The organism is Olivibacter sp. SDN3 (assembly GCF_014334135.1).
GTDB lineage: Bacteria > Bacteroidota > Bacteroidia > Sphingobacteriales > Sphingobacteriaceae > Olivibacter.
In genome coordinates this window covers 5,305,775-5,363,445 of the sequence record NZ_CP060497.1, presented here as the reverse complement: position 1 = coordinate 5,363,445, position 57,671 = coordinate 5,305,775, and the positions used below count along the sequence as shown (strand labels likewise).

Here is a 57,671-nt window from a genome sequence, read left to right as displayed (position 1 = left end):
TGCTGTTGATTGAGATTGAGGCTGTTGGCATGCTAAAAGGGTTCCGCTACATAAGGCTATCACCCCGATTCGTAATAGTTTCTTCATTGTTTACAATTGTATATTACTTTAAAAAGCTAAAAGTAACAATTTATGCCATATAACGAATGTTTAAATAAATGTTTTATTGGTAAATCTCTTTAATATTGTTTATAATAGTTAGCTCAATTGTATTCTTAAATAAATATTATGAAGCAAAATTATACTCGAAAACTAAACATCAAACAATGGGCGGAGCAGGATAGACCCCGGGAAAAGTTGCTATTGAATGGGAGAAGGTCGCTTAGTGAAGCAGAGCTTATAGCTATTTTAATTGGAAGTGGTTCTAATGCTGAAACAGCTGTTGAGCTAAGCAGACGTGTTCTGGGCGACGTGGGTAACGATTTAGCAAATTTGGCCAAACTTTCTTTGGCAGATCTCTGTGCTTACAAAGGTATCGGTGAAGCAAAGGCCATTGCTATTATCGCAGCTTTGGAACTGGGACGAAGGCGGAAAGATAAAATATCAGTAGAAAAGCCGCAGATTAAAAGTAGCGAAGATGCCTATCATATTTTGCAGACGATATATGCCGATCTTGACCACGAGGAGTTTTGGATACTTTTACTCAATACAAGCAATAAAGTAATCGGAAAAGAGCTAATCAGTAAGGGGGGAAGTGGTGTGGTAGCAGTAGATGCTAAAACGGTGTTTCAATCGGTTTTGCAGGCAAAAGCAACCGGCATTATACTGAGTCATAACCATCCATCAGGAGCACTCAGGCCCAGTATGGCAGATAAAAATTTAACAAATAAGATTGTTGAGGGAGCAAAGTGTTTAGATATAAGGGTTTTAGATCATATCATTATTTCAGATGAGGGGTATTATAGCTTTTTAGACCACGAGGATATATAAATTCATGATGATGCCTGGTAGTTTTTGTTTTTTGGCGATCTGTTCTATAAACTGCTCGACTGCCAAAATTTTGGTCTTGCTCGATGCCGGCAAAAATACCGAAAACCCGGGCGTAAGCGAGCTTATTAATATCATTGAGGGCAAATACTTTTGAATAATACTTTGAAATGTGTACAAAACATTAATAATTTATTCGAATGAAAATTTTATGCTAAGTTTGCATCAATTTATTAAGGGATTAATATTTTCAAGAGAACCCTGGATATTTTAACAATATTTCAGGCAGCAAGCATATAACAGCGTCGTTTGTTGTGCAAATACCGGAACAGCGATAATGGAATATTTGCTGGTTAAGTTAAGCTTCCGGTTAAGCCTTGAAAGCCCTGGAAACAAAAAATAATTATTTTAATGAAAATATCATATAACTGGCTTAAACAATTTATTTCTACCGAAAAGACACCACAGGAACTTTCACTTATTTTGACAGATATTGGCCTGGAAGTAGAAAGTTTAGAGGTTGTGCAGGGCATTCCGGGCGGCTTGGAAGGATTGGTTATAGGAGAGGTGAAGAGTTGCCTACAGCATCCGAATGCAGACAGGCTCCGTGTAACAAAAGTTGATGTAGGCCAGCAGGATTTGTTGCAAATCGTATGTGGAGCTCCTAATGTTGCAACCGGGCAAAAGGTCGTTGTTGCTCCGGTTGGCACAACACTTTATCCATTAAGTGGTGATGCTTTTAAAATCAATAAATCTAAAATAAGAGGCGAGGTTTCCGAAGGCATGATCTGTGCAGAAGATGAAATAGGCTTAGGACCTTCACATGACGGTATTATGGTGCTAAATGCCGATGCGGCGGCAGGTTTATTGGCTAAAGACTATTTTCAGATAAAAGACGACTATTGCTTTGAAATAGGCCTAACGCCCAATAGAGCCGATGCGGCTTCACATTTAGGGGTTGCTCGTGACTTGGCCGCTTATTTTCGGACTAATTATACGCTTCCAACAGTAGGTTCCTTAAAAATTGATCATGTAAAATCCCCGGTAGCCGTCACCATCAAGAATCCTCAAGCTTGCAAAAGATATACCTCATTAACCATCAGTGGGATAGAAGTAAAACCTTCCCCGGAATGGTTAGCTGAAAAGCTAAAAGTGATCGGCATTCGACCTATCAATAATATTGTTGATGTAACCAATTATGTGTTACATGAGCTTGGCCAACCTTTACATGCGTTTGATGCAGATGAAATTCAGGGCGGCCAAATCATTGTAAGAAACGCTAATGAGGGCGAGGTATTCATTACTTTAGATGAAGTTGAGCGTAAGCTTTCTTCGGAGGATTTGGTGATAGGTGACCGGGAGAAGCCACTTTGTTTGGCAGGTGTGTTTGGTGGAATATCTTCCGGAGTTACCGCAAAAACTAAACGTGTTTTTCTTGAAAGTGCCTATTTTAATGCTGTTTCAGTAAGAAAAACTTCCAAAAGACATGGACTAAAAACAGACGCTTCGTTCCGTTTTGAGCGAGGCACCGATCCAAATATTACGGTATATGCTTTGGAGAGAGCAGCACTTCTGATACAGGAGATTGCCGGAGGAGCTATTTCTTCTGAGATAAGCGATATTTACCCAACAGTGGTAGAGCCTTTCATTTTTGATGTCAGTCTCGATCGGGTAAGGAAGCTGATAGGAAAGGATATTGCCAATGAAGAGATAAAAGAGATTATAAAGTCATTGGAAATAGCTATTCTGGATGAAAAATCGGCTGTTATTTCAGTTTCTGTTCCACCATACAAGGTAGATGTAACCAGAGAGGTTGATATCATTGAGGAGGTGTTGCGCATATATGGTTATAACCGTATTGAAATGAAGCAGCAAATTAAAGCTTCTCTGACTACAGTGTCTAAGCCTGATAAGGAATTAGTTCAGCATACCGTTTCTGATCTGTTGGTAGCTAACGCTTACTATGAGATTATGTCAAATTCTTTGACGAAGATGGCTTATACCGATGATGAAAGCACGGTTGTACGTATATTGAACCCCTTAAGTGGCGATTTGGATGTTATGCGTCAAAATATGTTGTTCTCCTCTTTGGAAGCGATCGCGTATAATCAGAAGAGGCGAAATGCCAATCTTAAATTTTTTGAATTTGGGAAAACTTATCACCTCATTGATGGGCAATATGTTGAAAAAGAAAGTTTAAGCTTAACTATAACAGGAGCTTTAGAAGAGCAGCAATGGAATCAACAAACGGAGAATATTACGTTCTATGATATCAAATCTGCAGTTGATGCACTCCTGAAGCGGTTTAATATAACGAACTATCAAACCGACGAAACAAAAGGCAATTATCTGGAATATGGGTTGCAGTATTTAAAAGGGCAGAAGCCGCTTGTGAATTTTGGGAAGGTAAGTTCCGATGTGTTGAAAAAAGTGGATGTTAGCGGCGAAGTATATTTTGCTGATGTCGATTGGGATTTATGGATTAAAACCATCCGAAAAAATAAGATTACCTATAGAGAAGTTTCCAGATTTCCATCTGTGAGAAGGGATCTGTCGTTATTGATTGGTTCGGATGTGGACTTTGGACATTTGAAGCGTATTGCTGAAAAAACGGAGCGCAAATTGCTCAGATCAATACAGGTGTTTGATGTATATACCGGCAATAAGCTGCCTTCCGGTAAAAAATCGTACGCTTTAAGTTTTGAATTACAGGATGAGCAGAAAACGCTCACCGATAAACAAATTGATTCGGTGATGCAAAAATTAATACTTAACTTTGAAAAAGAAGTTGGGGCAGAAGTTAGAAAAGCATAAACTAATTAACTGGTTAAAACAAAACGTAATAATAGATGTCAACAGTTTCAGCTCAATTAGACAACGTTGTAGAGAAGACAGCAAAACTGATTGAATTATGCTTATCTTTACAAGAAGAGAATGATATGCTCAAACTTGAAAATCAATCAATAAAGGTTGCCTTTGAAGCGAGTAAAGATAAGAATAAAGATTTAGAGGAGAAGCTGAAAGCCTTAACATTCGCTCGCTCTCTAGAGGGGGCTGAGTTAAAAAATGAAGCTTTAAGTGAAAAAACTCTTGACATCAAGCAAAAAATTAACGATTTTGTGCGAGAAATAGATAAATGTATTGAGTTGCTGAAATAGGGTGACCCAAATTATATAGTGAATCAAGCTCATCATATGGGAGATATTTCCATAAAAATAAATATTGCAGACCGGATATATCCTTTAAGGATCGATATGGAGGAGGAAGAAGTTATTCGGCATGCAGCTAAATTGATTAATGACCGCATAAAGGATTTGCAGGAAAATTATGCGGTAAGAGATAAGCAGGACTTGCTTTCGATGGCTGTATTGCATTACGCTACATCGGCTTTGAAGGCAGAAAAACAGGTACGAGAAGAAGATACAGGTGTGTCAGAAAAAGTATATCAGTTGGATCAATTGCTATCTGAATTTTTTAAGCAAGATTAATCGTTCTTTTAAATATAGAGCTAACAAAGATTTAACCGCAGTTAATTCGGGTTTCACTATTTTTAAACTTAACACTTCAATATAATGAAGCGTAAATAGACATACTCCATTTTGCTTACGCCATCTGGAGACAGTTAGTACGCTAATCCTGTATATAGAAGTTTAAAATAACTGGAACCTATTATTGGCTGCGGTTTTTTGTTTTACGGAAGTATCGGCAATCAACAGGTGGGGCAAACAGAAGAAGAAAATAACAAGGTTAGAAACGGATGATTAAGCAGTCCGTTTCTAAACAACTCATATAAATAAAACAACATGGAAATAATAGGTTATGTGTTATTAGGTATAGTTATAGGCGTAGTAATAGGTAGGTTTTTACTTCGCAGCTTACTTAAAAAGCAGGAGCTTGCAGCACAGAATAAAGCAAAACGCATATTGAAGGAGGCCGAGCAAGAGGCCGAAATGTTAAAAAAGAACCGCTTATTGGAAGCCAAAGAGAAGTTTTTGCATTTAAAATCAGAACATGAACGGGAGGTCAACCAGCGTAATAATACGATTAGTCAAAAAGAAAATTCCATTCGGCAGAAAGAACAATCACTTAACTCCAAGCTGGAACAGGTGAATAGAGATAAGCAAGAGCTAGATAATGTTCGTAAAAACCTGGAACGCCAGATCGAGCTTAATCACAAGAAACAAGATGAAGTAGACCATCTTAAATTGCAGCATATCAAACAATTAGAAACCATAGCTGGACTTTCAGCTGACGAGGCGCGGGAACAATTGGTGACCAATTTGCGTGAAGAAGCGCGATCAAAAGCTATGATCCAAATCAAAGATATCGTAGATGAAGCCAAACTAACTGCAAGTAAGGAAGCGAAAAAAGTAGTTATTCAAACTATTCAACGTACAGCTACAGAAAGTGCTATAGAGAATACGGTATCGATTTTCAATATAGAAAATGATGAAATTAAAGGGCGTGTTATAGGCCGTGAAGGACGTAATATCCGGGCATTGGAAGCTGCCACAGGTGTGGAAATTATTGTTGACGATACTCCCGAAGCAATAATTTTATCTGGTTTTGATCCCGTTCGTCGGGAAATAGCCCGTTTGGCACTCCATCGTCTAGTAACGGATGGTCGGATACACCCTGCGCGTATCGAAGAAGTTGTATCCAAAACAAAAAAGCAGATCGATGATGAAATTGTCGAAATTGGAGAACGTACAGTGATTGATTTGGGGATACATGGTTTGCACCCGGAGCTGATACGCATGGTTGGTCGTATGCGTTATAGGTCTTCCTATGGACAGAATTTATTACAACACTCCAGGGAAGTGGCTAATTTCTGTGCGACCATGGCTGCCGAATTGGGCTTGAATGTCAAATTAGCAAAACGGGCGGGTTTATTACATGATATCGGAAAAGTACCTGACGACAATCCAGAGTTGCCACATGCAATTTTAGGAATGCAGTTAGCCGAAAAGTATAAAGAACATCCTGAAGTTTGCAATGCCATTGGTGCACACCACGACGAGATAGAAATGACTTCGCTTATATCACCTGTGGTACAAGCCTGTGACGCGATTTCTGGTGCAAGACCTGGGGCCAGAAGAGAAGTTGTTGAGAGTTACATCAAACGTTTAAAAGAACTTGAGGAGTTAGCATTATCTTATCCCGGCGTGGAGAAAACATTCGCTATACAGGCAGGTAGAGAGCTTAGGGTGGTGGTTGAAAGCGAGAAAGTTACAGATGCACAGGCGGAGATTTTGGCGGCAGATATATCAAATCGCATTCAAACGGAAATGACTTATCCCGGACAGATAAAGGTTACGGTAATCCGGGAAACCCGCTCCGTTTCTTTTGCGAAATAGTTAGCTAAACCAATAGTAGCATCTATCACTATTTTATTTTATATTACCTTAACGGGTGCAGGGATAAGCGTTTTTCTAGACCCCTGCACCTTTTAGGCTTTAAGACGGGAATATGTCAAAGAAATCCTCCTCTAAAAAAAAAGAAAGTAAACGTCCGGTAGATGTTTACTTTGAACAATACGCCGAAAGTCATCAACACCCTACGAATAAACTTATCCACTGGGTTTGTGTCCCCTTGATTACTTTTAGTATTTCTTCCCTGATTTGGTTCATTCCGTTTCCACACCTGAGCTTTTTAGGTCAATATAACGGTTTTGTGAACTGGTTTACGTTGGTAATGGCTATCGTTGTTTATTACTACCTTCGGTTAGCACCAACATTATCATATGCCATGCTGTTTTCTTTTGGAGTGTTTAGCTTTCTGATCGTTCAACTGGAATATTGGGAGCAGGCAGGTGGCCCAGCTCCCTGGATTGTTGCACTTATTATATTTGTTGTTGCATGGATAGGGCAATTTGTAGGGCATAAAATTGAAGGTAAGAAACCTTCATTCCTTACAGATGTTAAATTTTTACTTATCGGCCCGATTTGGCTTTGGCATTTTATTTTCAAGAAACTCAACATACCATATTAAGGGTGTAGATATACGGAATGAAGTCTTAATATTCTTGTTATAGGCTGATTTTTAAGCTTCAGACTAATCAAGGTTTTACTTTTATTCATAAATAATTAACTTTATGCTAACTTAAAAATAAAATTTGGTCCTTATCATTATTGAATGAAGATACTATACGCGGTGCAGGGGACAGGAAATGGCCATCTCAGTAGGGCAATGGATGTGATTCCATGCTTACAGAAGAGGGCTGAGGTTGATATACTTGTAAGCGGTATTCAAGCAGATCTCGAACTACCTTTTGAAGTAAAATACAGAAGGCATGGTCTAAGTTTTATATTTGGTAAAGCTGGTGGGGTTGATCTGTGGAAAACATTTATGAGCAATAAAGTAAGAGATATCGTTAAAGAAGTAAATGAGATACCTATTGACCAATATGATTTGGTAATAAACGATTTTGAACCGGTAACGGCCTGGGCCTGCTATTTGAAAGAACACCCTTGTATTGGTCTAAGCCATCAGGCAGCTGTGTTAGATATACACTCTCCTAAACCAGAAGAAGTGGACATGATGGGTAAATTTATTTTAAAGCATTATGCACCAACAGATGTTAGCTATGGTTTCCATTTTCAACCTTATACTAAATCCATTTTTACCCCGGTCATCAGACAGCAGATCAGGCACCAGACCATTACCGACAATGGGCATTATACCGTTTATTTGCCAGCTTACGACGATGCTCGCTTGCTTAAGAGTTTACTAAGATTCGGTAATGTGCAGTGGGATGTTTTTTCTAAACACAACAAAGTACCTTTTACATTGAAAAATGTAAATGTACAGCCTATTAATAATGAAAAATTCATCTCGAGTATGGCTTCCGCACATGCCATATTATGTGGTGCTGGTTTTGAGACGCCTGCTGAAGCCCTTTATTTAAAGAAGAAGCTGATGGTTATTCCTATGAAGAATCAATACGAGCAACATTTAAATGCCGCGGCCTTAAGGCAAATGGGCGTGCCAGTGATTAAAAATCTCAAAGCGAAGAATAACACGCTTATCGATGACTGGATAGGCTCAGATCATATAGTATCAGTGGATTACCCAGATTGTACACAAGAAATTATAGACCACGTGCTGGATGCGCACACATAAGTGAGATCATATGCATAGGACAGCGTTTGGAGACGAATTTGTATGGGGGGTATCGACAGCAGCTTATCAGATTGAAGGTGCACATGAAGCCGATGGAAAAGGAAAATCTATATGGGATGAATTTAGCAGAAAAAGTGGTAAAATAAGGGACCAAGAGCATGCAGACATAACTTGCGATTTTTATAATAAGTATGTGGATGATATTCAGCTAATGAAAACCATGAATATATCCCATTATCGTTTTTCAATATCATGGACACGTATTTTGCCAGATGGCGTTGGCCAAGTGAATCCCTTGGGTGTACAATTTTATAATAATGTAATTAACGAATGCCTGAAGCAGGGCATAACGCCATGGGTAACTCTTTATCATTGGGACTTACCTCAAGTATTGGAAGACCGGGGTGGTTGGACCAATAGAGAGGTATTGGGATGGTTTGAAGAGTTTGCTACCGTATGCCTAAACAATTTTGGCGATAGAATAAAACATTGGATGGTATTAAATGAGCCCGTTGTTTTTACCGGTGCAGGTTATTTTTTTGGTAAACATGCCCCAGGTAAGTGGGGTTTACGACATTTTTTGCCGGCCGTTCATCATGTTACACTGAGCATGGGCAGAATAGGCCGACTAATACGAAAAATGTGCCCGGAAGCCGTTATTGGCACGACCTTTTCCCATTCACCTTTAGAACCTATCTCCCTAAAGAAAAGACACATTAAAGCTTTACGCCGTGCAGATGCGATAGTAAACAGATTATTTATAGAGCCCATTTTAGGATTAGGTTACCCCTTGGATGCGGTTAGGTCTTTAAAAGCAATAAAAAAATATATTTTACCGGGAGATGAAGAAGCGATGCCCTTTGATTTTGATTTTATAGGCTTACAGACTTACACAAGGGAGTTTATACAATTTTCATTGCTGATGCCTTATATTTGGGCAAATATTGTAGAACCCAAAAAAAGGGGGGTAACCAAAACCACCTTGATGAATTGGGAGATTTATCCACCTGCGTTATTCGACGCGCTGCGAAGGTTAAGCAGTTATCCTAAAATACCACCTATTTATGTTACAGAAAATGGCGCTGCGTTTGAAGATATATTGGAAGATGGAAAAGTTAATGATGTTGAGCGAAGAACTTATTTACAGGACCACATAGCACAGGTGCTAAAAGCAAAGCAGTTGGGAGTTAATGTAAAAGGATATTTTGTATGGACTTTTACTGACAATTTCGAATGGGCAGAAGGCTATCACCCCCGCTTTGGATTGGTGTATATTGACTTCAAAACACAGCAACGTATCGTGAAAGAAAGTGGTAAGTGGTACGCGGAATGGCTGGCGGATAGTTAAGCAGTGATAATAATTAAATAGCTTCAAATCCACAACGTAACAATTCAACTAATTTTTTTATGTTTGCTTGTTATGATAAAACAATTAATACTTATAAGCTTCTTATCTGTCGGTACATTTGAGGCAAATGCTCGGCAACAGAAAGTCGATAATAAAAAAAATACACATCCAATAGAAAGAACACCAATGTTTGAAAGTAAAATTGATTCAGCATCTTATGCGTTTGGCCTAAGTATGGCCAGAGATCTAAAAAAGAGAGGATTGAAAAACCTTAATGGTGAGCTGGTGTCGCAGGCAATTGAAGATTTCTTTTCAGATAAACCTCTGCAGATAACCGAAGACCAAGAATACAAAGCTATCAGTGAGGTGCTTACTGCAGCTGCAGAAGAGTTGAAAAATGAACAAAGTGCTGCAGGAGATAAATTTTTGGCCGAAAATAAAAACAAAGCAGGTATCCATATTACATCGAGCGGATTGCAATATGAGATTATAAGGGATACCGAAGGGCCAAAACCTCAGTCCACAGATTCCGTAACCGTTAATTATAAAGGCGCATTATTAGACGGTAAAGTATTTGATAGTTCATATGATCGTGGAGAACCGATATCTTTCCAGCTGAACCGTGTCATTCAAGGGTGGCAAGAAGGACTGCAGTTAATGCCTGTTGGATCTCATTACCGTTTTTATATTCCATACGAGTTAGGTTATGGTGAACGTGGCGCAGGGAATGATATCCCTCCGTTCAGTGTACTGATCTTTGATGTAGAATTGCTTAAAATAGGTGGTTAATTTTTAAATAAATACCATATAATGAATACATTGGGTAAATCTGATTTGGTAGTAAGCGAAGTAAGTTTTGGCTGTATGTCTTTAGGCGATAATCAGGGGCAAGCGAGTAACTTATTGCAGAAAGCATATGACCAAGGAATAAACTTTTTCGATACGGCAGATCTTTATGACAAAGGAATTAATGAACTGCATGTTGGAACAGCCCTCAAGCCTATGCGTAAAGACGTCATTATAGCAACAAAAGTAGGCAATCAATGGAAAAGTGATGGAAGTGGTTGGGATTGGAATCCCAGTAAAGCATACATTCTCAAGGCTGTAGAGCAAAGTTTGAAACGGCTACAAACCGATTATATAGACCTTTATCAGTTACATGGAGGCACTATAGATGACCCGATAGATGAAACTATTGAAGCATTTGAATTATTGAAAGAACAAGGTAAAATCAGATGGTACGGTATCTCTTCTATTCGGCCAAATGTTATCAGGGAATATGTAGAACGTTCAAATATGGTTTCAGTCATGATGCAATATAGCCTACTGGATCATCGTCCGGAGGAAGAAGTACTACAACTATTGGTGGATCATCAAATAAGCGTCATCACCAGAGGTACATTGGCACAGGGCAGATTGTTGGGCAAAAAGGAGGAGAGTTATCTACAATTTACGCCCAGCGAAGTAACAAAAGCAGCAAAAGCAATTACGCAGCTTGCAGAAAATTTGGATAAACGAAAAATAGATATAACTTTAGCTTATGTATTAAGTCATCCGGCCGTTGCTTCATCCGTAATTGGTGTACGCACAGCAGAGCAGCTGGATGAGGCAATTCATGCATGGAAAGCATTGCCTAGATTAACAGCGGATCAACAGAGATATTTACGGCAGCAGGTAAGAACATTTGTTTATGATAATCATCGGTAAAGTAACTGGGCGACTGAGCATAATAAATTTATAAGAATCTAACAATTTAAACAATAAAACAATGAATTTTAGCAAATATGTATTAGGCAGCATGATCTTGCTGTTTAGTGTTATCCTTGGTCCGGTTTCTACGAAAGCACAAGACTATCCGGAGGATAAACTAGGATGGAAATTGGGCACACAGGCCTACAGCTTTAACCGTTTCACATTTGCCGAAGCGGTAGCAAAAACCGATAGCTGTGACCTGAAATATATTGAGGCTTATCCGGGGCAAACAGTTGGGGGTGGTATTGAGGGGAAAATGGACTTTACTATGGAACCTGAAAAAAGGGAGCAGATATTACAGTTATTGAAGGATAAAGGGGTAAAGCTGGTTGCTTTCGGTGTGGTAAGTGCAGATTCGCCAGAGGGATGGAAGCAGCTTTTTGAGTTTGCCAAAGCGATGGGAATCAAAAATATCAATACAGAGCCTAAGCAAGAAGACCTGCCTTTAATAGGGAAATTAGCGAATGAATATAAAATAAAAGTGTCTATCCATAACCATCCAAAACCTACGCAATATTGGAGCCCAGAGATTGTGTTGAACGCCGTGCAATTAGCTAATAGTAAATACGTAGGTGCCTGTGCCGATATTGGTCATTGGGTACGGTCTGGTTTGGACCCAGTAGAATGCTTACAGAAATACGCTGGTCATATTAACCATCTGCATATTAAAGACCTTAACGAGCAATCGCGAGAAGCCCATGATGTACATTGGGGTACCGGTGTAGGTAATATAAAGGGCGTGATGCAGGAACTAAAGAAGCAAAAGTTCAAAGGCATGCTCTCTGCAGAATATGAGCACAACTGGCTGGCCAATTCTGCGGATATCGCTGCTAGTGCAGTGAATTTTAGAAATCTCGTAAAAGAATTGGAGTAAGCATATCTCTTAGTGTTCATGACCAAAGAAAAACCTCCATTGTACGCGTGCAATGGAGGTTTTTTAGTTTTTTAGCTGAGCTAACCCTTGGTTTTAGCTTAATTACGTTCCGTAGCTCTTTTTACCATTTACGTAGATGAGGCACAAAAACTGCGGTTTTACTGTATAACTTAAAGACAAATCCAGATAGATTAGCGATGAAGTCAACTATCATTGAAACGAAACTGACTTATTTAGTCTTAACACCAATTATCTTCACCGTAAACACAATTAGCTTAAAGGTAAAGACAGTCAGCTTAAAGGTGAAGACAATTTAGTTGAACCTTATGCAATATAGATCTATACCAAAGCAAATATACATAGCTTCTAAGTCAACCTACTTCGCCGCTATGTCGGTTAATTTTGAGGTGTTGTCAATTGACATTAAGCTCACTCAAATTAGCTTTGCAACAAAGTCAATTTAAATGACCTTATTTCCGGTCAAAGTTGAGTCTATGTTAATTTGCTTAGACTTCAAGCAACATTGCATTGCCATGAAGTCAACTTACTTCATCACTAAACTATTCTTCTTTATGATGAATTCAACTGACCTGAACCTTTTGCCGACTAACTTCGCTTTATTTCCGGTTAACTTGATCATGAACTTAGTTGAGTTTAACATCAAGCCAATTGGAGTCAACGCTATTGAAGACTTATACTGCCGCTTCGATTAGCCTAAACCAAGCAATTAAACGTGTCATCCTACTGCTTAATTCGGTTTAGTAAAAACAGCGTTGTACTAACCCTGTTAGGGGAAGGGCTCATCTTTAGATCCGTATCGTCGTATCGATGATTAATTATGGTTGATTTCATGTACTTCAATAGACAATAGATATACAGATTATGAGTTATTGTCTATCAGCTATATAACAATTTATTAACATAAAATTAAACAATTCATAAGATTAACTTATCTGTAGCTTAACATTGTGTTTCTATTCTTGCAGAGAATTTAGCAGGAATGAAGAAGACAATCAAAACCACAACCTTTTTACTTTTATTTTTACTATCAGGTAGCTTTTTAGCCTTTGGCCAACAACGGGGAACGATTAAGGGAACGGTAACTGATGCATCGATGGGCAATGAAACGATGCCCTCGGTTTCTGTAGTCGTTGAAGGCACGAAGCAGGGCGTCAACACGGATGTACAAGGCGGATATTCATTGAGCCTAACCCCGGGAACGCATATTCTGGTTTTCAGCTATATCGGTTATCAAACACATAAAGATACGGTTAGCATAAGAGCAAATGAAACATTAACGCATGATCTAGCCATGCAGGCCACAGCCAATATGTTGGATGATGTCGTGATTACCGAAGAGGTGAGAAGGGATACTGAATCAGCGTTGTTGCGCCAGCAGATGACATCAGCGGTAATTACTCAAAGTATTGGTGCACAGGAAATGGGCCGTAAAGGTATAAGCAATGCAGAAGTAGCACTAACTAAAGTTACCGGTATTGCAAAACAGGAGGGAACATCGGGGATTTTTGTTCGCGGATTAGGTGATCGTTACAATAGCACTTTTTTAAATGGTTTGCCTTTGCCTTCTAACGAGCCAACCAGTAAAAATGTAGCGCTCAATCTTTTTGGCACCGATGTGATACAGTCAGTAGCTATTAGTAAAATATATACAGCCGATACGTATGGAGATGTTGGTGGAGCTTCCGTCAATATTATCTCTAAAGAGCATACAGGTCGTCCCAATTTGGAAGTAAATGTCGGTACGGGTATCAACACACAGGCTTTTGGAGCGGATTTCAAACAAGCCGCCAACCTACAAAAGAGCGGTTTTTATAATATATATAAGCCCACAACAATCCGGGAGTATCAATTTGATAGCCCTTGGTCACCCGTTGTCAATCAAAGGCCATATAACTTGAACTTTGGCGTTACAGGTGGAAATTCATGGAACGTGGGGCGTGCAGGTTCACTTAGTTTATTTGCAACGGTGGCTTATGAAAATGATTTTACTTATCGGAAGGGATCTGAGCGTATTATAGGCAATCGACAAGATATTGTAATTGCGGATTATTTTAATGTAGATAAGTATGTTTATACCAGTCATACAACAGGCATGTTAAATGTAAAGTATAGATTGAATGAACGCCATTCTTTGAAATATAACACTGTTTTTATCAATGGATCTTCAAGTTCTGTTAATGAGTACAATGTAATTCTTCCACCGGAACGTAACCAAGAACGATTTATGCGGCAAACATTGACTTTGCAAAATCAACTATGGTTAAATCAGCTATTGGGTGAACATCAATTAAGAGAGCGGTTGAGTTTGGATTGGGGCGCTTCGTATAGCCTAGTAAATGCTGATATGCCTGATCGTATAACAAATAATTTAATTTTAGGCAACAATGACAATTACATCTATAATACGGCAGCGGCGTATAGTCAGAATCGCTATTTCCAGTATATCGATGAAAAGGAGTGGGCTGGTCGAGCTGCGTTGAAATATCAACTGTTTCCAGATGGAGCTAATGGATACAAGGGCAATCTTACAATTGGTTACACAGGTAAGATGAAAAAGCGAAATTTTGATGCCAACCAATATAATATACGTATTTTAGGAAACGTCGCAGCAGATAAAGATAATATTGATGCATTTATTAATCCTACTAATTTAGACCCTCCAGAGTCCACTGGTTCAGGACGTTTCAGCATATTAACACAACGTAATAACACTAATTTAACGCCCTTCACTTATGCCATTGATCAAAATATTCATGGCGGGTATGCCAACTTTGAACAGCATATCGGCAGCAGGTTGAATTATACTTTAGGATTTAGAGCTGATAAAGTATTGCAGAAAATGACTTGGAATACAAACATACAGCTACCGAATTTAAACTTTCGGGACGCCGATATTGATAAATTGTTTTTCTTACCAGAAGCTACATTGAAGTATAGTTTAACCGAAAGTCAAAATCTACGTTTTGCTGCAAGTAAGTCTTATACCTTACCACAGTTTCTAGAAAAGGCTCCCTTTGAGTACGAAGATGTTGTTTTTATAAGTAGAGGTAACGCAGCAGTTTATCCCTCAGACAATTATAATTTAGATATTAAGTGGGAGAAATTTCCCAGTCGGAATGAGCTTTTATCTTTCGGCGTATTTGGTAAATATATTGCCAATCCGATCAGTCAGGCGCTGATTAATGCAGCTTCACCTAATACGTTTTCTTTCGTAAATGCTGGTGATTTTGCCTATGTGGTCGGAGCAGAACTGGATGTAAGAAAGGATTTTAACGAATACTTTTCGGGAGGCGTAAATGTAACTTACATGTATACCCGCCAAGAATTGGATCCACAAAAAGTAACCGCCGAGACTGAACAATCGATAGCGGTAAATTTTAACACCGATAGAGACGGACTTCAGGGAGCTTCTCCATTATTAGTAAATGCGGATTTGACTTACAAATTTCAGGGCCGGGCTTTTAGTCCTACCGTATCCATTATCGGTAACTATTTCTACGACCGTATTTTTTCACTCGGATCTTTTGGGCGTGGAAATATTGTGGAAAGGGGATACCCTATTATTGGATTGGTCGCTAACACAGATATCGGCCGTCACTGGCAGCTGGGTCTAAAGGTGAATAATTTAACGGATAGCCGTATCCGTATGGAACAACAGAATGAGGATGCGGATGAGGAAGTTTATTCCTATCGTAGAGGGTTGGATTTTAGTCTCGGACTCAAATATAAAATCTTTTAAATAAACATAAACAAGAAAAACAGAAAATTTAAATTTTACATTATGAAAAAGTTATTATTTAGTATGTTGGCAGTTGCGGTATTATTAGCGAGCTGTAGCGATAATGACACCCCTACGCCAAATAATCCAGTAGGCGAAGGTGTACTCTCAGGTGATATAAGCGGTGATCGCACTTTATCCGCAGATACTGTTTATACATTAAGTGGTTCGGTGTACGTTAAAGCAGGGGCTACTTTGACTATTGAAGCGGGAACAAGAATAGAGGCGGACGCTTCAGAAGAATCAAATGTCGCCTTTCTAGCAGTCGAGCGCGGGGCAAGGATCAATGCTGTGGGCACTGCTGACGCGCCGATCATTTTTACTTCAAATGCAGCAACCAAAGCTGCTGGGCAATGGGGAGGAATCGTGATTTGCGGAAATGCTTTAACCAACAAAGGTGCAAATGCTCAAGCTGAAGTTACCGGTTTGACTTATGGTGGAGACAATCCGGCCGACAACTCTGGTACGTTATCGCACATCATTGTTGAATATTCCGGTGCTTTAATCAATTCTGAATCAGAATTTAACGGTATTACTTTCTATGCAGTTGGTTCCGGTACCACCGTTAATAATATCCATGTTTACCAAGTATCTGATGACGGTATCGAATGGTTTGGTGGTTCGGTAAATGGAGAAAATCTCACAGTAATTGGTTCACAGGATGATGCTTTCGACTGGGCCGAAGGATGGAATGGCACCGTAACCAATCTGTACTCCGATCAATCCGTAGCTACCGCGTTTTCCAGCGATAGCCGTGGTATAGAAGCAGATAGTGATCAAAATAATGAGGATCTCGAACCTGTTTCAAATCCGACCTTATCAAATGTGACATTAATCGGACGTAACAGTGGAGACGTTACTGCTGAAGCAGGTATTATTTTGCGCCGCGGTACGTTGGGAAGTATTACAAATTTATATTTGAAAGATTTTGTAGCAGGAAAAGGAGTCGAAATAAGCGGAGCAAATTCGACGGCTCATTTCACCACCAATCCTATTCAAGGTGTCGCTTTCGACAACGTGCCTGACAAAGGTGATGCTACAGCCTTCGTAGAAGATGAAGGTGCCAGTGGTGCTGGTAACGGTGCTGAACGGCCCGACTGGTCTTTATGGGCAGATGCGCATTTAACCGGAAATTAATAGCTAATAAAACAATAAGCGCTAAACGGCTGTCTCCACCGGGGATAGCCGTTTTTTATATTACCTTCCTGTCTTCCATTCTCTAAAAAATAACAAACCCTTAATAATAAAACGATTTTCAATTTAAGTCGCCATGCTAGCTTTATGCCGAGAAAAACGTTATTTTTATGGAAGTCGTTCTTCAGCGTAAAGTAAATAACAGGCGAATGAATGTCATATTTGTTTTATTGATACTAACTATTATCTGTGTCTGGTATTTTCAGACCTGTAGGGTGCCCATTGAGGTGACGGGTTTTGCTGGTTTTTCTAGGGTAATAACGGACGAATTGCCCGTATCCACGGAGGGAACCTTCTCTGTTATCACCTACAATGTAGCAGGCCTACCGCAATTAATATGTAGTGCGGTTACAGAGCGTACCACGAGCATAACGGAGATCGGTAGACGCCTAAATAGCTACGATATTGTACACGTACAAGAAGATTTTAACTATAATAGTTTCTTATATAAATCCAATGAGCACCCTTATAAAACTAAAACAAAAGGTAAAGTACCGTTTGGAGATGGGTTAAATACCCTATCTAAATTTCCTATCATAACCTTACACCGGGTGCCCTGGAAAAATTGCAGTGGCGCAGATTGCCTAACACCTAAAGGTTTTACCTATAGCAGAATTGAAGTCGCTAAAAATATTTATATCGATTTTTATAATGTACATGCCAACTCCGCTGATGATCCCGGGGCCGCCGCTGCGCGGAGAAAGAATATCAAACAGTTGTCTTATTACATCAAACAGCATTCGGAAGGGAATGCCGTGATTGTTATGGGCGATTTGAATGCACATTTTTGCTATGAGCACGATAATATACGCGATCTCTTAGCTGATAATGATTTGCAAGATGCGTGGGTGGAACTTAAAAGCAACAATAATCTACCGGTATTCAGAGCTTTTGCTAAAGAGAATATCTTGGAGTTGAATGACGACTGTGAGTCCATTGATAAAATTCTTTATCGAAGCAACCTTCAATTGAAACTTACGCCGAGTAACTATCGTTATGAGTATGGAACCTTTAATAATGAGCAAGGGTTTCCATTGTCTGATCACTGTCCCGTTAGTCTAGTGTTTAATTGGAAACTGATTCCGCAACATTAGCAGACGAAGCTGCTAATGTTGTAAATACACTATAGTAACCGTTTACCATTTTTTCCCAACTGTAATTTTCGAGGGTGTAATGCTTAAAGGCTGTAGAATGTTCGATAGGTAGTTCTTGCTGCATAAGATTGTTGAGCCTTTCTGCCCATATCGCTGCATCGGAGTGAGGAAGCAGGTAGCCGTTTTTACCGTCAACAATAGCGTCAGGAATCCCGCCAATATTAGATGCCAACACCGTCGTACCGCAGAGCGCTGCTTCTAAACACACTAAACCGAAACCTTCCATGTCTCCGGCAATAGCTATATTGGGCATAATAAATGCCGTAGCGTGATGTAAAAGGTTTAAAATTTCATCTAATGGCAGTCGACCTAAATGTTTGGCTCTCTTTCTAATAGGTGGAAGTGCCAGTAATTTTCTTAATTTTGCTTCGTCAGAAGGTGCACCTAAAAAGAGATCCAATTTTCGTTTTAAAAATTCTGGGATAAAACGTGTCCATTTTTCATATGGGGTGGGCCGACTATGAAATGGCCCAATAAAAAGCAAGAGGTAATCCTTGTTCAGTAAAGGCATCACATGTTCTATAAACCAAGAGAACCCTTTTCTTTTGACAGGCCTCCCAAGAGCTATGAGGAGGTGTTTGCCTTTTAAATCAATATGGTATCGTCTATAAAAGTCGTCATGAAAACTAAGGGAGAATTTATACTGTGCAATGGACTCGTCTACACCATTGTGTACAACATGTATTTTATCTTTATTGATTCCTAGCAAACGGGCTTCGGCAGCCGTAGCTTTACTTACAGGCAAGAGTAAGTCAAAACTATTCAGTTGCGGAAAGATGAATTTCCTATAAATCCAACTTGGAAAAACCACATCCAGACCGTGTAGGGTAACCGTATGTTTTACCGGGAATTTTTTACCACATACCGAGTAGAAACAAGCAATCATGGCATCATTAAAATGGATGATTTTTATATTCGGATGTCGATGCAATATATTTTTGATCTCTCGCCGTAAACCTAAAAAAAAGTTTAACCTGCTACCCACTCCTTTATAAACTAATTCGTACACGGTACATTTTTTTTTCATTCGCTTTATGAGTTCAAAGCTTTGTTTTTCCATGCCCCCGGTACTAGGTGGATGTTTATGGCTCACAAATAAAATTTCCATGTTCTTAAAGGGCTTGTAACCTAATGAGTTTCTTGTACGGTATGGTGTAATATAGGATGCTTAGCACAATCCAAACTAACTGACGTGCACGGCGAAGGATGGATACGCTTAACCACAAAGCCATACCTTTAAAGCCAAAAGCAATCAACATCAATTTATTACCGTACTCTTCAATACCTAATTGTCCGGGAACAAAGGCACCTAACGATTTAAAAACAATAACTCCCATATCCATCATGAGTCCATCTATTAGCTGAATGTCAGCATTTAGAAAGCGGAGAATCAAATAAAACTCTAACGAACCAACAAACCAATGGAGACAGAAAACCAAAAAGGCTAAACACAACATCCATTTTTCCCGGTAACAATGTTTTCGAATTTGACTGACGATTATCTGCACACGTTTTACAAGTCGGTTAAAAAAAGCTATGCTTTTACCGAACCGATAAAGGCCAACCAATATAGCTAAGGCAACACCTAGGAATATGATTGTTTTCATAGGTGAAGGAGCTGATATGTTTAATATTGATTGGTGATGTTGACCGGCTAATAGTATAAATGCCAGAGTACACATCAATAATTGAGAGCTGATCGTTAGTAAGCGGGAGATAATCACAGAGTTTATGATGGTGTTTTCTTGAGTGATGTAGGGTTTGACAAGTTCTACTTTGAGTAATTCGCCACCAATAATGCTACTCGGATTGAACATGCTTACTGTTTCACTGATTAACCGTATCCAATAAAGATGGAAAAGGCTTACCGATCGACCTTCCTTTCCTAAACACAATTTCCAGGCTATTGTTCCAAGGAAATAGGCTAGAAAGGTAATTAAGATTAGCCATACAAACCTCCATTTGATGGCCAGGAGCGATAGCCTTACCAAATGAAGATCCGTACGTACGATAAATATTCCCAATGATAAGACAATAGATAATACAAAAAGTATTTTAATAATTTTAACCATGTTGATCAGGAAGTAACTTTATGAGTAGGGAGTATATTGCCTAGGTTTGCGATGTCTGTAAAATAGGTGTTAGCCAAGGTATCCCAATTTAGTTTTTTACTCTTTTCCAGACCCAAAACTTGAAATTTGCTATACAATGTCTTGTTTTCTAAAAGTGTTCGGATTCGTGCGACGTACTCATTTTCCTTATCTGGTGTACAGGAAAAACCATCGATAGCATGTTCAATAAGATCCTTTGACCCACCGGCAGCTGCGATGATACAAGGTAGACCAGAGGCCATGGCTTCTGCCACAACATTTCCATAGGTTTCACTGATAGACGGGAAGACAAAAATAGTTGATGAGGCATAAATGGTGGCTAATTTTTCATGATTGAGCTGCCCCAGGAAAAAGGCTCCCTTCATTTCCCGCTCACAACTTTTTCTAGCTATGCCATCGCCCACTACAATAAAATTGCAAGCTATCGCATTTAGCTTAATCAACTGATATATTCTGAATAAAGTTTTTAAGTTCTTCTCCCAAACTAATCGGCTTGCAAACAATATATTGGGTAAATCATTTCCTGTTATTTCCCGTAATAGGTTTGGATCTCTTTTAGTCGGATTGAAAAGCTTGCAGTCAATACCCCGTTCCCATATTTGCATTTTTGAAGAATGGATACCCTGATTTATCAATTCTGTTTTTATACTCTTAGAAGGTATATAGATAAAATCACATCTATTGTAAAATTTCCTGCTTTTCGATGTAAGGTATTTTTTGATCGGCCTCACGAGAAAAGGTAGATGTTTACAATAATAGTCTATATAAGATACAAAATGGGTATGATAAATGCTGACAACTGGGATATGCTGCTCCCTAGCGTATTTCAGCGCGAAATGCCCTAAAAACGAGGGTGTCGCAATATGTACGATATCGGGATTAAAAGCATCCAGCTGCTTTTTCAGCTGCCGAGCCAATACGGGAATAGACAAGGTGTAATTTTTATTATTGGGGATAGTGAGCGCTGGAACTTTAACAGACGAGTAATTTAAAAGTTGTTTAGGGCCATCACCATATACAAATAGGAATTCAAATTGCTGTTGCGGGATCCTTCTAATGAGTTGGAACATGGTTCGTGATGCACCATCTTTCTCTTCAAGTAAAATCTCAGCAAAGAAAGCTACTTTAACTTTTTGCATAAACATATTCGTTTAGCAATAAATTTAGCGTGATGGTTTTACCCTACCGTTAACCAACTATTATGGTTTTGTCATGTATTAAAGAAGTTTTGTGGTGATCGTGAAGTATTTTATCGGGGCATAAGATGAAATTAATATTTGCTTAACAGTAGTGCAGCCCGAGAATTTAATATTTAAAAATTAATTAACTGTAAAACCGTAAAAAGCATGTATCCGCTATTCAGGAATGAGCTGTATAATTCGCCCGGGATCTTCAAGCGAAACATATATGGTCCCGTCAGGCGCTTGCTTCACATTACGTATTCGGCCTTCTCCTTCGATAACCATGGATTCACTGACTATCTCGTTGTCATGAATTTCGAGTCGACTTAAATATTCCTGGGCCAGAGAGGCTACCAATAAGTCGCCTTTCCAGGCTTTAAAGTCGTCGCTAGAAATAAAGGCCATCGCGCCAATACCAATGGAATTGGACCAATAATGTATTGGATTGGTTATTCCTTCCATGTCATGACCATCAGATATCGGTGTGCCATCGTAATTCTCTCCCCAAGAAACTAACGGCCATCCGTAGTTATTTCCAGAGGCGATAATGTTGACCTCATCGCCTCCACTGGGACCGTGGTCTGTCGCCCATAACTCATTTGTAAAAGGATTCCAGGCCAGTCCCTGCGGATTACGGATCCCATAGGCAAATATACTGCTTGGAGCTGCACCTTCGGGCAGTCGCGGATTATGCTCTGGAATTTCTCCGTTGTCTGTCAGACGATGAATTTTACCCCAAGGACTGTCAATATTCTGTGCGTTCTGATTGGGAGAATCACTACCCCCATATGATCGTGGCCCTCCTTCACCAATACTTAAATACAGCAATCCATCCGGATCAAAAGCTATCCGACTACCATAATGCCCTTGCCAAGCATTACTGGCGTCTGTCTCAAAAATAGTTTCCAAACCGCTTAGCTGATCATTATTCAATTGAAACCGAACGAGTTTTAATAAACTGGGATCACCGCCAGCTGCATAGCTCATATAAATCAAGCCATTGTCTACATGCTGTGGGTGGACGCATAAGTCGAGTAAACCACCCTGGCCACTCGTATTGATATCATTAGGTAAACCAGAGATTTCTATTGCCTCACCGTTCACAAGGCGGTATAACCGACCTCTTTTCTCCGAAAAAAGAAGCTCTCCATTGGGTAAAAAGCCCATTCCCCAGATAATTTCACGACCAGTTAACAAGGTGTTGGTACGAATTGTAGGTTCCTCTGTATCTATGGGCGGTTCCTCCACATCGTTTGTTTTCGTGCAACTCAAGAAGCCCAGCAAAACAAGAGATAAAACATATAATAACCTATTTCTCATAATTAGGTAGAATAAAGGTGTTTAACTAGAACTTGAAAATCCCTATAAATGTTTTAAATTTTTTAATACGAAGTCTTGACGCTGATTACCTTATTTTGGTTTTATTTTCCAATCGGCTCCATAGAAAAAATTAGGTATGTACTTTTTATTGCTTGATATGGAGCAAAGACCTTCGTTTTTCATAAAGGCATAATGTGTTATTAAAATAAGCTTAATATAAGCAGATTATATTTGTATCAACGTTAAAGCGTTAGATTTAATAGAATTCATGTAAATTAGGTTTGGTTAAAATTGAAAAGGCCCGCTGTGAAGCGTGCCTTTTTTTAATCTTGTTTACGGTTGCGCTGCTTTAGGGTCAGCGACATCTTTCCATAGTCTATTATTCCTCTGTATTGCGTAAGAATATCGCCACCCACAACTCCTATTACCGGATCTACCGATAGGTTTTCATAAGCGAAATTAATCGAAGAAAGATCTAATACAGCAATTTCGAAATTTTTCAGATGAAAGTCTCCTATCTGAAAGTCGGGTAGGCTTAGGGTGAAGCTTTCCATACTCGTGGTGCCCAAACCCGTTGAAACCTTATCACTCATTTTTAATTGTTCTGCTCCTATATATTTTTCAACGGTGCTTTTATCAAAGACCGTTTTCGAAGCACCGGTGTCAAGAACAGCTTTAAAGGACTTGTTAAAAACAATAACGTCCACCAGTAGGTGGAAGCCATCATCTTGTAAATTCAATAATGCAAGGGGTATCTTAATCATTAACTATAGTATGCTTGTTTCCGTTAGAACATTATTCATATGACGCACTGCCTTTGCGCTTTCAGCGAAATTGGTTCTTTCATCTTCATTTAGATCAAGTGGTAGAATCTTTTCCACACCTTTATTTCCAATAATTACCGGTACACCAAGCGTAATGTCCTGTTGGTCATATTCACCTTCCAGCAATACTGATGCGGTGAAAAGTCTTTTTTGATCACGAATAATACTTTCTACCATTATTGCAATTGCTGCGCCAGGAGCGTACCACGCAGATGTGCCTATCAGCTTGGTTAAGGTAGCTCCACCAACCATGGTGTCCTGAACAACTTTTTGTTGCGCTTCTTCAGATAAAAAATGTGTTACCGGCAAACTATTCCAAGTAGCATGTTTTATCAGCGGAATCATGGTTGTATCGCCATGGCCACCAATAACGATGGCATTCAGATCAGCAGGAGAGGCGCCGGTATGTTGGCTGATCTGATATTTAAACCTAGCAGAATCTAATGTCCCTCCCATACCTATAACTCTGTTTTTTGGTAAACCGGTAGCTTTTAATGTTAAATAGGTCATCGTATCCATTGGATTGGATACTACTACCAATATAACCTCTGGGGAGTGTATCAATAGATTTTCGGCAACCGACTTGACAATGTTTGCATTCGTACCTATAAGCTCCTCTCTTGTCATACCGGGTTTACGCGGAATGCCCGAAGTAATAACCGCTACACTGGAACCCGCCGTTTTATCGTAGGCATTGGTTACACCAGTAATCTTTGAGTTAAAACCTAATAGTGAAGCGGTTTGAGAGATATCCTGAGCCTTGCCCTCGGCAACTCCTTCCTTTATATCCAATAAAACAACTTCTTCTGCGAGTTCTTTTCTAACAATATTATCAGCTGCTGTTGCGCCGACGGCTCCGGCACCTACTACGGTTATTTTCATGAGATGAACCTCCTTTTTAGGGTTTAAAATGATTTTTTTAATTTTTTTAGCTTACGAAGCTATTTTGGTAAGATAGCAAAAAGGAATATCAAAAGCAATGTTATTATTAAATAAGTTAACCTTCAGCGCCACTAGAAAGGATACCCAATCGCTAGGTTAAAAACGATATTGTTTCTTCGCCAGTCAGGATCTCTAAAGTTTATTTTATTAAACACCCACCTTTCGTTTTCAGGGAGGTAAGGTATCCGCAAAGGTATAGCGAAGTCTGTTCTTAATATTAAGAAGGTAAGGTCTAAACGGATACCCAATCCCCCTCCAACAGCTAGCTCTTTAGCAAAATCACGTGTAAACTGTCCTCCCGGACGTAACGTATCAGCATTTTGCAACCAGATATTACCAACGTCAACAAATGCCGCCCAGTCTAGTATACTTACAATTTTTGCCCGGTATTCTAAGTTGAACTCTAAACGGATATCACCCGTCATATCGGGTACAAAGAAATCATTTCCTATTCTGTCTGGATTAAAGGAACCAGGACCGATGGCGCGCGCTCTGAAAGCACGCAAACTGTTTGGACCGCCGGCAAAAAATTGTTTGACATAGGGGAGTTGATCGGAGTTGCCATACGAATATCCATAACCAAAGAATGCGCGCGCGGCCAGCTGCCTGTTCAACCCGAGTTTCATGTAATGCCTATACTCAATTTCTGTTTTAATAAACTGCGAAAAAGCTGCACTAAATATACTATCCACGTTACCCGCTCTTTTATTGGATCCTAAAATTAAACCTACGGTATTGGCCGATAAGTCTAAACCGCCCGAGAAAAAGCTGGTGTGTTTTCTGTCGGTTTCCATCGTATTGGTATAGGTGAATTTGTAATTCGGACCAAAGGTGAACTGCCTGTCTATTGCCCGCTGTAAGTAGGGGAGGCTGTCGGCCAGGTTTTCATAAAATGGCGTAACATTTACGGGTTGAACATAGGCGATATCCAACACATTTAACTCGTGCGTTTTTTTTGCAGACTCTTGCCAGGTATACCCCCAAGCATAATGTAATGAGTTTAAGCGATAGGCCTGACGGCGGTTTAAAAATTCATAGCCCAATAGTGTTCTTGTATGCGGTACAAACCTTCGGGTAGGTTCCCACCGAAAGGGCGCTATAACCCTAGGCCAGGTAAGGGAAGCTTCTAAACCGTAACGATAAAAATTGGAGTTAATGTTTATCCCTCCACCGGATTGTACCTCGTATCCACCATATGCGGTAAGTCGAAAAAGCTCAGCTCCTTTGAATGCGTTTCGATGGCTCCAACTTACATTAACTTCAGAACCATTGTAAACGGCTGCTGTTTTTCCTAAGAGTTCAAGCCTTACCGCCTTTTTTTGCTGCGGTGTGAGGTAATAATGCGCATCTAATTTATTAGTCTTACCGCTGTCAACCGGCACAAAATTGTTTTTTACAAAACGGAATGTTCCCATACCCACCAACTGCCCAATAGTGAGGTTTTGCTTATCCCGGTTATACAGATCGCCTTTATTAAAAAACATGGTTCTTGCCAACGCAAATTTCCTAAAGGTTTGATTGGGATCGATAAAATAGTAGCCCCGGTATTCTTCGGCATCCTGAGGCGTACCAAGCTCGTAATCTCCCTGTAATAAAGAATATTCAGGGTAAATAAAGATATTATTGATCGTATATGGCTTTTTAGCTATTGCAGGAGTTGCATTTTTTAACTTGACATTCATATCTACTTTATGATCGCCCACCATACTATCTACTTGTACCAAGATGTGGTCAGGACTGAAGTAATAATATCCCTTGTCTTTCAAAACATTATCAATTCGTTCCCGTTCAGCAATAATACGATCAAGATTATAGGTGCCTCTTGGTCTAAGCAACGACCCTTCTTGGGCGTTTTTCAGTTCCCTTCCAATTTCAGTAGTGGTATCTGCCTCAAAGGTTACCTTATTAATACGATATACGCGGTTGGTGGTAGCTGTATAATTTAGTGTTGCTTTTCTGCTTTTTATTGTTGTATCCGTTTCTACATAGGCATTGAAGAAGCCGATATTCTCCAAGCGATTTCGAACTAAATTTTCATTATAAGACACATTTACGTCTTGTAAAAGCACAGGCTCTTCACCCACTTTGTTCTTCAGCCAGTGTTTGAACCCTTTGTTTTTTTTCGGTTCGCCAGCGATGTTATAGAAGTACAATTTTGGGCGTAGTCCTAAGAACTTCTTGTTGGGGCGGGGTCTTAAAATTCCCTCTAGACTTTCCGTAAGCGGTTCTTTAAATCGATCAGGTAACGAGTCGTTGTTTACAGTGACTTCACCTTTCACATAAAGGTCTTCTCCTTCTTTTAAGTATTTGATGTTACTGCAAGAAGCCAATAAAAGGGTCAATATAGCGTATCCTACAATTAAATACTTATTTTTCATTATCAGTCCTTTCTGCAACATTTTCGATGGCTTCCTCATCATCTCTATTATATGCTTTATTGAAATGTACGGCTCCCTGGTTATCGTCTTGATGGTTTGTTGTATCAAAATCATCCGCGGAATCCTCATCATCTTCCAGCGGTTGCTTCTGTTGGGGCTCCTGATCAATGGAATCCTGGTCGTTATTTTTACCGTTACCGTTTCCATTGGTAATCTGTTCTTTAATTTCTTTTTCCCGCTCTTCATTAAACTGTTGTAATCGTCTAGCACTCATAAAGAGTTCTTTGAACTCGTCATAGCTCATATTGATGATGAAGCCCAAGCCGGTTTCGATAAATTGTCCCTGCAAAGTTACCTGATATTGATTTTTACGATATACCCGTGCTACATACCTACCATCTCTTGATAATTGATACTCTAAGGAAATATCTCCAGCAATATTGGTGGCGTTTTGCCCCGGCTGCTGTGCCCCCTCTAATTCGAAATTCGAACCAACCGTCACCTTCAAGCGGTCATCCAACATCCGTTTGGAAAGACCTACATTCAGATCAGTTCGATTCTGTGCCTGTCCTGTACTATAATCGTCAGCGGTAGACTGTAAATCAAAATTTAATTCTACCCCGGCAATTAAATCTCCGGCCAGCTTGTTCAGCTGACTGGTTAGTAAGCTGCTTACACTCGAGCGAACCATTGTTTCTGTACTGGAACCTCCAGCACTATGGAAGGGATTTTCGGCAATGAACCGGCCTAAAACAATGAGGGCAAATGTTTGCTTGTTCATCTCCGAGGGGTTATCCCTTAACTGAGCTAACTTCGATTCAACAGTTTGGGTAACCGTTTGTGGTATGGTAGACGCATTTCCTCCTTCACCAAGATCAATGTCAAAAGAAATTTCCGGCTTCATCATCTCACCTCCTATATGTAGGTTGACGTCAAAGGGTAAACGTTGTCGGTAATAATTGGCACTCGACCCCGCTACCTGATTTTGCACTAAATCGATAGGTTGTGCCTGTATACGATAAATAGCGGTCATATCGAGTTGTGCGTGCATAACATCGCCGCCCCATACAATAGTACTTCCTTTTTTAAGATCAAAACGACGTTTAATCATGTTAAAGGACAATGAGTAATTTCCTTCCTCAACAGTATAAGTGCCTGCTAAAGTCATTTCTCCACCTGGAGTAATACCAAAGTTTAATAAAGCTTGTCCCTTAATAAATAATTGGTCACCCGTACCCGGGTCAACAATTACGGTAAAGGCAGCATCTTTATCTACATCGATATTGAGCGATATATTCATTCCCAGAATGGCATTATCTGTTGTCTCTGTTGTGTCGTAAACCGCTAATATCTGGGAATCTGTGCTTGATGATAGGCTGGTAAATTCTACTATACCCTCCCTTTCAACTAACCCTGGGTCTGATTCAGGCATAGTTAAGGTCATGTCTGTATTACCGTTTACACGTAAGGTTCCGTTTACTGACGGACTCGTAGCAGCTCCTCTTATACGTAGGTCGCTATCTATGAATAATTTTCCATAGAAAAGATCATTGTCTGCCTCGGTAGCATTCAGTACTTGAAAATCGTCAGCCTTAATGTCCATTGCAAGGGTAAAATCCGTATACGTCTTGGTGTTTACCGCACCGTTGATGACAGCACTGTTTCCTACACTGTCCGTTAGCGTAAATTGTTTGAAAGCTAACCCATTGTTGTTAAAGTTTATGCGCTGTTGATCCATGCTGAATGTAGCATTTAACATGGAAATATTCATTCTTGCTTGGTCAAAGATTAAGTCTCCATTAATACGTGGTGCATCAGGTGTTCCATTAATAGCTAAACTACCATTAATGCTTCCAGCTGTGCGGCGTAGATTGCCTAAACTGAAGGCCTCAATTGTGCTCATATTGAGGTTATTGATGGCCAGTACAAAATCCATGGAAGATGCGGCGTTCGGAGGAGATACATAATCTCCGCTCAGTTGAACATCATTTCCATTTCCCTGAATACCGATATTCGCAGTAAAGGTGTTTTCTTTTGCATTACTTACTTGAAGATTAATATCACCTATGGTATCGGTTCCGAAATAGAAGTTGTTGATATTGATATCAGAAGTAAATACCGGCGATGCGTCTAGACGTTCTACCGTTGCGTTTCCATCGATTCCACCTCCAAGAACCAGTGTGTTACTTTCAATCATGTTAGTGAAAGTTTCTATCCGGAAATCCTTGAAATCTAAAGCTAAAGGAGCATTATGAACGGAATCCTGCGAGGATATATTCATCTGCTGACCATTTTGCGTGAGGTCAAAATGATAGGCCAACAATCCTTTTTTACCAAAGCTGATCGCATTTTCGGGGTTGACAGACCACTGATCGTAGTTCAGCATTAAGCCGTCTTCCTTTAATCTAAAAATAAAATCTTCCGCTTCGGCTAGCAAGTTGGCTCCAATATAATATTGCTCTTTTCCTTGTCTATCTTTTATCCACAAACCGGCATCAATTAAACTATTAGCTATCGTCCCACTGAGTAATGTGTTCGTTAATTCAATACTGGATACTTTAATATTATTAATCAATGCCGCATAATATAATGTACTGTCAAAGGTGTTGATATCGAAACTAACATTGGTAATTTCCGTTCCCGCATAAACTGCTTTCGGCGCTACTCCTTTAACGTTGATGGTGTTTGTCTCACTGTTAAAGTTACCATCAAAGGTTACGGGCTGTAATTCCGTTAAGTCTGGTACGACCCGTATAATCAATGGCGAACGGCGAAACGTTAACCCAAACTCCATCTCAGTCGGAGGGTAGGCCGGAATACTATCAGCTGCCTGGCTAACGGAGGCATCTGCTACTTCCGGATTAGGATTGTAATATTTTACCAGGGCATTTTGAAAGGCATTGGCCAAGGTCGTCAACTTATAGGAACCTATCATATGGGCGTCGAGAAACTCTGAACGTACCTGAATGAGGTTTTGACTGGAGTCTGCTCTGGCGATGATGCTGATGGTATCCAGTACATAACGGTCATTATTATAGGCAATGATGGCTTTTGTCAGATCTAGCTGACCGTTTAGAAAATCCGGATCTGCAGTTTCAAAATCTGCCGTAAATTGTCCATGGAAACGAATACTGTCTTCAGTGAGATTTAGATTTTTCGTATTAATACTGTCCACCATAAAATCCATTTTGAAGCTCGGATATTTGCCTGAAAGATTAGCGAAGGCCTGCATATCCAGATCAATGTTTGGATCATCACTAGCCAATGTAGCTTCCATATTACCGTTATCCGTTTTTGCATTTAAGTTGATATCTGTATAGGTGTACCCCACGGCTTCTGCACTAATAAGTTTGGCTTGTATAGCAGCAATTGCCTTGGCGGGATCTAGTCCAGTACCTTTAACAGAGGCAGTGAACGAAACTTTACCTAAAGTAGAATCCATCTTCATGAGCTCTCCCACATTTATATCGCTAATGGCAACAGTAGCATCGTAAGTGGTGTCTTTAGCTGCTTGGTATTTAGCATTTAGATCTGCTTTACCGATGGATGACAACAAATGCATATCCGTATTAAAGCTGTTCATGCCACCTTTAAAATCTCCGCGTAACGAAATATGCTGGGGAAGGTCTATGCTGTCAGGTAACATGCTTTTTGCTATCAACCTGTCGAGATCCCGTTTACCCGTCGTGAAGTTTTTTAACTGTAAGTCTGCATAGAGTTTATCTACATCGGGTAATCCTTTTATATGTGCAGAGGCCTGCAATTTTGTCTGATCAAGTGTGCTAAACTCGATATTGGGTATCCTTAGGTCGTCAACTCGACCTACAACGCGTCCGTTAATGTTAAAGCTTCGGGTAAGAAGCGGTTGCATAACTTCCATAGTATCAAGGTCTGGTACTAATAACACAACATCCTGCATACCTAACTTGCTTCGTTTAACATTCGCGTCGACAGACAGCGCACCAATTTCGTCTGCTAAAGTTTCTAAAGAGGCGTACGATATTTTTACGTAGTCTCTAATCAAGGTATGTGGTGTTTCCAAGTGTAGGTTACCAAGCGTAGCACCGTGTTCCGTATAAACAAAGTCTGTTTCTAAGCGGTTAATAGCAAGCCCACTTCTATCCTTGAAATTCAATTGCTTTAACTGTCCGCTGATAGAGTCGATGGCGAAAAAGAAGTCAGCTAATTTTAAATCGAAGCCTTGTATATCAAGGTTCCCATAATCCATTCCTTTATTAACACGGGGCTGGTTGGCGTCAAAATAAGCGATGCGATTCTTATTTAGCTCAATATCTCCAAGCTTGACCTTCCAGTTCATCGGTTCGGTAGATGTTAGGGTGTCTGTGCCTACTGCTGTTGTAGCAGGGCTTGTTGCTGCTGTTTTGCCAAAGGCAATACGCGCATTATTTTCGTCTAGTAGAATACGCTTGATGTCAATGTTCTCGCCTTTTAGATCAATTTCATTAAAATCCACCAAAAGTTGTTTAAATAACAGATTTGCCTGAAGTGCCCCTACCTCATCGTCGTAATCCACTTTTATATCTTCAACATTTAAACTCCCAATCTTTAAATCGGGCATTTCCGGTTCGGGACTTGTGGCGGTTTCAACACCTAAGTCCTCTGGCGAAGGAGCGTCTGCTGCCTGTGCTACCGCCCATTGCTTGACAGCTGTATTAATTCCTTTGATATTGATTTTTGGTATCTCAAAACGCATATTATTCAAATCAAAGGTTTTGATACGCGTATCAAAATGTGCAAGGTTAAAGTCTGCACTGGTCCCTATCACATCGTCTTTATATACAAATCTTATCCGGTCAAGGTTGATTTTGTCGATAGAGAACTCCATCGTTGACGTGGTATCTTCTGGTTTCGGTTCTTTTTCTTCTTCTCCCGCAAAAGCCTCAACAATATAGTCGAAATTAAAACTACTATCGGGTAGTGTACGGTCAATCTTAGCCGTGATACCTCTTAAATCTATTTCATTTATTTCTACTTTATTGTTTAATAATTTAAGTAAGCTTATATCAACTTTTAATTGATCTCCGGAAAATAGGGTGTCTTGCTTTTGATCTTCAAAATAAACGCCCTCAAGTACCAATAGTTTAGGTAAGTCTAATGAAACACGTGCGATCTTTACCGGAGTCTCAATTTTCTTTTCAAGGAAAGATACTACTTGCTGAACAACAAAGTTCTGAACAGCTGGAATTCGTATTAAAATAAAAATTAGCAATGTTAAACCAATAACACTACCAATAATCCATAAAACAGTCTTAAGTGCAATTCTACCAACTTTGTTCAAAATGTGTTTTATTAATATGTTCTAATATGACTTAACTAATATCCTGATAAATGGTTTTTTCAAAGACGAAAAAAGATAGCGCAAAGGTATTAAACTTTACTAAAACAGAAAGTTGGAATACCTACCATTTTAATGGTAAACGGTCAATTTTACTAAAATATAATCCACGCTATCGTAAGTATAACAATAATTGCCAATAGAACCCAGAAGATAAACTTTCCAGAGCCTTTGTCGTCTTCTTCTTTGAAAGCTTCGGGGGGTGGGCCCGGATTGTTCTTGTTCTTCTGGTAATTATCTTCAATTGCTGTCTTGCTACTATTTGTTCTATTGTCTTCCATAGTACTTTAAAAACAGTGTTTTTGGAGAAAAGTTTAGCACTATGGTAGATTTATAATCCTGCCCACCAACAATTGCGATGCTTACTTGTATTATTAAGATCATAGTCATTTGGACATAAATATATGCATAGCGACAAAGAAATAAAAGAATGGGTTTGCGCGCATCTTGACGAGTTAGTTGAGGAGCATTGCCCGCCAGAGGAAAACGAATTTAGTGCGGAAGTCCTCATTCAAGATAGAGAGGGGCGAGCACACCGTTACACCGTTTTTTTAGAATTAGCGACTTTCGACGATAAGACGGAATGGATCGTAAGAAATATTGTAAGACCAGAACACTTACAGTAGCGTATATTACCGACTATTATATGAATACCGGTTATTACTGTTATCTTAGGCGGAAATAACTGAAATGATATGATACGTTCGTTTGCAAAGAAGAAATTTTATTTGCTACATCAACTGGTGCTATTATGCATGATGTCTTTAACCACAACAAAAACGTTCGGTAATGATTTATTAAAGGTGGTGGTGGTTGGTCTGAGCCACGATCATGTTCATCTTATACTTAACCAACATAAAAACAAAGAAGTTATCATCTTAGGCATTGCCGAAAACAATAATGAGCTGATAACCCGCTTCAAAAAAGCGTATAACCTGCCGGATACGTTGTTCTATGATAACCTGAAGGGTATGTTGAATGCGGTGAAACCAGACATCGCCTTGGCCTATAATGCCATTGCAGATCATATATCTGTAGTGGAAACCTGTGCACCTTTGAAGATAGATGTAATGGTTGAGAAGCCCTTAGCCATTAATACTACCCAGGCTAAACGTATCGCTGACCTCGCAGAAAAACATGGTATTAGGGTGTTGACAAATTATGAAACAACTTGGTACGGCTCTAATCAAACGATAAAACAGTTGGTGGATAGCGGTTTTATCGGTCAAGTAAAAAAGGTATTGGTAAGAGACGGACACGAAGGACCTCAGGAGATAGGTTGCAGTAAGGAGTTTTTGGCTTGGTTAACAGATCCTGAAAAAAATGGGGGAGGGGCTATTATGGATTTTGGATGTTATGGCGCAAACCTATTAACGTGGTTGATGGAAGGAGAAAGGCCTGTTGCCGTTACGGCCACAAAGCGACAGCTGAAACCAGCGGTTTATCCTAATGTGGACGATGATGCAACTATCATTTTGGAGTATGCTAACGTAACAGCAGTTATACAGGCTTCGTGGGACTGGCCTTATAGCATCAAAGACATGCAGGTGTTTGGTGAAAAAAAATCTTTGCATGCAGTGGATGATAAAAAGCTGATACTCTACGAAAGCCCGAAAAACCAAAAAAATATCGATTTAAAGGAGGATTATTATAAGGATAATTTAGTGTATTTGAAAGAGGTATTAGAAGGTAATAACAACACTGAAAATGATCTTTCTTCCTTATCAAACAATCTTTTAGTGGTAGAAATATTGGAAAAGGCAAAAGAATCCGCCCAGAAAGGGGAAAGGATTCTTTTTTAGCCGTAAATTCTTCAATCTACTATTCGACAACTAACCTTAATATCGAGGTCTCAAGACCGTCAGATTTGGCGGTAATAACAATTTCGCCAGTCTGTTCTTGTGCTTCGACAATGGCGATCGCTTTACCGTGAAAGGCTTTTCTTTCAGAAGATTGAAACGATTGATGATCTGTTGGGTTACCATTGTCGGTTGCAATAACCTTTGCCGGTCCATCGACCGTAAAGGATATCAGGTGACTGGCATCAGGAACAGGCGAGCCGTTGTCATCCGTAATCACTGCAGTGATATATGATAGATCTGTTCCATTTGCCGATAGGTTTTGTTTATGTGCCGACAGTTCAATACGATTAGCGCCGCCCGAGGTACGGATCTCTCGGCTTAATACCGTTTTACCGTTCTTTCTCGTGATAACAGTCAAGGTGCCCGGTTCGAAGTTTAGACGCCATTTGACGTGTAAACTGTCGTCATATTTCTTCTGCACACCCTGCGATTTTCCGTTAAGAAATAGTTCGGCTTCATCTGCCTCATTGTAATAAGCCCATATATCCACTAGCTGCCCCTTTTTCCAGTTCCAGTGCGGAAATATGTGTAAAACAGGCGTTGTTGTCCACTCGCTTTGATACATGTAGTAAATATCTTTTGGAATACCTGCTAGATCGACAATACCAAAATAGGAGCTTCTGGCAGGCCAGATATAAGGCGTTGGTTCGCCCAAATAATCGAAGCCGGTCCATACGAATAAGCCCGAAAGAAAATCATGTTTTTTAATTAACTTCCAGGTTTCCTCGTGGGTTGACCCCCAAGGTGTTGAAACATGGTCATAAGCTGATACCGTGAAGTCGTCATTACCGTCGAGAAAAGACTCGTCCCATTTATAAGGCCAGCGCCTAACGGTATCCGAAGGCATTTCATAATATCCTCGAGTTTGTAAGGCTGAAGTGGTCTCCGTACCGATAAATGCTTGTCCCGGGAAATCTTGAGGAAATTTTTCAAAGTCCTGGTGGTGGTAATTGAACCCCACGAGATCTAACTTTCCCGACTGATAGAGCGTGTTTTTAGGCGTTGGTTCGTTCAAACCAATTGTAACAGGTCGCGTATCGTCTACCTTCTTGACTAGCGATACCAGCTCTTGGGTAATAGTTGTACCGACACTGTCCCATTGCTCCGGAATTTCATTGCCGATACTCCAGATAAAAACAGACGGATGATTGCGGTCACGTTTGATGAGATCCGTTAAGTCGCGTTTGTACCATAGAGGCCAATCTTCGTGATAGCCATAAGTTGTTTTTTCTTTGGACCAAACATCAAACGCTTCGACCATGACTATAAAACCCATTTGATCACATAAATCTAAGAGTTCGGGTGCTGGTGGATTATGTGCTGTACGAATGGCATTGCATCCCATCTCTTTCAAAATAGTCAACTGCCGTGCTATTGCACTTATATTTACTTTAGCGCCCAGTGCTCCCAGGTCATGATGATTACATACCCCCTGTATCTTTAGCTGCTTTCCATTGAGCAAAAAACCTTTGCTAGGGTCGAAAGTAAAATCTCTTATACCAAACTTAGCGGATATCGAATCCAGAAGCTCGTCTTCTTGATATAAAAGGTTTACGCAACGATACAAATGAGGTTCTTCCGTTGACCACAGCTGAGGTTTTTGAACGGCTATGTCTTGTTTCCAAAAAAGGGAGTCCTTGCCGTTGATCAAACGGCCAGGTGTTTCTACAGCCGCTACTTCGGCTCCATCCGGATCATATATTTTAGTAGTGAGCCGTAAGTTAGCTTGCTGCGATGTATGATTGACGACCGGTATCTTCAACTGAACGACTGCCTCTTCTAGACTTACCCTTGGTGTATAAATAAATAATTCTTCAGGTACTAAAGCTTTTGGTTCAGTAATGCTTAACCATACGTTGCGGTAAATGCCGGATCCCGAGTACCACCTAGAGTTGGGTTGTCTGCTATTATCTACCTTTACCGCGATCAGATTTTTTTTACCGTCAGTATAGAGATAGCGACTGAGATCGTGTCGAATAGTGATATAGCCATTAGGTCTTTTGCCTAGGTAGTGACCGTTTATCCAAACCTCACTATTCTGGTATATGCCATCAAAAATTAGCTGGATTTGTTTTCCCATTGCGCTGCTTGGTAAAGTAAAGGTCTTGCGGTACCAACCAATCCCCCCGGGGAGAGCACCACCACCATAACCGGCAGGATGTTCTTCCCGGAAGTTGCCTTCAATACTCCAATCGTGTGGCAGATGTAGGCTTCGCCAATGGCTGTCATCCCACTCGGGACGGTAAGCATCACTGTCAGTCAGAAGGGCAAATCTCCAATTTTTGTTAAGCGATAAATATTCCCTGTTATTTGCCCGTGTTACTAACGTACAGGCACCCAACATATAAAGTATGAGAAGCAGATGATTTTTCATTACTCGCTATCGTTTTCTGAATCGGCAAAATCTTTTGATACATAATTGTATACCAATAGCGCTTCACCTTCGCAGGAGGCTCTTCTTAATACGGCTAGTTGCATGGTGTTTTCAGTTAAAGACATTAGCTTAATATCTCCCCAGTTGGCTACGCAACCTTCACGCTCATTATCATGTAGTGGACTCGCACCACTTAATGACAGCGTCTTATCTTGTATGTTTAAATTATACGTCCCCTGTTCTGTACCTCGATTGGGAAGCATCAGGTGTTCAACTGTTATATAGGGGCCATCTTTAAGGCTAAAGGTCATTGTACCATAATCGCCATAAGGCATTAGCCAACTATTACCGGCGTAATCTGGGCTCCAATTCCAACAGTCGTCGCCATAACAACCATCATCTCCTTCTTCTAACCATCCGTTATCCGTGCCGTAAAAATAAAGAGGGCCTTCGAAAAAGTGATTGTCAATATCGAGTATCCATGTTTTCTCCTCGCCAGGTCCGCCGGATAAGGCTATCCACAATGGATCATTCACATAGTTTAGATTATCTTCCGTTACTTCTATCGTGATGGGATCCATCTCTACGAGTCCTCCGCCCGTTAATGCAGCGAATTTAATCTCGTAAGTTCCTTTGAAAGCAAATTGAACGGTGTCCCGCTGCCGGTTAGATTGACCGGTACCATAATCCCAATAGGAAATGGTTTCTGCCGTGTTATTGATAAGAATAACCGTATTGCCGCCGGCATCGGTTGCTAAATCCTGCACAACCTCAAACGTAATCTGCGATTTGTCGAGGGCCTCAGGAAGTGTATAGGTCTGCTTTTGACAGGTACATAAACATGTTATGAAAATAAGTACCAACCAACTATAGTTTAAGCGTTTCATGATGTCTTTTTTTAAAAAATAATTACCAACCTGTATTTTGAACCAGTACACCATTCGATAAATTGATCTGGTTATAGGGTATTTGTTGTAATCCCTGTGTCTCGTTTATTTTGCTGGCATTAATAACTTTTGATACTTGTTGTCCGCCATTTAATACAAAGGTGTTTTCGGCTATGGTGTTAGCGGCTTGGTTAACACCTTGCCGTAAAAGATCCCAGTAACGGATGCCTTCTAAGGCAAATTCCAAGTGTCTTTCGTTCATGATACGTGCGGGTGTCGCTGGCAAAGCCGTGAAGTTATCTCCATACGCCCTTTGCCGAACAGCGTCAAAATATAGCTGTGCATTTGCACTTCCCAGTTCTGCTGCCATTAATAAAATGTCTGCATAGCGAATCGATACATAATCCTGAAACTGACCGATCATAAAGTTCACGGCACCGTTGTTCACAGCGATGCTATTACCTTCTTCATCCACCAGGGGGGTGTACTTTTTATTATAATATCCGGTATATTCCCTTTGCCTGCTCTGGTTAGTGAAATTAATTTGCTCTTCTTGGATGGCGATAATGGAAGCTGCTTTTCTGCTGTCTGCATCGCTATAAGTGTTCCAGAGCTTAGGATTTACGGTGGCTCCGCCCCAACCATTGCCATAAGGGAAACTCCATTGTTCACGCATACCCAACATCACTAACCAATGATTGCCGTCTGTGTTACCGTCATAATCGCTGGTGTAAGTGTATTTGATAGCAAAAATGGTTTCTTGGTTGTCTTCACCGACATAGTCTTCCAGTGAAGCTGGCCACAGGTTGGCATAGTGTTCTACTAAGGCATAGCCACCGTTAGCGATAATATCCTCTAGATAGTTTAATGCTGTGCCACGGTCTACTAGCCCAACCAGGTCCGATTGATTGTAATAACCGGTATAATACAAGAATACCCGACCCATTAAACCTTCCGCAGCCCATTTGGTTACCCGTCCGTAAGTGTCGGTCGATTGTGCAGCATAGGCAGTAGAAGGTAAATGGCCAATGGCAAATTGCAGATCACCGGCAATCACTCCGTACACTTCTTCGGAGGTCGACTGCGGAATATTTTCAGATGAAGGTTCGGTCAGAAGTGGAATATTACCCCATAGCCTAACCATATCAAAATAGAGATAGGCTCTGATAAAACGAGCTTCCGCTTCATAGATTAATCGTAAATCGGTTTCGTTACCCCACTCAATGTCATCCAATTTGCCGATCAATACATTGCAACGGTACACGGCCTTGTAATAGGCTTCCCAATTCGGACCGAATATATTTTGATCGGCCGGAGAACGTAACCTGTCAAATTCATCCAACATTTGATAGCCGAATCCATCTGCATTTCCAGTGCCACCAAAACAGTTGTCGGATAAAACTTCGGCGGCAACAGGTAGGCTGATACCTTCCGCCCAGATGATCTGTAAACCGTCATAACAGCCAACAAGAGCGGTATAAGCATCTTCAGGCGTCGTGTAAAAATTTTCATCGGTTAAATCCGTAATTGGTTCCGTATCTAAAAACCCTTTGGTGCATGAGCCAAGGGCCAATGTTATTGATAGCAATGATATAATGAAATTTTTCATATCCTTCTTTTTTAAAGTTTTTTATTCATCGTTAGAAAGTGATGTTAGTTCCGATCATAAGCGTTCGTGGACGAGGGTAGTAGCCGAGGTCTACACCCGAAGCAAAACCTTCTGCATAACCTATCTCTGGGTCCATTCCATTATACCTGGTGAAAGTAAAGGCATTTAATATTGACGCGTACAGACGAACTTTTCGTAGGTAATTCCTGTTGAGAATGCTTCCAAAATCATAACCTAAGGTAATGGTGTTGATCCGGAGGAAATCACCATTGTGAATGTATAAATCTGAAAAATTGGTCCAGTTGCGGGCATCTTCTGTTAAACGAGGCAGTGTGTTGGAAGAGCCAGGGCCATGCCAACGGTCTAATATGGAAGTGGTATAATTAGCGTAGGGGTTTGCGTGGTTACGATAAGATTGTACCAGTTGGTTACCCGCGACTCCCGAAGCCTGTACGGCAAAATCAAACCCTTTGTAATTCCCTGAAATGTTGAAGCCGAAAGTGTAATCGGGATTGGGATTGCCTATTATCGTCTTATCGGCATCGTTGATGATACCATCTCCATTTAAATCAACGTACCGTACGTCCCCGGGCTGCGCACTGGGTTGTATCAATGTGCCGCCGCCATTTCGGTAATTGTTTACTTCTTCTTCACTCTGGAAGATGCCGTCAGTTCGTAAACCCCAAAAATAGCCTATCGGAAATCCGTTCTCTGCCCGGTAGAATTCCAAGGAGTTGTCATATAAGACATTGGGATTGCCATGTATAATACCATCGGCTGTTGGAATTTGTCCTACCTTGTTCCGGTTGTATGTACCATTCACGCCGATGGAGTAATTAAATTCACCAATATGATCGTGATATGCAATAGCTAGCTCAATACCGCTGTTTCGTACATCTCCACCGTTAATGAAGGGTGCATCAGCACCTGCAGTAGCTAATATAGGCGCTTCTACCAGCCAATCTTTGGTGATTTTTGTATACCAATCGAAATTTATATCCATGCGGTTATTCAACAGCCTGGCATCGAAACCGATATTTGCCTGTTCAGACGTTTCCCACCGCAATGCTGTATTGCTTAGTCTGCTCGGAAAGGCACCGGGGGTCAACACGCCTTCTGTATTGCCAAAAATGTAATTGGTATTTAAAAAGGATACTGGCGCCATAAATTGAAAGGCGGCAATGTTCTGATTACCCACTTGTCCCCAGCTTGCCCTTAGTTTGAAAAAATCAAGCCAAGTATTGGCACCCGCCATAAAGTTCTCATTGGTAATGACCCATCCTGCTGATATAGATGGGAAATAACCCCACCTATTGGAACGGGCAAACTTAGAAGATCCATCTGCTCTAAAGGTTGCATTTAATAAGTAGGTGCCTTTGTAGTTGTAGTTTAGTCGACCAAAGTATGACATCCGTTTATCTGGATCGTCAGGTGAACCGCCTATAGTTATCTGGGTAGCGTCATTACGATTGGTAGCGTTCGATAACCAGGCATGCTCTAAGTCGTTAAATACAGCATTTATGTTGGTTCCCCACATACTCGAACCTTCGTATTGAAAAGCCGAAGTGCCGACCATTGCTTCAAATTGGTGATCGTCTCTTACATCGAAATTGTAGCTCAATAGATTATCCCATAACAAGGTTTTTCCCTTTCCCATATTTTGGTTAATCCTCGAAAAATCATTGAACGCATAGGCAGATAACTTATAAATTGGTTCAAAAGATCTGCTCTCATTAACATTGTAATCCAATCCTAGACTTGTTCTAAATCGTAGCCCTTTAAACGGCTCTATAACCATATAGATGTCGCCAAATAAGCGCTGACTGTTTCGAGTATTTTGATTGTCGTAAAACATCTGTGCGTAAGGGTTGGCCTCACCATTATTCCAAGAGGAGTTGCTATTGTCGAAAAAATTGCCATTCTCATCGTACATCGGAACAAAGGAACTGGTATTAAAAGCGCCTCTGAGCGAATTGTTGTATTGATTGCCCACGCCGATACCATTGCTTTTTAGGTAGGTGAATGTAAGGTGTTCACCAAAACGGATAATGTCATTGTAAAGGTTGTGTTCTGAATTGATGCGGTAATTAATGCGTTCGTAATTCGAAAGATCTTTACCTCCAACAATACCTTCTTGACCGGTATATGATAACGAGGTCGAGTATGTGGAATGTTCACCGCCTCCTTGTGCGCTTAATGAATAGTTTTGATGGATGGCATTATCCACAAATAACTGGTTCATCCAATTGGTGCCTTCACCCAGCTGGGCTATTTCTTGATTTGAAAAATAGGGTTGCTTGCCGGAATTGACAGCGGCTTCGTTCATGATAATGCCAAAACTTGTTGCATCCAGCATACCGATTTTGTCTGCTACTTGTTGAATACCGGTAAATCCATCAAAAGAAATTTGGGCAGATTGCCCTTTTTTACCTTGTTTGGTGGTTACCAGTATCACACCATTGGCGGCCTGCGAACCGTATATTGCCGCAGACGCAGCGTCTTTTAGTACGTCAATGGATGCAATATCATTAGGGTTCAAATAAGTGATATCATTGGTTAATACGCCATCAACCACATAAAGTGGACTAGCATTGTTTACGGTACCCACTCCTCGGATAATTACACGCATACTTTCACCTGGCTGACCCGAAGTTGAAGTTATTTGCACACCGGGAGTTTGGCCCTGAAGGGCTTGTAACGCATTTGTCGTATTCTGTTTTAATATATCCTCACCCTTCACCTGTACCGAAGCGCCAGTTACCAGTTTTTTCTGTTGTACACCATAACCTACTACCACAACCTCGTCCAGATCGCCAATGCCCGGATTAAGTTCAATAAGTAATGGTTCAGTAGAAGTAACGGAAACTTCTCTTACATCCATGCCGACGTAGGTGATCAGAAGAATATCACCAACGTTGGCATTTATAGTAAAATTACCTTCTTCATTGGTCGAAGAGCCTGTATTCGTGCCTTTTATCTTAACGCTTGCGCCTGGAATAGGTAGCTGATCTTCCGAAGAAATAACTTTTCCTTTGATCGGCTGCTGTGCACGTGCAGTTATCGATAGTAGTAAAAGTAGAATGAGGCCAATTTTTTTGGCTTGTTTTAATAATATTAGCATAATCATTTTTTTTAGGTCCTTTAAACGGGCTTGTTTGGTCCGAACAATCTCCGTAATTATTTATTGAAGTTTGATTTTTAATGGTTTACCTGTGTAGTTTACCCGGTGGGCATTTTTTGTCTGCATAGCTTCGATTCCATGACGTTGATTGGCGTCTACAAATACAATGTTAAATGTACGCCTACTTGGAGCGTCAGCGTATTGTCCTTTTCTTTTCGAAATACTTAGCTCCTTGTCTTGTTGGTTGTAATGGAAGGTTATGGTGTTAAAGATTCCCTTTTCGTAACCATAACTTTTGCCATCGTCTTCATATAGTGCAAATATTCCATCAGCACCATCATATACGTATAAGGTGAGTGGGATGGAGGTTTTTTCTTCTGTATGCTGTAGTATTGGTCCGATCGGCAAGATCGATCCAGCTTTTACAAAAACCGGAATTCTTTCATAAGGCGCGGCAGCTTGGATGGTTTGACCGCCTGGGTATTGTGCTCCAGTATATAAATCATACCATGAAATATCGTTTGGTAAGTATACCGATCGTTCGGTGAACCCTTTTTTTGTGACAGGATTAACTAGTAGGGAAGGGCCCAATAGGAATTGATCATTAATATTATATACCTTTTTATCCGTACTAAAGTCCATCGCTAACCCGCGCATCATTGTGTAATCTTCATGATAGATTTTTCCCGCTAAACTGTATATGTAGGGTAGCAGGCGATACCTTAGTTGGATTGAAGCAATCATGCTCTTATACGCTGGGTGCACCGATGGAGCTATATTAAAAGGTTCACGATAGGGGTATTGTCCATGCGCTCTGAATATGGGAAGAAAAGTGCCAAATTGATACCATCGAGCATTTAACTCCCGCCATTCCTCCAGATCGACATCATTGGGCTCATGGTATTTTTTTTCAACTAGGAAACCGCCGGCGTCCATAGTCCAATAGGGCAAACCAGACATGGAGAAATTTATCCCTGCTGCAATCTGATCTTTCATATCTTCCCATGTGGAAGCGATATCGCCACTCCAAGTGGCGGCAGCAAAGCGTTGTTGTCCAGCGAAAGCTGAGCGGGTAAGGATAAAAACTCTTTTGTTTGGGTCTGTCTCACGTTGACCTTCATAAATGCCTTTGGCATTTTGCAGAGGGAAGGCATTATAATATCTTGTTGATGAGCCAATACTAGGCTGAAAAACAGCTTTTCGCTCTTCGATATTAATGTTAGAGTGTATGTCGGGTTCGCTGGCGTCCATCCAGAAGGCGTCTACCCCTTTTGCGTAAAGTTTACGATTTAATAAGTCCCAAAAGCCTTTTCTCGCACCCTCGTGGAAAGGATCATAAAAAGTAGAACGATAGCCTTCGCCAATCCAATCTTTTCGGCCATCAGCAAGGTTTCGCCTGTATAGCCAGCCCTTATTCATGAAGGCGTCAAATGTGCTGGATTCCTCATTGAATTTTGGCCATACGGAAATCATAAAGTGATAGTTGTTCTGATGCAATTGATCAATCATCCCCGAGGCATCGGGAAAGCGCGTGCTGTCATAATCCTGACTACCCCAATCTTTCTCTTTCCAGTATGACCAGTCCAAAACAAGGTTGTCAATCGGGATATTCCGTTCTCTGAATTCCTTTGCTATTGCTAAAATCTCTTGTTGGGTCTTATAGCGTTCACGACTTTGCCAGAAACCAAAAGACCATAGCGGCATAATAGGCGCCTTGCCGGTAAGTTTTCGGTAACCACCAATTACCTGATCGATGTTTTGACCACTAAAAAAATAATAATCAACTCCAGCGCCGGCTTCTGAGTCAAAAGAGAATAGTTGTTGTTCTGCTGACGCTAAAGGACGCTGGCATTGTACACCTAGATAAGATTGGGTTCCCTCTGGTTTCCATTCGATTTTAATCGTGTGTTTACTGTTGGCCTCGAAGGAGAGATCTACTTCAAACGTTCCGGCATTCCAAGATTCCCGCCATCTATTTTGTACCAGTTTATCGTCAATCCACACCTTAACATAACCTGCATATTTAAAATGTAAACGATGTAAACCGGATAACGGCGAGCTTATGGCTCCTTCATAAAGTATTAAGCTTTTTGATAAATCTATATTTTCCGGAAACTTCTGGAGATCACTAAGATAATAATATGCAATATCGGATTCCGGACGAGAAGTAAAAACTTCGTCCGGATGTTCTTTATTTAAATAGGTGGCGGTTAACCAGCCTTCCTCGCCTGTTTTAGCATATAATTTTAAGGCCGACAGGGGTAGTAGTGGACGGGTATCACCGGCCTTCGTAATAGCATAATTATTCCATAATATACCGTAATTTTTAGTCGAAACTAACATTGGAACAGCAACTTCGGTGTTGTATTGTAATAGGTTTACCTGACGTTTCTGGTAATTCATTATACCATTCTGGTGCTGCCCTAATCCGTATAGTCCTTCCTGAGGATCTACTTGGAAGTCTTGTTTTACGCGATAAAATAGATCTCCACCTGCTGCATCTAACTTGAAAGTGCCGGCATCACGTGGTGCTTCCTGGAGAAGGGTATCTCCCTCATGGTTTAAAAAGACCAATTGTCCATTCAAGAGTGATACCGCAACTTCTAAACCTACAGTATGAAGAAGCAACTGGTCATGCTCTTCCTTGACAGAAATAACCGGCGAATTTCCGAAGATCGTATCTGTTAGTATTAATTCATCAGAAGGAGATACGGTACGTTCAACGGGCGATGATTTTACGTGTACTATACTATCGCTAATAAAGGTGATATCTAACTGCTGATCGATACTATAGGGGGTGTTTTTATAAGTAATACTTACCCCGGATTCTTTTTTTTGATAGGTACCCTGTTGGGCATTTGCTATGAAAAAAGTACTATAGCAAAATATGGTTAATAGCGCTGCTAGCTTTCGCATTCGATTTTTGGTTTATAAAAATAATTAGCCTAGTGTTTTACGGTACATTGGTCTTTATTATCCTGTTGATATGAGTAGATAATACTTGACAAAGCTAATGCTGATTATATTGTATGAGGGGATAGGGACGTTTATTTTTAGGGGTCTTTTTGTTAACTAATTATGAATATTGGCATATAAAAGGCCGATTTTTCAACGAAAGACTTTTTTGATAAAGTATTCCTCTATAACTTTATTGATGTTGTTTATATACCGAAGGGAGAACGTGGTACATTGCTTTAAAATATTTACTGAATTGTTTTGGGTTGTTGAAACCTACATGGTAGGCGATCTCTGCAATGCTTAGGTTAGATTTTGCCAGCAACTGTGCTGCTTTACGCAAACGCATGTTCCGGATAAATTCCGATGGCGTGTGTCCGTTAAGGGCTAATAGTCGCTTGTATAAACCAACTCTACTTATATTTAGAGCTTCCGACAAATGTTCAACAGAAAAGGCAGTATTGGAAATGTTCTCTTCTATTATTTTTGTAGCCCTGCGTAAAAACTTTTCATCTTCGGATTCAACAGCAATCGTACTTGGAAGTATTTCTAGTTGCTTTTTATAGGTTTTTTCAAAAAGGTCCTTCTGCTTAAGTTGGTTTTTAATTTTAGAGCGTAACAGCTGGAAGTGAAAAGGTTTTGTAATATAGTCAGAAGCACCCATATCAACAGCTTTTAGCTGCATATAAGCATCGGTATACGCTGTCAATAAAATAACGGGGGTGTGCCGTGTCCGGTTGTCCTGTTTTATTTTTTTGCAGAGACTGATACCCGATTCTCCAGGCATGTGAACGTCAGATAGTATGAGATCGGGATGATGGAACAATACCTTTTGCCAAGCGGAGGTGGCGTCATAACAGCAAATAATACTAAAATCGGATTTCAAATTTTCTTTTAGATAGTGAATAAAATCCTCGTCATCATCAACAAGTAAAATACTGGGGAGTTTTTTATTACTATTTACAGAACGGTTGGTTCCCTCACTTTCCAGTTCGTTCACGTTTTCCTCATATTCAAAAAGGGCGGGTTTGGAGATTGACTGTTTTCCGCCAGACAAAACAGGTAGGGTAATAGTAAAGCAACTACCTTTCCCTTCTTCGCTGGTTAAGTGTATTTCGCCATTCAATAGTTGAACGTATTCGTAAGTAATGGATAAGCCTATGCCGTTCCCCTGGTTGAAAAGCGCATCATCCGAAACATGTTGAAAATATCGTTCAAAAATTTTTTTCTGCTGGTCCTTAGGTATGCCTATACCGGTATCTGCTACGGTCAGCGTGAAGGTGTCCGCTTCTGCCTTGGAAGGAACAGAAACATGGATAGTGATCTGACCGTCGTCAGAAGTAAATTTAAGCGCATTGCTCATCAAATTGAAAATAATCCGTTCTAACTTTTCCTGATCAAAATAAGTGTAGAAGCTGTTTTTATTTGACTCAAAGACAAGATTTATATGCTTTTTTTGAGCGAGATCAGCAAAAGAAGTGACATGGTCTTTTACCTGTGTTATCAGGTCTCCCAAGTGAAGGTTCAATTTCAATTTATTATTGTCTACCTTTTTAAGGTCTAGTAATTGATTAACAAGATTAAGCAATCTTTTGGCATTTCTTTTTATCGTGTTGAGGTGGTTGAGTTGTTCGGACTGAGGATTACTCTCCAGTAGACGGTCAACAGGGGCGAGAATCAGGCTCAATGGTGTACGAAATTCATGACTGATATTGGTGAAGAATTTAGTTTTTGTTTGTTCCAACTCTACGGCCCTTTTCGTTTCTTCACGTTCCTGTTGGAGCAAAAAGCGACTTTTCTGACGTTGTTTTTCGATATGTCTTATCAGTAATAGGAAACATATCGCCGCAGTCAAATAAATGGTGTACGCTAGAGGAGTCTTCCAAAAAGGGGGAGCTATTTTTATCTGCAATAGCTCATAAGGTTCGCTCCATTTCCCATTATCGAGAGCGGCTTTCACGATAAACTGATATACACCTGGATCCAGGTTGGTAAATGTTACCTTGTGGTTGTCTTCATCCGGGAGCCAGTTTTCATGGAAACCTTCCAATTTGTAGTAAAACTTCGTATGCTCATCAGTTAAGAAGTTAAGCGCAGAAAAAGTGATGCTAAATACATTTTGATCGTATTTTAGCTGTATCTTTTTTGTTAAGGCTGGAGATTGGTTTAGGATGACCTTGCCCCGGTGTACTTCATCTATTTTTAGAGCATGATTAAATAGCGCAAATTCTGTGATGATTGGTTTCAGTTGTTGACTGATCGGGGGAATTTTGTCTGGACTTATAATATTGAAGCCTGCGGGACCACCAAATAATAATTCGCCTTTGCTGGTTTTTAATGCTGCATTTTCGTTAAATGATAATCCCTGTAGTCCATCCAGCTTAGTGTAGTTTTTTGTATGTAGTTTTTCATTAGTGTCATCAACGCCGGTAATGCATGAAAGTCCTTTAAGCGTGCTTATCCATAACTGGCCCATATTATCTTCCAGTACGTTCAAAATAACATTATCGGGTAAACCAGCTGATTGTTTGTAAACAACAAAAGATGGGTGCGCTCCAGGTCGAAACAGGTTTAAACCATCTTGGGTGGCAATCCATATGCGGTGCTGGCTATCTTGGTAAATATCGGAGATATAGTTATTACTGATCGGTTGCCTGTAGGGCGAATTGGCTGTATATTTGTTTATTGTTTGAAGTGCTTGATTCATTACGACGATACCTTCTGCGCCGCCTACCCACAAATTCCCGTCGTGATCTTCACAGATAGCGGAGACATAAGCGGAAATATCGTCATTTTTTACAGGTATGAAATTATCCTGTTCAGGTTCATAGTAATACAGTCCGCCAACTAAAGTACCCAACCAGATTTTACCGTTGCTATCCTGATAGATTTCCCAAATGCTATTGTCGTTTAAACCATTCCCCTCAGAATCGCCGGTATAATGTTTGAACTGCTTACCGTCAAATATATTTAAACCACCATGATAGGTTCCTATCCATAAGCGCTGCTGGTTATCGCTTAATAGACTCACTACAATATTGCTGCTGAGGCCCAACTGGCTGTTGGACTGATGTAGATATTGTCTGAACTGTTCGCGCTTCCTATCGTAATAAATTATTCCTCCACCATTGGTACCTATCCATAAATTTCCATTTTTGTCTTCAACAAATTTATTAACATCATCGAAAGGCAAGTTTTTCCGATGATTTACCATCGGAAACATGTGCATTTGCTGATGATAGTAGCTGATACCCTGTTTATATGTCCCTATCCAGATGATATGCTCCCTGTCCTTATGCATGGAGATCGTGCTATTCTGTGCGATGCTGTTAGGATTGCTTTCATCGTGTGTTAGGTAATATGTCTTAAGCGTCTTTTTATCAATAAGATTAATTCCTCCATGATCAGTAGCAAGCCATATTAAACCATCTTCATCTTCCGTGATATGGCTTACCATATTACTATTGAGCATGCCATTTTGACTCGTATGATGGAGGTGCACCGTTTCATGATTTTTAGAACGTATGTAATAGGCTCCCAGAGGAATATTTTCTGCGTGAATCCAGAGGCCTCCGTCCCGGTCAACGAATAACTTGTAGTCGGCTTGCTGGTCTGCCGATATCGCTTGAAAGTGCGTCTTTTTCACTAAGGTGTTATTTGCCACTTCTTCTATCAAGCCCTGTGCATATATAAGGTATAATGTATGGTCTTTTGTATTTGCTATTCCAGTAATCTGCTGGCTTTTATTGGTTTGATAGTGGCGGCATTTCCGATCTCTAGGATGGTAACGAAACAAACCTTCCTCTTCATGTAGAAACCAATAATAACCTTGATCGTCTTTCAGTATATCCTTGATAATTCCTGAAGGAATTCCGTAACTAGCCAGTATACTGTCACTGTTATTTTCAAAAACTTCCTTTTCCTGATCATAAACGTTAAGACCTTTTATCGTTTTAACCCAGAGCTTCCCTTGAGGACCAATAAATAATCGTTGTATATTATTATCGTTAATAGATGAAGGGTTATTGTTAGAATGACGGAATACTTTCATTTGTTGACCGTCATATCTGTTTAGTCCAGCAGAAGTTCCGAACCAAAGAAAACCACTATCGTCTTTTATTATGGCATTTACATGGTTATTGGATAGGCCATGTTGCTCACTTAATTGTTGAAAATGGATCGTTGACACCTCTTGTGCTAACGTTGTCATTGCTGTGTAAAGCAAAGCAGTTAGGGTATAGCACAATCTTCTTAACACTTCGATCTTTTTTACACTTTTTAATGAATGCGATTATAAGGTTATATAAACCAAATTGGTTTGATACCCAATAGTTTAGATTTATAGAAATAATCAATCAAACTTATGTAAAATGAATTTTATTTCCAAATTAGCCCTAAGCATTTTTTTGCATTACAGGAAAGCATTTTCAAACGAAAGTTATCACCTGATTTCTGCTACTTTTTATGTGGAAATACTGTTATGGAAAGGGCAAATTTCAGTAGCTTTGTATATTCTTAATGCTCAATCCATATATTACTAGCTATGTACTTAATATTTGATACTGAAACAACTGGTTTACCAAAACGTTGGGACGCACCGATTACGGATACTGATAATTGGCCTCGATGTATACAGATTGCGTGGCAACTGCATGACGAAATGGGTAATCTGGTAGAACATCAAGATTATCTCGTTAAACCGGATGGTTTTAATATACCTTACGATGCTGAACGAATTCACGGTATTTCTACAGAACTCGCGTTGGAGCAGGGAATGCCACTGATGGACGTATTGGAGAAATTTAATATAGCGCTCGGCAAATCGACATTTGTTGTTGGCCAAAATATTGGTTTTGATATCAATATTATGGGATGTGAGCTCCATCGGATGAGTGTAGCTAATACCCTAACCGAAAAGCCGGTACTCGATACCTGTACAGAAGTTACGGCAAATCTATTACAGCTTCCAGGAGGTAGGGGAGGTAAATTTAAATTGCCAAACCTAACAGAACTCCATGAATATTTATTCGGTGTACCCTTTGCAGAAGCACATAATGCAACTGCCGATGTGGAAGCAACTGCACGTTGTTTTCTGGAACTCATCAAAAGGAAGGTTTTCACCGCCACTGAATTACAGGTACAAGAGGACTATTTTGAGTTATTTAGAGCCAATAATGCAGAACCGATTGAAGCCGTTGGTTTGCGGCATGTTAATTTAAAAGCGGCCTCGGATGAAATCAGAAAACGTCAGGCAGAACAGGAAGACGGTTTATCTAAAAAAGAACTTGAAGCAAATAAGGAAGAGCTTAAGGAAATTGATTTTGTTCATTTACACAATCATACACAGTTTTCCATCTTACAGTCTACGATCTCTGTGGCAGATTTGGTTAAAGCTGCAGCTAAATATAAAATGCCTGCAGTAGCTATTACTGATCACGCCAATATGATGGGAGCCTTTCATTTTGTTAGTAATGTACTTAATCATAATAAGGCAGCGGAGGCAAAGAACAAAGAAGCTATCGAAAAAGGCGAACAACCTACAGAAGTTATTATTAAACCTATAGTTGGCTGTGAGTTTTTTGTCTGTGAAGATCACAAAGATAAAACACGAAAAGACAATGGATACCAGATTGTCATGTTGGCTAAGAATAAAGAAGGGTACCATAATTTAGCTAAAATGTCTTCCATCGCTTATACGAATGGATTTTACTATGTACCCAGGATTGACAGAGGTGTAATTGAGCAATATAAAGACAATATTATTGTGCTTTCGGGAAATCTCTATGGAGAAATACCTAACAAAATTTTGAATTTAGGTGAAAATCAGGCGGAGGAGGCCTTGCTCTGGTGGAAACATACTTTTGGTAAAGACTTTTATATAGAGATGATGAGACATAACCAAGAGGACGAGAACAGAGTAAATGCAAGCCTGATTGAGTTGGCTAAAAAGCATCAGGTGAAACTGGTGGCTACAAATAATACCTATTATATCAATAAGGAAGATGCTCATGCACATGATATTTTGTTGTGTGTGAGGGATGCTGAAAAGCTGGCAACGCCAAAAGGAAGAGGAAGAGGCTTTAGGTATGGTCTACCCAATGAAGAGTATTTTTTTAAACCGGGAGAAGACATGAAGAAACTTTTTACCGATATTCCTGAGGCTATTTCCAACATTCAGGAAATCATCGATAAAGTAGAAGTATATTCGCTATACCGGAACGTATTGCTGCCAAAATTTGATATACCAGAAGAATTTCAGGTAGAAGGAGACAACGACGACGGTGGTAAGCGCGGTGAAAATAAGTATTTACGTCATCTTACCTATGTGGGGGCAGAAAAGCGTTATGAAAAAATTACTCCGGAAATACGGGAACGCTTAGATTTTGAATTGCAGACGATAGAAAAGACGGGTTACCCGGGATATTTTTTGATCGTGCAGGATTTTATAGCTGCGGCACGGGATATTGGGGTCTCCGTGGGACCCGGTAGGGGGTCAGCAGCTGGATCTGCTGTTGCCTATTGTTTAGGGATAACCAATATTGATCCGATTGCCTATGATTTACTTTTTGAGCGTTTCCTGAATCCAGACCGCGTGTCGATGCCCGATATCGATATTGATTTTGATGACGAAGGCAGAGGACGGGTTATGGATTACGTGATCAATAAATATGGAGCGAATCAAGTAGCTCAAATTATTACTTATGGTACGATGGCCGCCAAGTCATCTATACGCGATACCGCTAGAGTACTTGATTTACCTCTCTTTGAGGCAGACAAGATTGCTAAATTGGTGCCTAACCTCAAACTTAATAAACTTTTCAACATGGATGCGCAAGCATTGAAAAGTGCTTTACGAACAGAAGAGTTGGAAGGTGTTCGGGAACTTATTAATCTGTCTAACGGCAATGATGTTGGTGCAGAAACCATTAGACAGGCCAAAGCTCTGGAGGGTTCCGTTCGGAACACGGGTATACATGCTTGTGGCGTGATTATCACACCAGATGATATTACCAATTTTGTTCCGGTATCTACCGCAAAGGACTCGGAGTTGTATGTCACGCAATTTGATAATTCCGTGGTGGAAAGTGCAGGTCTGCTAAAAATGGATTTTCTTGGACTCAAGACACTTACTTTGATAAAGGATACCGTTAGTTTGGTGAAACATACAAAAGGAGTGGAACTGGATCCCGATAATTTTCCGATAGACGATATAAAGACCTATGAACTTTTTCAACGTGGAGAAACGGTTGGGATTTTCCAATACGAGTCGCCCGGTATGCAAAAATACATGAAGGAGCTTAAGCCAACGGTATTTGGTGACCTGATAGCGATGAACGCTCTATATCGCCCAGGGCCTTTGGAATATATTCCTAGCTTCGTCCGTCGCAAAAATGGAGAAGAGCCTATTACATATGATTTAGAGGCTTGCGAGGAGTATTTGCAGGAAACCTATGGTATTACCGTTTATCAAGAGCAGGTGATGCTTTTATCGCAAAAACTAGCGGGTTTCACGAAAGGTGAGGCCGATGTTTTGCGTAAAGCGATGGGTAAGAAACAGCGAGACGTACTCGACAAAATGAAACCTAAATTTGTGCAACAGGCAGCAGAAAACGGACATGACGCTAAAGTGCTTGAAAAAATATGGAAAGATTGGGAAGCTTTTGCCAGTTATGCCTTTAATAAATCGCATTCTACCTGTTACGCTTGGGTAGCTTATCAGACGGCGTATCTGAAGGCACATTACCCTGCTGAATATATGGCAGCTGTATTATCCAATAACATGAATGATATTAAGCAAATCTCATTCTTTATGGAAGAGTGTAAACGGATGGGATTGACAGTGTTGGGACCAGATGTGAATGAATCGTTTTATAAATTTACGGTGAACGAACAGGGAGCTATACGGTTTGGTATCGGAGCGGTTAAAGGAGTAGGAGCGGGCGCAGTAGATACCATTGTTAGTAATAGAGAGGAAGGAAAATATCAGTCGATAGGAGATTTTGCAAGGCGGAGCAATCCGCGGACCATTAATAAAAAGGTGTACGAAAGTTTAGTATATAGCGGTGCTTTTGATTGCTTTGGTATGACGAGATCCCAATTTTTTAATGTGCCTGAAGGGATGGGGCATAATGGTATAGAACGCCTAATAAAATATACGAACGATTATCAATACAATAAGAGTAATGCAGCGATGTCACTATTTGGAGGTACAAGTGATGCCGATATTCCAGAACCAACACTTCCTCCATGCCAAGAGTGGGGCTTAATGGAAAAACTACGACATGAGAAAAATGTGGTGAGCATGTATATTACCGGCCATCCGATGGACGACTATAGGCTTGAGCTGGCGTATTTCTGTCAGCACAAAGTGAGCCAACTGCATTTAATTGATAAAATGAGGGGAGGGGCAGGGAAAATAAAAGATAATGAGAATGAAGATCCCGGTATTGAGGTAAACGATAATGGCGTAGAAGATATAAAAACAGAGTTTGCGAAGATAAAAAATAAAGAAATGGTGTTGGGAGGGATGGTCACAGCGGTTTATCACGGGATGACGAAAACCGGCAAGCCCTATGGTAGGATGACCTTTGAAGACTACTCGGACTCCTATGAAATGGCGCTGTTTGGTGAAGATTATGTAAAATTCAGAGGGTTCATGAATGAAAACTACTTTTTGCAGATCCGTGGTACGGTTAGCGAGCGTTTTCGACAACAAGATAATTGGGAGTTTAAAATAACCGCTATTCAGCTCCTTTCAGAGTTACGGGATAAAATGGCTAAGTCTATCAGTATTCAGGTACCATTACATGATTTGAATCAAAATTTCGTAGAAAATTTGCAACATATCATTACCAAAAATCAAGAGGAAGAAGTGAGGAATTGTCAACTAAAATTTATATTACTTGATTTTGAAGATAAGGTGAGTTTAGAAATGCCGGCCAAAGGTCTCAAGGTGCATTTAAGTAATGAATTTCTGGAAGAGCTGAAAACGCTTACGGGAGAACGGGGCTATAAGTTAAATTAATGTCAGATTGTCACCCGCGATGGTTTGGCAAAACATTTGAAAAGCTATATTTGTATTCATTTATTAATGTATATAGAGAAATTAACAAATTAGTAAATAAAAATAAATTCAAAATAATGGCATTAGAAATCACAGATAGCAACTTTGATGAGGTTGTATTGAAATCAGACAAACCTGTATTGGTAGATTTTTGGGCAGAATGGTGCGGACCATGTCGTATGGTAGGTCCAGTCGTAGAAGAGCTTGCCAAAGAATATGATGGTAAAGCGGTAGTAGGTAAAGTAAATGTAGACCACAATTCCGATATTTCAACGAAGTACGGTATTCGTAATATACCTGCTTTGTTATTCTTTAAAAATGGCGAGATCGTAGATAAGCAAATCGGCGCTGTTCCCAAATCTGTATTAGCAAGTAAATTGGAAGCACAGCTCGTTTAATTAAGTGCTGTATCGATTTAGATCTTACGGGTTATTATAATGGCGGGTTCCAGACTTTTTCTGAAACTCGCCATTATAATAACCCGTACTTATTTATAAGTTATCTAGGCCTTCTTTAATTACCGTACATGCGTTGATAATCTCTTCTTCTGTAATTATGAGCGGAGGTGAAATACGTAAAGCGGTTTCGTGATGTAAGAACCAGTCGACCAATACACCGTTATTCGCACAATATTTACTGACCTTTTCTACCTGTTCAAAGGTGTCTAATTGGATGCACATCATGAGCCCCAAACCTCTTACTTCCCGTATTAGCGGATGCTTTAACTGTTGTTTAAAGATTTGATGTTTTTTATCCACTCCGGCCATTAAGTTTTCATCTAAGATAACATTTAAAGATGCAAGTGCGGCAGCACAGCTCACTGGATGTCCTCCAAAGGTTGTAATATGGCCCAGTATTGGATTGTCTTTGATTACATCCATTATTTCATGCCTGGTAATAAAGGCCCCGAGAGGCATGCCTCCTCCCAGGCCCTTAGCAGTTAATAATATATCGGGAACGATTTTATAATGTTCAAAAGCAAATAACTTACCTGTGCGCCCAAACCCTGTTTGAATTTCATCAAAAATAAGTAAAGTTCCCGTCTCATTACAGATACTGCGGAGCTTTTGGATATAATGAACATTTGGAATTCGGACACCGGCTTCTCCCTGTACAGCTTCAAGTACGACAGCTGCCGTGTTACTTGTTATCTTTGAAAGGTCTGCAATGCTGTTATACGTAATATATTGGATATTGGGTAGGAGCGGACCGTAAGGTGTTTTATACTTGTCGTCCCCCATTAGACTTAATGCTCCTTGTGTGCTTCCATGATAAGCTTTTTTTGCAGCAATAAACTCGCTTCTGCCGGTGTACTTTTTTGCAATTTTCATTGCTCCCTCAGTAGCTTCCGTGCCAGAATTTACAAAATACACATTGTTTAACTCTTGGGGAAGCAACGAGACTAACTTAGTGGCTAGGTTAATCTGTGGCTCCTGTACAAATTCACCGTAAACGGTTACATGTAGGTACTTATCTAACTGATCTTTTATTGCCCGCAATACACTGGGATGGCGGTGGCCGATATTGCTAACGGCAAAACCAGATACCAGGTCCATATATTTTTCGCCATTCGGGCCGTATAGATAAAGACCCTCAGCTTTTTCTATTTCTATTAAACGCGGTGAAGTAGACGTTTGAGCTGTATTTAACAAGAAAAGTTGACGGTTATTTAACATAATTTAATTGACGTCATTGAAAAAACAAAGTACCTATGAAAACAACATAGGTACCTCAACATATATTGGGAAAATACAATACGTTAATTAATGATTGTTTCTCCTATCGCGTAATTCTTTTAAAAGTCGTTCGCGAAACTCTCGTTCCGCTTCAAAAAATCTAGCCGTCCGTTCAGCATTTATGATAGGAATAAAGGCATCTCTATATTTCAATTTGAGCGAAAGAACTTCTGAATCGAATGCCAATTCTTCCTTTTTGTGCCCATCATCACTCTTTTTTTGATGTATCAATGCCCTTAGTTCTTTTTGGTATTGGTTGTAAAGCGGAAAAAAACGCTCTGCATCGCCTGGACTTAGGGCAAGTTCTTTCGTAATGTACGCTATTTTTGCTGCTTCAATTTGTTTAAAGCGATTTTCACGTTGATTATCCTGCGCATTTATACACAACAGGAAAGCAAAAAAAAGAAAACAGGTAAATAATAACTTCTTCATTTTATTTAATTAGATGTTATAATCTAAATAAGCTTCTATATCTTCTTCCGTAAAGTAGCGTTCAGTTGCTTGAAAAGACTCTTCCAGCTGCATATCATCTATAACCGACAAATCAGCAGGTTCCGTATAGTACTCTAGATAGCTGATAATTTCATTTTCCGGGATATTATGGAATCTTTGTTGCAGACTGTTGGGTGTATTCGTTGGCGAAAAAGTATAAACACCCACGGTAATAGCAAGACAGGCGGCTGCGGCATAACCGATCCAAGTGCTCCACATCCTTTTTATCCCCTTAGATGCTTTTTGCTCAACAGTTTTGCTTGTTTGACTATCGACAGCACGGTTGATTTTATTCGTAAGCCCTTCAAAATAATCAACAGGAAGTGTGTATCCAGCTGTGGGAGCTTTGTTTTTTAATTCGGAAACAAAAGATGGGTCATCCGCTTTTCCAAGCTCAGTCTGATTGATTCTGTTATGGATTCTTTGTTGTAATGTATCAAAATATCCCTCCGGTACCTTTAGAAAATCTTTGGTTTCATTTACTACTTTGATCCGCTGTTTTATTTTAATTTCCAACGAATTAAAATAATTTTCGGGAACAATAAATGGATTACTGTTCAAGATACCGGTAATTTGCTTGTTTTCCCAGTCTTGGTGTCGATTGTTTTTATTGTCCATAGCGTTCATAGTAAAATCGTTAGATAGTCCTATTTACAAAAGGTTTAATCGCTTTCATTAAAAAAATGCTCAATTTTTTTAACAGCTAAGTGATAGGAAGCTTTCAAAGCGCCAACGCTAGTGCCTAAAACTTCTGAAATTTCATCATATTTCAAATCATCAAAGTATTTCATGTTGAACACCAGTCGTTGCTTCTCTGGTAATGTCAATAATGCTTGTTGTAACTTTAACTGAGCTTGGTTACCATTAAAGTAAGAAGAGCTTGTTAAAGTTTCTGCTAAGTACGAAGATGAGTCATCATCTAATGAGATATTTTGATATTGTTTTTTCTTATTCAGAAAGGTAATACATTCATTGGTAGCAATGCGGTACAACCAGGTATATAGCTGTGCATCTGCTCTGAAATTAGCCAAATTTTTCCAAACCTTAACGAAAATGTCCTGTACCAAGTCGTCGGCATCGTCATGATCTACCACCAACCTTCTCACATGCCAATAAATTCTTTGCTGATACTTATTCAACAAAAGATTGAAGGCTTCATTACGCGTTTTCTCTACCGAAAATTTTTCAATTATAATTGAATCTTCCATTATATAGGGTATACTGTTAGCAAACAAAAACGGAGGTTGATGACCTGTTAGGAGCATCAGCAACCGTTTTTCTGTTAAACC

The 57,671-nt window shown here is 40.0% G+C and carries 39 protein-coding genes (1 of these 39 cut by a window edge); 19 read left to right on the top strand and 20 right to left on the bottom strand.

The window, feature by feature from the left end:
• Positions 1–87 carry the start of a DUF1080 domain-containing protein gene (locus H8S90_RS22565; RefSeq protein ID WP_187340044.1) on the bottom strand. 786 nt of this gene lie to the left of the window's left edge, so 87 of the gene's 873 nt are visible here — the first part of the coding sequence; it begins with the start codon at positions 85–87; its stop codon lies off the left edge, out of view.
• Between the two features lie 141 nt (positions 88–228).
• Between H8S90_RS22565 and radC the strand changes: the two genes are divergently transcribed.
• From radC to H8S90_RS22490, 15 genes are all read left to right on the top strand, one after another.
• A complete protein-coding gene (gene radC, locus H8S90_RS22560) occupies positions 229–930 on the top strand; it encodes a DNA repair protein RadC (protein WP_187340043.1) in 702 nt (233 codons plus the stop codon).
• A gap of 408 nt (positions 931–1,338) precedes the next feature.
• Positions 1,339–3,741 (top strand): phenylalanine--tRNA ligase subunit beta, encoded by a 2,403-nt coding sequence (gene pheT / locus H8S90_RS22555; protein ID WP_187340042.1) that lies wholly within the window; start codon positions 1,339–1,341, stop codon positions 3,739–3,741.
• A 35-nt stretch (positions 3,742–3,776) separates the two neighbouring features.
• Complete coding sequence (locus H8S90_RS22550; RefSeq protein ID WP_187340041.1) at positions 3,777–4,085, top strand: hypothetical protein; 309 nt, start codon at positions 3,777–3,779, stop codon at positions 4,083–4,085.
• Between the two features lie 36 nt (positions 4,086–4,121).
• Positions 4,122–4,415 (top strand): cell division protein ZapA, encoded by a 294-nt coding sequence (locus H8S90_RS22545; protein ID WP_187343152.1) that lies wholly within the window; start codon positions 4,122–4,124, stop codon positions 4,413–4,415.
• A 315-nt stretch (positions 4,416–4,730) separates the two neighbouring features.
• On the top strand, positions 4,731–6,284 hold the full coding sequence (rny, locus tag H8S90_RS22540) for a ribonuclease Y (RefSeq protein WP_187340040.1): 1,554 nt from the start codon (positions 4,731–4,733) through the stop codon (positions 6,282–6,284).
• 112 nt (positions 6,285–6,396) lie between these two features.
• Positions 6,397–6,918 carry a DUF962 domain-containing protein gene (locus H8S90_RS22535; RefSeq protein ID WP_187340039.1) on the top strand — a complete coding sequence of 174 codons (522 nt, stop codon included), beginning with the start codon at positions 6,397–6,399 and terminating at the stop codon, positions 6,916–6,918.
• A gap of 144 nt (positions 6,919–7,062) precedes the next feature.
• Positions 7,063–8,049, top strand: coding sequence for a glycosyltransferase family protein (locus H8S90_RS22530; RefSeq protein ID WP_187340038.1), 987 nt, complete (start codon positions 7,063–7,065; stop codon positions 8,047–8,049).
• A gap of 10 nt (positions 8,050–8,059) precedes the next feature.
• Complete coding sequence (locus H8S90_RS22525) at positions 8,060–9,397, top strand: GH1 family beta-glucosidase (RefSeq protein WP_187340037.1); 1,338 nt, start codon at positions 8,060–8,062, stop codon at positions 9,395–9,397.
• Positions 9,398–9,469: 72 nt separating this feature from the next.
• Entirely contained in the window at positions 9,470–10,186 is a 717-nt protein-coding gene (locus tag H8S90_RS22520) for an FKBP-type peptidyl-prolyl cis-trans isomerase (RefSeq protein ID WP_255501701.1), read from the top strand.
• A 21-nt stretch (positions 10,187–10,207) separates the two neighbouring features.
• Positions 10,208–11,104 (top strand): aldo/keto reductase, encoded by an 897-nt coding sequence (locus H8S90_RS22515; RefSeq protein WP_187340036.1) that lies wholly within the window; start codon positions 10,208–10,210, stop codon positions 11,102–11,104.
• Positions 11,105–11,165: 61 nt separating this feature from the next.
• Complete coding sequence (locus H8S90_RS22510) at positions 11,166–12,023, top strand: sugar phosphate isomerase/epimerase (protein ID WP_187340035.1); 858 nt, start codon at positions 11,166–11,168, stop codon at positions 12,021–12,023.
• Positions 12,024–12,595: 572 nt separating this feature from the next.
• Positions 12,596–12,736 carry a hypothetical protein gene (locus tag H8S90_RS22505; protein ID WP_187340034.1) on the top strand — a complete coding sequence of 47 codons (141 nt, stop codon included), beginning with the start codon at positions 12,596–12,598 and terminating at the stop codon, positions 12,734–12,736.
• A gap of 287 nt (positions 12,737–13,023) precedes the next feature.
• On the top strand, positions 13,024–15,783 hold the full coding sequence (locus H8S90_RS22500; RefSeq protein WP_187340033.1) for a TonB-dependent receptor: 2,760 nt from the start codon (positions 13,024–13,026) through the stop codon (positions 15,781–15,783).
• 42 nt (positions 15,784–15,825) lie between these two features.
• Positions 15,826–16,959: a hypothetical protein gene (locus H8S90_RS22495; protein ID WP_187340032.1), complete on the top strand. Its 1,134-nt coding sequence runs from the start codon at positions 15,826–15,828 to the stop codon at positions 16,957–16,959.
• 167 nt (positions 16,960–17,126) lie between these two features.
• Positions 17,127–18,110, top strand: a complete 984-nt coding sequence (locus H8S90_RS22490) for an endonuclease/exonuclease/phosphatase family protein (protein ID WP_187340031.1) — start codon at positions 17,127–17,129, stop codon at positions 18,108–18,110.
• On the opposite strand, the gene H8S90_RS22485 is transcribed toward H8S90_RS22490, so the two are convergent.
• The 9 genes from H8S90_RS22485 to H8S90_RS22445 form a co-directional block, all read right to left on the bottom strand.
• Positions 18,082–19,197: a glycosyltransferase family 4 protein gene (locus H8S90_RS22485; protein WP_187340030.1), complete on the bottom strand. Its 1,116-nt coding sequence runs from the start codon at positions 19,195–19,197 to the stop codon at positions 18,082–18,084. The two genes, H8S90_RS22490 and H8S90_RS22485, sit on opposite strands and share 29 nt — an antisense overlap.
• Before the next feature lie 85 nt (positions 19,198–19,282).
• Positions 19,283–20,242, bottom strand: a complete 960-nt coding sequence (locus H8S90_RS22480) for a lysylphosphatidylglycerol synthase transmembrane domain-containing protein (RefSeq protein ID WP_187340029.1) — start codon at positions 20,240–20,242, stop codon at positions 19,283–19,285.
• Between the two features lie 5 nt (positions 20,243–20,247).
• On the bottom strand, positions 20,248–21,420 hold the full coding sequence (locus H8S90_RS22475; RefSeq protein ID WP_187340028.1) for a glycosyltransferase family 1 protein: 1,173 nt from the start codon (positions 21,418–21,420) through the stop codon (positions 20,248–20,250).
• Positions 21,421–21,636: 216 nt separating this feature from the next.
• Positions 21,637–22,782, bottom strand: a complete 1,146-nt coding sequence (locus tag H8S90_RS22470; RefSeq protein WP_187340027.1) for a PQQ-dependent sugar dehydrogenase — start codon at positions 22,780–22,782, stop codon at positions 21,637–21,639.
• A 323-nt stretch (positions 22,783–23,105) separates the two neighbouring features.
• Positions 23,106–23,546 (bottom strand): retropepsin-like aspartic protease, encoded by a 441-nt coding sequence (locus tag H8S90_RS22465; RefSeq protein ID WP_187340026.1) that lies wholly within the window; start codon positions 23,544–23,546, stop codon positions 23,106–23,108.
• Positions 23,547–23,549: 3 nt separating this feature from the next.
• The gene (locus tag H8S90_RS22460; RefSeq protein WP_187340025.1) at positions 23,550–24,488 is read right to left on the bottom strand and encodes a malate dehydrogenase; all 939 of its coding nucleotides are present in this window, start codon (positions 24,486–24,488) and stop codon (positions 23,550–23,552) included.
• 131 nt (positions 24,489–24,619) lie between these two features.
• Positions 24,620–26,926: a BamA/TamA family outer membrane protein gene (locus H8S90_RS22455; protein ID WP_255501700.1), complete on the bottom strand. Its 2,307-nt coding sequence runs from the start codon at positions 26,924–26,926 to the stop codon at positions 24,620–24,622.
• Positions 26,916–32,225 (bottom strand): translocation/assembly module TamB domain-containing protein, encoded by a 5,310-nt coding sequence (locus tag H8S90_RS22450; RefSeq protein WP_187340023.1) that lies wholly within the window; start codon positions 32,223–32,225, stop codon positions 26,916–26,918. The genes H8S90_RS22455 and H8S90_RS22450 overlap by 11 nt, the downstream gene beginning before the upstream one ends.
• A 152-nt stretch (positions 32,226–32,377) precedes the next feature.
• The gene (locus tag H8S90_RS22445; protein ID WP_187340022.1) at positions 32,378–32,563 is read right to left on the bottom strand and encodes a hypothetical protein; all 186 of its coding nucleotides are present in this window, start codon (positions 32,561–32,563) and stop codon (positions 32,378–32,380) included.
• Between the two features lie 123 nt (positions 32,564–32,686).
• Here H8S90_RS22445 and H8S90_RS22440 point away from each other — a divergent pair, with 123 nt between their 5' ends.
• The gene (locus H8S90_RS22440; protein WP_187340021.1) at positions 32,687–32,908 is read left to right on the top strand and encodes a hypothetical protein; all 222 of its coding nucleotides are present in this window, start codon (positions 32,687–32,689) and stop codon (positions 32,906–32,908) included.
• A 69-nt stretch (positions 32,909–32,977) separates the two neighbouring features.
• Positions 32,978–34,084 (top strand): Gfo/Idh/MocA family protein, encoded by a 1,107-nt coding sequence (locus tag H8S90_RS22435; RefSeq protein ID WP_187340020.1) that lies wholly within the window; start codon positions 32,978–32,980, stop codon positions 34,082–34,084.
• A gap of 19 nt (positions 34,085–34,103) precedes the next feature.
• Here the strand turns inward: H8S90_RS22435 and galB are convergent, their stop codons facing one another.
• The 6 genes from galB to H8S90_RS22405 form a co-directional block, all read right to left on the bottom strand.
• Complete coding sequence (gene galB / locus H8S90_RS22430; protein WP_187340019.1) at positions 34,104–36,518, bottom strand: beta-galactosidase GalB; 2,415 nt, start codon at positions 36,516–36,518, stop codon at positions 34,104–34,106.
• Complete coding sequence (locus tag H8S90_RS22425; protein WP_187340018.1) at positions 36,518–37,405, bottom strand: hypothetical protein; 888 nt, start codon at positions 37,403–37,405, stop codon at positions 36,518–36,520. Before H8S90_RS22425 ends, galB begins: the two co-directional genes overlap by 1 nt.
• Before the next feature lie 22 nt (positions 37,406–37,427).
• Positions 37,428–39,014, bottom strand: a complete 1,587-nt coding sequence (locus tag H8S90_RS22420; protein WP_187340017.1) for a RagB/SusD family nutrient uptake outer membrane protein — start codon at positions 39,012–39,014, stop codon at positions 37,428–37,430.
• A 31-nt stretch (positions 39,015–39,045) separates the two neighbouring features.
• A complete protein-coding gene (locus tag H8S90_RS22415; protein ID WP_187340016.1) occupies positions 39,046–42,135 on the bottom strand; it encodes a TonB-dependent receptor in 3,090 nt (1,029 codons plus the stop codon).
• A 60-nt stretch (positions 42,136–42,195) separates the two neighbouring features.
• Entirely contained in the window at positions 42,196–45,051 is a 2,856-nt protein-coding gene (locus tag H8S90_RS22410; protein ID WP_187340015.1) for a TIM-barrel domain-containing protein, read from the bottom strand.
• 232 nt (positions 45,052–45,283) lie between these two features.
• Positions 45,284–49,348, bottom strand: coding sequence for a two-component regulator propeller domain-containing protein (locus tag H8S90_RS22405; RefSeq protein ID WP_187340014.1), 4,065 nt, complete (start codon positions 49,346–49,348; stop codon positions 45,284–45,286).
• Positions 49,349–49,633: 285 nt separating this feature from the next.
• On the opposite strand from H8S90_RS22405, the gene dnaE reads away from it, so the two are divergent.
• Both dnaE and trxA read left to right on the top strand, forming a co-directional pair.
• Entirely contained in the window at positions 49,634–54,115 is a 4,482-nt protein-coding gene (gene dnaE, locus H8S90_RS22400; protein ID WP_187340013.1) for a DNA polymerase III subunit alpha, read from the top strand.
• 116 nt (positions 54,116–54,231) lie between these two features.
• Entirely contained in the window at positions 54,232–54,552 is a 321-nt protein-coding gene (trxA, locus tag H8S90_RS22395; protein ID WP_134090599.1) for a thioredoxin, read from the top strand.
• Positions 54,553–54,645: 93 nt separating this feature from the next.
• Here the strand turns inward: trxA and H8S90_RS22390 are convergent, their stop codons facing one another.
• The 4 genes from H8S90_RS22390 to H8S90_RS22375 form a co-directional block, all read right to left on the bottom strand.
• Positions 54,646–55,830 carry an aspartate aminotransferase family protein gene (locus H8S90_RS22390; protein WP_187340012.1) on the bottom strand — a complete coding sequence of 395 codons (1,185 nt, stop codon included), beginning with the start codon at positions 55,828–55,830 and terminating at the stop codon, positions 54,646–54,648.
• Between the two features lie 87 nt (positions 55,831–55,917).
• Positions 55,918–56,322 carry a hypothetical protein gene (locus H8S90_RS22385; RefSeq protein WP_187340011.1) on the bottom strand — a complete coding sequence of 135 codons (405 nt, stop codon included), beginning with the start codon at positions 56,320–56,322 and terminating at the stop codon, positions 55,918–55,920.
• A 9-nt stretch (positions 56,323–56,331) separates the two neighbouring features.
• Entirely contained in the window at positions 56,332–57,000 is a 669-nt protein-coding gene (locus H8S90_RS22380; protein ID WP_187340010.1) for a DUF4179 domain-containing protein, read from the bottom strand.
• A gap of 44 nt (positions 57,001–57,044) precedes the next feature.
• On the bottom strand, positions 57,045–57,590 hold the full coding sequence (locus H8S90_RS22375; RefSeq protein ID WP_187340009.1) for an RNA polymerase sigma factor: 546 nt from the start codon (positions 57,588–57,590) through the stop codon (positions 57,045–57,047).
• Positions 57,591–57,671 lie beyond the last annotated feature (81 nt).

Bases quoted from the DNA above. Each gene is read 5' to 3' on its own strand.
- radC (WP_187340043.1), top strand. From the start codon at position 229: ATGAAGCAAAATTATACTCGAAAACTAAACATCAAACAATGGGCGGAG.
- pheT (WP_187340042.1), top strand. From the start codon at position 1,339: ATGAAAATATCATATAACTGGCTTAAACAATTTATTTCTACCGAAAAG.
- H8S90_RS22550 (WP_187340041.1), top strand. From the start codon at position 3,777: ATGTCAACAGTTTCAGCTCAATTAGACAACGTTGTAGAGAAGACAGCA.
- H8S90_RS22545 (WP_187343152.1), top strand. From the start codon at position 4,122: ATGGGAGATATTTCCATAAAAATAAATATTGCAGACCGGATATATCCT.
- rny (WP_187340040.1), top strand. From the start codon at position 4,731: ATGGAAATAATAGGTTATGTGTTATTAGGTATAGTTATAGGCGTAGTA.
- H8S90_RS22535 (WP_187340039.1), top strand. From the start codon at position 6,397: ATGTCAAAGAAATCCTCCTCTAAAAAAAAAGAAAGTAAACGTCCGGTA.
- H8S90_RS22530 (WP_187340038.1), top strand. From the start codon at position 7,063: ATGAAGATACTATACGCGGTGCAGGGGACAGGAAATGGCCATCTCAGT.
- H8S90_RS22525 (WP_187340037.1), top strand. From the start codon at position 8,060: ATGCATAGGACAGCGTTTGGAGACGAATTTGTATGGGGGGTATCGACA.
- H8S90_RS22520 (WP_255501701.1), top strand. From the start codon at position 9,470: ATGATAAAACAATTAATACTTATAAGCTTCTTATCTGTCGGTACATTT.
- H8S90_RS22515 (WP_187340036.1), top strand. From the start codon at position 10,208: ATGAATACATTGGGTAAATCTGATTTGGTAGTAAGCGAAGTAAGTTTT.
- H8S90_RS22510 (WP_187340035.1), top strand. From the start codon at position 11,166: ATGAATTTTAGCAAATATGTATTAGGCAGCATGATCTTGCTGTTTAGT.
- H8S90_RS22505 (WP_187340034.1), top strand. From the start codon at position 12,596: ATGATGAATTCAACTGACCTGAACCTTTTGCCGACTAACTTCGCTTTA.
- H8S90_RS22500 (WP_187340033.1), top strand. From the start codon at position 13,024: ATGAAGAAGACAATCAAAACCACAACCTTTTTACTTTTATTTTTACTA.
- H8S90_RS22495 (WP_187340032.1), top strand. From the start codon at position 15,826: ATGAAAAAGTTATTATTTAGTATGTTGGCAGTTGCGGTATTATTAGCG.
- H8S90_RS22490 (WP_187340031.1), top strand. From the start codon at position 17,127: ATGGAAGTCGTTCTTCAGCGTAAAGTAAATAACAGGCGAATGAATGTC.
- H8S90_RS22485 (WP_187340030.1), bottom strand. From the start codon at position 19,197: ATGAAAAAAAAATGTACCGTGTACGAATTAGTTTATAAAGGAGTGGGT.
- H8S90_RS22480 (WP_187340029.1), bottom strand. From the start codon at position 20,242: ATGGTTAAAATTATTAAAATACTTTTTGTATTATCTATTGTCTTATCA.
- H8S90_RS22475 (WP_187340028.1), bottom strand. From the start codon at position 21,420: ATGCAAAAAGTTAAAGTAGCTTTCTTTGCTGAGATTTTACTTGAAGAG.
- H8S90_RS22470 (WP_187340027.1), bottom strand. From the start codon at position 22,782: ATGAGAAATAGGTTATTATATGTTTTATCTCTTGTTTTGCTGGGCTTC.
- H8S90_RS22465 (WP_187340026.1), bottom strand. From the start codon at position 23,546: ATGATTAAGATACCCCTTGCATTATTGAATTTACAAGATGATGGCTTC.
- H8S90_RS22460 (WP_187340025.1), bottom strand. From the start codon at position 24,488: ATGAAAATAACCGTAGTAGGTGCCGGAGCCGTCGGCGCAACAGCAGCT.
- H8S90_RS22455 (WP_255501700.1), bottom strand. From the start codon at position 26,926: ATGAAAAATAAGTATTTAATTGTAGGATACGCTATATTGACCCTTTTA.
- H8S90_RS22445 (WP_187340022.1), bottom strand. From the start codon at position 32,563: ATGGAAGACAATAGAACAAATAGTAGCAAGACAGCAATTGAAGATAAT.
- H8S90_RS22440 (WP_187340021.1), top strand. From the start codon at position 32,687: ATGCATAGCGACAAAGAAATAAAAGAATGGGTTTGCGCGCATCTTGAC.
- H8S90_RS22435 (WP_187340020.1), top strand. From the start codon at position 32,978: ATGATACGTTCGTTTGCAAAGAAGAAATTTTATTTGCTACATCAACTG.
- galB (WP_187340019.1), bottom strand. From the start codon at position 36,518: ATGAAAAATCATCTGCTTCTCATACTTTATATGTTGGGTGCCTGTACG.
- H8S90_RS22425 (WP_187340018.1), bottom strand. From the start codon at position 37,405: ATGAAACGCTTAAACTATAGTTGGTTGGTACTTATTTTCATAACATGT.
- H8S90_RS22420 (WP_187340017.1), bottom strand. From the start codon at position 39,014: ATGAAAAATTTCATTATATCATTGCTATCAATAACATTGGCCCTTGGC.
- H8S90_RS22415 (WP_187340016.1), bottom strand. From the start codon at position 42,135: ATGCTAATATTATTAAAACAAGCCAAAAAAATTGGCCTCATTCTACTT.
- H8S90_RS22410 (WP_187340015.1), bottom strand. From the start codon at position 45,051: ATGCGAAAGCTAGCAGCGCTATTAACCATATTTTGCTATAGTACTTTT.
- dnaE (WP_187340013.1), top strand. From the start codon at position 49,634: ATGTACTTAATATTTGATACTGAAACAACTGGTTTACCAAAACGTTGG.
- trxA (WP_134090599.1), top strand. From the start codon at position 54,232: ATGGCATTAGAAATCACAGATAGCAACTTTGATGAGGTTGTATTGAAA.
- H8S90_RS22390 (WP_187340012.1), bottom strand. From the start codon at position 55,830: ATGTTAAATAACCGTCAACTTTTCTTGTTAAATACAGCTCAAACGTCT.
- H8S90_RS22385 (WP_187340011.1), bottom strand. From the start codon at position 56,322: ATGAAGAAGTTATTATTTACCTGTTTTCTTTTTTTTGCTTTCCTGTTG.
- H8S90_RS22380 (WP_187340010.1), bottom strand. From the start codon at position 57,000: ATGGACAATAAAAACAATCGACACCAAGACTGGGAAAACAAGCAAATT.
- H8S90_RS22375 (WP_187340009.1), bottom strand. From the start codon at position 57,590: ATGGAAGATTCAATTATAATTGAAAAATTTTCGGTAGAGAAAACGCGT.